The organism is Allohoeflea poritis (genome assembly GCF_027889715.1).
Taxonomy (GTDB): Bacteria; Pseudomonadota; Alphaproteobacteria; order Rhizobiales; family Rhizobiaceae; genus Hoeflea_A; species Hoeflea_A poritis.
Genome location: NZ_JAPJZH010000008.1, coordinates 1 through 56,198, shown reverse-complemented (window position 1 = coordinate 56,198; position 56,198 = coordinate 1). Strand labels below are relative to the sequence as shown.

Sequence of the window (56,198 nt, the reverse complement as noted above, 5' to 3'; positions counted from 1 at the left end):
GATCAGAGGACAAGCGGTATGACACAGGCCGCACCGACACTGATGCGACGGATCCGCGGCATGATGTTCAAAATGCCGTTGATGATCACCTGCGAGGAGTTCGATGACTTCATCCTTGCCTATCTGGAAGACACGCTGTCCGCCCGGGAAAAATTCGTTTTCGAATTGCATCTGAAGGTCTGCCGGGATTGCCGCGAATATCTGGCTGCCTACCGGGCATCGCTCGAGCTTGCAAGAAAATGCGGCAAGGAACCGGATGAAGCCCTGCCGCCGGTCCCGGATGACCTGGTGCAGGCTGTCATGGAGGCGCGCGGGCGCTGAGGCCGCAATGCATTATTCGACCGGGTAGGGGCCTTCCTCGAACCTTTCGGCGTGATAGCCCTTTGCGCCGACGGCCTGCGCCATGGGGCCTGGAACCGGCTCGTCAGCACGCAGCCGCTCAAGCAGAAACCGGTGATCGTAGCGCGGGTTCCAGCCAAGTGCGTTGCGTGCCTTCTGATTGACATAGACCCGGTCGACTTCGTCGAACATTTTCCATCCCCGCCGCTCGAATTCGGCGTACAGCTCCGGCAACCTGCGGCGCATGACGGCTGAAGGATCGGAGCGAAGATCGCCGAGGTCATCAGCCGTGAAGGGCGTTGTCGCGCTGATGATGAAGAGGTCGAAGCCCGGTGTCTGTCTGCGGTCCAGGGCAATCAGATGCGCCCGGGCCGCGTCCTCGATGTCGACGCGGCGGAAGAGAAACTCGTTCGCCTTGGCATTTTCGTCCGCGAAAGCCTCGCGGACCGCCCGTCGGTCGTCTTCTTCCGGAAAGAAGCGGGATGTGCGCAGCACCGTCACCGGCAGGCTGTGTTTGCGGGCGAAAAGCCGGCCGAGTTCCTCCGCCGCCCGTTTGGTGATGCCGTAGATGTTCTTCGGACGCGGGGCGACATCCTCGGTGATCCACGCGGCCGGGGCTCCGGGCGCCGGCACCAGCGCATCGCCGAAGACGCTGGTCGTGCTGGTGAATATAAAGGACGAGACGCGCGCCTCGGCGGCGGTTTCCAGAAGATTGAGCGTTCCGGTGATATTGGTATCGATGAATTCCTGCCGCGTGTGGGTTGCGACGTGCGGCTTGTGCAGCGTTGCCGTATGGATGACGGCATCGATGCCTTTCATCGCTCCATCCACGAGGGTCCGGTCGACGATGGAGCCGACAATGTCCGTGTAAGGCGAGGGCGCAATGTCGAGACCGATGGCTGAGCGGCCGTCCGCGCGCAGCAGCCGCATGATCGCTTCGCCGAGATGCCCGGCGCTGCCGGTAACCAGGATCGTCATTGTCAGACCATCGTCCGATTCGTTGCGCCGAGTCTATCCAGGCGTGCTTGCGGGTTTTGGACAAAAAGGCGCCGCCCGGCAGGACGACGCCTTCCTTGTTGTGCTTTTTCGAACAGGCCGCAATTACATATTGATGCGGTACTTGGCGAAGCCCTCTTCGCCCTCGCCGGCGGCTTCGATGTTGACGTCGCGCACGTCCTTCATGAAGTCCTTGGCCTTCGGTCCGGTCTCGAAGATGACGGTGGCGCCGTCGATCGGCTTGAAGGACCAGTTGCTGTCGGCGGACGGGTTGATCGTGCCCTGATCGACGATGTAGCGGACGATCACGTCGCGGTTGGTGTCCGGTCCTATGAAGATCACCACTTCGTCATTGATATCCGGGAAATTGCCGCCGCCGCCAGCGCGGTAATTGTTGGTTGCGACAACGAATTTCTGATCCGGATCAATCGGTTCGCCATTATACTTCAAGTCCACGATGCGATTGGCATTGGCATCGAGCAGTTCGCCCTTCGGATCGTATTTCGACGGCTGGGTCAGGTCGATCTTGTAGGTGACGCCGTCGATAACGTCGAAATTGTAAGACGGGAATTCGTTGTTGATGAGGGCCTGGTCCTTCTTGCCGGCCTCGACCTGGTTGAAGATACCGGCGGAGCGCTCCAGCCAGTCCTTGACCTGCGCGCCGCTGATGGCGACGGCCCGCACGGTGTTCGGATAGAGATAAAGGTCTGAAACGTTCTTGATGGCCACATCGCCGGGAGCGACGTCCGTATAGTATTCGGGACCGCCACGGCCGCCGGCCTTGAAGGGCGCGGCCGCCGAGAGGATCGGAAGACCTTCCCACTCGGTGCCTTTCATCATCTGGTCGATGTACCAGGTCTGCGCCTGGCTGACGATCTGGACCGACGGATCGTCAGCGACGAGCGCGAAATAGGAGTGCAGCGGCGCCGAGGTCTTGCCGACGGCGCGGCGCACATAGGCAAGCGTCTCGTCGTGCTCCCTGGAAACGGAATCGAGGACATCCTGTTGATCCTGGACGATCGGAATAACCTTGCGGCCGTCGCGCTCGAAGATGGACGGTGCGGAGGTGGTGAAGCCGACCACTTTCCATTCATTGCCACCGCGCTCCAGCATCAGGTCGATAATGCCGAGATGCGATCCCCAGAATCCGCCCATCGCTGCCGGCGTGCCGAAGAGCGTGCCCTTTTCGGCGTCGACACCGGCCATGTCGGCATATTTCGGACCCGGGAAAACCAGGTGGTGGTGGCCGGTGAGGATGGCGTCGATGCCGTCGACATTGCCGAGATGCAGCGACGCGTTTTCCATGCCGTCGCTACGGTCATTCGCATCGATGCCCGAGTGCGACAACGCGACGACGATGTCGGCGCCGGCCTCCTTCATTTCCGGTACCCATGCATTGGCGGCATCGATGATGTCGCGGGCATTGGCCTTGCCTTCGAGGTGGCGGCGGTCCCAGTTCATGATCTGAGGCGGCACGAAGCCGATCAGGCCGATGCGGATCGGGTGCTGGTTGCCGTTGCCGTCGGTGATCGTCTTGTCGACGATGACGTAGGGCTTGAGGAACAACTCGTCGTCGCGCGGGTTGGAGGCAAGCATGCCCTTGGTGACATTCGCGGACACGACCGGGAAATCGGCGCCGTTGAGCGTCTTGAAGAGGAAGTCGAGGCCGTAGTTGAACTCATGGTTGCCAAGGGTCGAAGCGTCGAAGCCGATGGTGTTCATGGCCTGGACGATCGGGTGCATGTCGCCTTCCTTCATGCCCCGCTCATAGGCGATATAGTCGCCCATCGGGTTGCCCTGCAGGAAGTCGCCATTGTCGACGAGCAACGAGTTTGTCGCCTCGTCGCGGAATTTGCGGATCAGTGTCGCGGTGCGGGAAAGCCCGACGGCATCCGACGGCCTGTCGCCATAATAGTCGTAAGGGAAGACGTGTACATGCAGGTCGGTCGTTTCCATCAGGCGCAGATGCGCCTGGTTGCCGGAGGCGAAGGCCGAGAAGGGATGAAGCAGTGCGAGCGAGCCGACGGCTGCCGTTCCGGCGAGGAACTGGCGGCGGTTGAGCTGGTCGAATGATCGTATTGTCATGGAAGTTCTCCCTTGCGGCAATCCGGAAGCGACCGCACGCGGTGTGCGGTTCCGGATTCGCCTGACATTAGAATTTGCCGAATGGGACAGTGTAGTCCGCCGCAAACTATGCGTCCACAATCACCGCATTTTTGTGACAAAGATCGGCTTATCCCCGGAATGGTACAGGGCCCGTCGGCCCGCGCCGTTATTTCTTCTTTTCGACGTAATTATCGAGCACGCGCTTCTGGCCGGCCTTGTCGAAATCGATCGTCAGCTTGTTGCCGTCGATCGATGCGATGTTGCCGTTGCCGAACTTCAGGTGGAACACCCGGTCGCCGACGGAGAAAGCCGAGGGTTCATCCGCGACAGAGCGGGCGACGAGTTCGCCTTCGATGGTCTTGGCCTTGACGGAGCCGCGGCCGGCGCCATAGCCGGAGTCGGTTTCTCCATAGCCGATACGCTCGACCGCGTGGCCGGACCGCGTGCCCCAGTTCTGACGCGTCGCGTCGTTGCGGTTGGCCTGGGCGCGGCGCCAGCCGGGCGTGTTGTAGCTGCCGGAGAAGGGTTCGGCCTCGTCAAAGCGTGAGGCGCCATAGCCGCCGCCGACAGCCGTCGCTCCGTATCCGCCGTAGGAGGTGTCGGGCTCGGCGACATCGGCGTGTTCGGAGGGCAGTTCGTCGAGAAAGCGCGAGGGAATGGTGGATTGCCAAAGGCCGTGGATTCGGCGGTTGGAAACGAACCAGATGTGACAGTTGACCTTGGCACGGGTGAGGCCGACATAGGCGAGCCGGCGCTCCTCTTCCAGCCCGGACCTTCCGCCCTCGTCGAGCGCCCGCTGGTGGGGAAACAGGCCTTCCTCCCATCCGGGAAGGAAGATCGTCTCGAATTCGAGTCCCTTGGCCGAGTGCAGCGTCATGATCGAGACGGCGTCGAGATCCTCGTTCTGCTCGGCGTCCATGACGAGGCTGACATGTTCGAGGAAGCCGCGCATGGATTCGAAATCCTCCATGGAACGGATCAGTTCCTTGAGGTTGTCGAGCCGGCCCGGCGCATCCGCCGACTTGTCGTTCTGCCACATGGCGGTATAGCCGCTGTCCTCCAGGATCTGCTCGGCGAGCTCGGTGTGCGGCGTGTTCTCCAGCAGCGACGACCAGCGCTGGAAATTCTCGACCACGTCCGTGAGGGCCTTGCGAGGGCGCGGCTTCATCTCCTCGGTCATGACGAGATCGGAAGCCGCTTTCAGCAGCGGCAGGCCGCGGGCGCGGGCGTAATCGTGCAATTGGCGCACGGCCGCTTCTCCGAGGCCGCGCTTGGGCGTGTTGACAATGCGCTCGAAGGCAAGATCGTCGGCCGGCTGGCACACGACACGGAAATAGGCCATGGCGTCGCGGATCTCGAGGCGCTCGTAAAAGCGCGGGCCGCCAATGACCCGGTAGTTCAGGCCGAGCGTGACGAAGCGGTCCTCGAATTCGCGCATCTGGAAGGAGGCGCGCACCAGGATCGCCATGTCGTTGAGCCGGTGATCGCGGCGCTGCAGCTGCTCGATCTCCTCGCCGACGGCGCGGGCTTCTTCTTCCGAATCCCATGCCGCATGGACCATGACCTTCTCATGATCGTCGTCTGCCTGGTCGGTGAACAGGGTTTTGCCTAGCCGGCCTTCATTGTGCGAGATCAGATGTGATGCGGCGCCCAATATGTGCGCGGTCGAGCGGTAATTGCGCTCGAGGCGGATAACGACGGCACCGGGAAAGTCCTTCTCGAAGCGCAGGATGTTGTCGACCTCGGCGCCGCGCCAGCCATAGATCGACTGGTCGTCATCGCCGACGCAGCACACATTGTGCGATCCCTGGGCGATCAGCCGCAGCCACATATATTGCGCGGTGTTGGTGTCCTGATACTCGTCGACAAGGATGTAGCGGAACTTGTCGTGATACTCCTTCAGGATATCCGGATGATTCCTGAAGATGCGGATCGGGTGACACAAGAGGTCTCCGAAATCGCAGGCGTTGAGGGTCTTCAGGCGGTTCTGATAGGCCTCGAAGAGTTCGCGTCCCTTGCCGTTGGCGAACGACCGTGCATCACCCTCCGGGATCTCGGCGGGGCCGAAGCCCTTGTTCTTCCAGCCGTCGATCATCATGGCAAACTGGCGGCCGGGCCAGCGCTTGTCGTCAAGCCCTTCGGCCTGAATCAACTGCTTGATGAGCCGGATCTGATCGTCCGTATCGAGGATGGTGAAATCGGATCGCAGACCGACCAGCTCGGCATGGCGCCGAAGGAGCCGGACACCGATGGAGTGGAACGTTCCGAGCCACGGCATGCCCTCGACGGCGCCGCCGACCAGGACGCCGATGCGCTCCTTCATCTCGCGGGCCGCCTTGTTGGTGAAGGTGACGGCGAGGATCTGGCTGGGATAGGCCTTGCCGGTCGCAAGGATGTGGGCAATGCGGGTTGTCAGAACCCGCGTTTTCCCGGTGCCGGCGCCGGCAAGGACGAGTACCGGTCCGTCGATTGTCTCGACGGCGCGTATCTGCTCCGGATTGAGGCCCTCCAGATAGCTTGCCGGACCCGTCTGCCTGTTGCGTGCGGCCATGGCACGCGCGGCAATGCCGCCGCCCGCCGGAGCTGTCGGGGCGGAACTGTCGCTGTCGCCGAAAAACGGTATGTCTTCGTCCGGGCTGACCATCCCCTCCAATGTAGTGATTCGGCTGTGAAAGGCCAGCAACCAATGCGCTGTGCAGGCGGTTTTGTTCCTGAATCGTTCGAATTGGTCCGGATTGGGCTCCAAGGTCTGCCGTTACCGGCTTCAGCGCCTATAATTGGGGAAGGCAGCGGTCGATTCGCAGCGGCTCCTGCCTTCGCCGTTCAATTCGGGAACAGGCCGTTGGAGAGATCAACTGACCCGTCGGGTTTTGACAATGCGATCTTCCGTTTCTTTCGGGAGCTGGCGGCTGTTTCACAAAGCGCAGACCGGCTTGTTGAGCGGGCGCTGCCGGACGAGCTCAAGCAGCCGCATTTCAATGTGCTCGATTTCCTGGCACGCAACGACGGGCGGCCGACCATGGGGGAACTGGCGCTGGCGATGAATGTCACGCGCGGCGCCATCTCAAATACGGTCCGGCGTCTGGAAGAACGGGGCTATGTCACGGTCAGCGCCGACCGAAGGTCAAAGCGCGTCGGACTGACGGCATCCGGCCGTGCGGCGCACAGAGACGGGATCGAGGCGCTGGTGCCGCCTTTGCTCGAACTGGCCCGGACCATTTCCGCGCCCGACATGATCGAGATCCTGCCGCTGCTAGAGCGTATCCGCGGCTATCTTGATGCCGAAGCGGGAAGACCTGGCTGAACCGCGGCTACTTCTCCAACCGCGATATGCGCCTGTCTGTCCAGTTGAGCCGCCCGTCGATGATCGGTCGCACGATTTCGGCGAGTTCCGGTTCGCGCGTCAGCACATCATCAAGTTCGGTGATCTGGTTCATGGCGACAAGGCGGAGAATGTCGTCGCGTATTTCGCCGCCCTCGCGGCGCGGCAGATGGCCGACCGGCTGCGCCAGATCGATCAGGGCGTCCTTGTTGATGGCGGCGACGGCCTCGTTGAACCCCGCCAGATCGAGCGTCTTCAGTTTCGTCTCGACGAAGGCATAGATGCCGACGCCCTTGCGCGGCAGCGGATAAAGCGCCAAAGCGGCCGCCGAGACCGCCGCATTTTCATTCAGCGCCTTCAAGATGGCCGGTCCTTCGCGGTCGATCCGGTCGCCGGTTCCTTCGCCGTCCGACCAGGAAAATATCCCTCGGGTGATCAAATTGTAGATCTTCTTGCCGGTGGCCATCCATATGCGCGACGGCAGCGATTTGCGCGCCAGGATGCGCTGTTCGGTTGCCGTCAAGAGATGCGGGGCGAAGGACCGCTTCTGCTTGATGCAGTGGCGCAGGTCCTCATAGGCCATGATGCGGTAAAGGCGGCCCTTGCGGCGGTGGCAGGAGGCAAGCTGGAAGTCGATGACGGCGGCCTTTCCGTCGGCCAGCATCAGCCAGTTCTGCGGCTTGGCCAGATCGTTATGGGTAATGCCGCGCCGGCGCATGTCCCGCAGCAGGCGGCGCGCATCCGTGTACCAGACAGGCGATTGCGGGCGCGCCAGATGCAACGGGGTGCCATCCGTCCAGGAACGGAACAGGCCATCGGCATCCACTTCGATGATGTCCGGCGTGCCCTCGATGCCGGCAACGGCGCGAAGCGCCTTTATTTCGCGCTTTGCCAGGAACCAGGCGAGCGGGCGCGACCAAAGGGGCGAGGCGGTGACGATGCGGCGCGCGACGCGTATCTCCGGCCGGTCGGCAAAGTGGCCGGCGCGTGTTTCGGAAAACACATCGCGCTTGAAAACCGTATCTGAAACAAATTCCGCCATTGGAACCTCTTGTGGATTCCGCAATGCTCTAAGCGATCAATCACTGCTGCGCAATGGAAAGCGCAAATCGCCTTCGCAGGGGCAGGTTCCGGCTGAAGTCAAAAACTGTTCTAGCAGTGCTCTTCCTCGGAGGCTGCGATCAGCCGCTTGTTGAAATAGGCGAGGGCCTTGACCTGTTCGGCCCAGCCGACAATGGTCTTGCCTTCGACCTCGTCGACCACCGGCAGGCGTGGATGACCACCGGAATCGAAGGTTCGTAGCGCTTTTTCCAGCGTGTCGGTGGGGCGCAGGCTGGGAACGCCCCGCTCCGGATCATGGGCCTCTTTCGGGTCGTCCGGATTGGTTGCGGTCATGAAATCCATCACGCGGGCGCTGCTCATCACTGCCCTGTGCGGACCGGCCTGAACGAAGAGGCCGCGCATTTCAAGCTGCCACTGGAAATAGGAATGGCCGTGGATCGCCTGCGTCACGCCATAGGCGATGGCGACGGTGAGCAACAGCGCAATGGACAACTCGTAGCCGCCGGTCAGTTCGAAGACGATCAGAGTGGTCGAGATCGGGGCGCCAAGCACGGCGCCGGCGACGGCGCCCATGCCGAGAATTGAGTAGAGCGCCTGGCTGGAGGCGAGATCGGGAAACACGTTGGCGGCAACGATGCCGTATGCGCCGCCGGTCATGGCGCCCAGATAAAGCGCGGGCGAGAAGATCCCGCCACCGAAACGCGAGGCAAGCGTGATCGCCGTTGCCAGCGTCTTGGCGACGATCAGCACAAGCATCAAGATGAGTGGCAGGCGGCCCCAAAGGGCAAGATCGGTCGCTTCATAGCCGACACCCAGTATGTGCGGAAGGAAAACGCCCATGCCGCCGATGGCGACACCACCCAGCACCGGTCTCAGCCATAGCGGCATGGTGACTTTGCGGGCCAGGAAGTCGGCAGAGAACAGCGAGAACTGAAAGGCGATCGCGACGATCGCCGAAACCAGGCCGAGCAGTGCGAAACCGGGGAATTCCCAATAGGAGGAGACGTGGTATTCGGGCACGACGAAGGCGGCGGATTCGCCGAACCAGCCGCGCGAGATGACGGCAGCGCCGCTTGAGGCAATGACGATGGGCACAAAAGCCCGCAGCGCAAAGTGGCCGAGAATGACCTCATGGGCGAAGAGTACGCCGGCGAGGGGCGCGTTGAAGCTCGCCGAGATCGCCGCCGCCACGCCTGCGCCGAGCAGGGTGCGTTTCGACCATTCGGGCAGGCCGGTGCGCCGCGCCGTGTGGTTGGCGATGGTGGCGCCGAGATGAATCACCGGCCCCTCGCGGCCGGCGCTGGCGCCCGATCCGAGCGATATCACGGTGATCAGGGCCGAGCTGAGCCCGTCGCGCAGACCGAGTTTGCGTCCGGTCAGCGCCCGCGCCTCGATGACGTCGGCGACGGAAAGCGTGCGGCGCTGGGGCATCAACGTCTGCAGCAGGATGCCGACGACGAGGCCGCCGACGATGGGCGCGAGAAAGATCAGATACCAGGGCGTGTTGCGGGCGGCTGAAATGACCCGCTCGCTGCTGTCCTGCAGCCATAGAAGCTGAACAGCGCCGATCATTTCGCGAAACAGGATGGCGGCGGCCGTGACGGCGATCCCGATGGCCAGCGAAAGCCACCACAGCCGTGGCTGGCGTTCTCCCACAAAGCTTCTGATATTCGGCGTAACCCATTGACGCAAATGGTGTGGAAGGGTTCTGATGAAATCAGGAAGCATGGTTTGCGGGCTATTTCTTGTTGATCTTTATTCTGCGCCCGGCTCGTTCCGGATAGGGGATATCGGCGTGCGCGCGGCGCATTGCCGCGACCTTCGAGGCCATGGGTTCGGGGATCGGCGCGACCTTGGGGCCGGAGGCATCGATATGCAGGTAGAGGGCTTCCGATGTGGCGGCCACCCAGCCGTCTTCGTGGATGAGCTCGCTATAGGCATGAAGCCGCTTCTCGTCGCAGTCCAGAAGCTGGAAAGTGGCCGTTACACTGGCACCGAGATGAAGTTCGCGCAGGTAACACACATGCACTTCGGCAACGTAGAAACTGAGGCCGCGATCCTTGACGTAGTTTTCCGTCAGACCGATTTCCGCAAAGACGTGGTCGGCGCATCTGTCGAACAGCACATTGTAATAGGCCATGTTCAAATGGCCGTTATAATCGATCCAGGATGGCTCGATTTCCGCCGCCGGCGCCGTGAACGGCGCTGCCTGTGCCATGCCAATCTCCCTCAACACACGCTATATTCGGGCAACATGACTCTTTCAATCTGCAGCCACAAGGGGCATCCTGCGCCCAAAGAATGAAAGAGAGCTGAACAAACAAGGAGTAATGGGCATATGAGTCTGGCCGACGTCATCGCGGGTGAAAGAAACGAAGAAGGTATTGCGGCCGCGATCGGCGTTCTCAAACAGCGTTTCGGGGAACGACTGAACACCGGTGCATCCATGCGCGAGCAGCATGGACACACCACCACCTATCTTCCGAACCAACAGCCCGATGCGGTCGTGTTTCCGCAGTCGGCGGACGAGGTGAAGGACATTGTGCGCATTTGCGCCGATCACAAGGTGCCGATCATACCGTTCGGTGCCGGAAGTTCGCTCGAAGGTCAATTGAATGCGCCAAGCGGCGGCATCAGTATCGACATGGTGAACATGAACCGCGTCCTTCGGGTCAATGCCGAGGATCTCGACTGCGTTGTCGAGCCCGGCATAACGCGCGAGGACCTCAACGTGCATTTGCGCGATACCGGTCTTTTCTTCCCCATCGATCCGGGCGCAAACGCATCGATCGGCGGCATGACCGCGACAAGGGCATCGGGCACCAATGCCGTGCGTTACGGGACGATGAAGGACAATGTGTTGTCGCTGACCGTGGTAACGGCCGACGGACAGGAGATCACGACGGGAAGCCGGGCCAAGAAGTCCTCGGCCGGCTATGATCTTACCCGGCTCTTTGTCGGCTCGGAAGGAACGCTTGGCGTGATTACTTCGGTCACGCTGCGTCTCTATGGCATTCCGCAGGCGATTACAGCCGGCGTGTGCCCGTTTCCGACCGTCGATGACGCGGTCAACACGGTCATCATGACCATCCAGATGGGCATTCCGGTTGCCCGTATCGAACTGCTCGACGCGCTTTCCATGCGTGCGACAAACGCCCATTCCGGGCTGGATTATCCGGAAACGCCGGCCCTGTTCGTCGAATTCCACGGCACCGACGCCTATGCGGCCGAGCAGGCGGAACTGTTCGGCGAGATCGCGGCCGAGTTCGGCGGCGGCGACTTCATGTGGGCCTCCGAGCAGGAGGAACGCAACAGGTTGTGGAAAGCCCGTCACAACGCCTACTGGTCCGGATTGCAACTGCGCCCTGGCGCCAACGGCATCACGACGGATGTTTGCGTTCCGATCTCCAGGCTCGGGGAGTGTATCCGAGAAACGCAAGACGATATCGCCGAAACCGGGCTGATCGCTCCGATTGTCGGACATGTGGGCGATGGCAATTTTCACGTGCTTCTGTTGATCGATCAGAACAACAGCGATGAAATCGGCAAGGCTGAGGCCTTTGCCGAACGGCTCTCCGCGCGGGCCTTGTCGATGGAAGGCACATGCACCGGCGAACACGGGATCGGACAGGGCAAGAAATCGATACTGAAGAGGGAACTCGACGGTGCCATGCATCCGATGCGCCGGATCAAGGCCGCGCTTGATCCCGGCAACATCATGAATCCGGGAAAGATTTTTCCTCCCCGGTAGTCAGTCAATTCGCCGCCTATGCCATCAATTTGTCATGACGCGGCTGAATTAGGCGTATAGTATGTTGCAAGCCGCAGCCCTCGGGCGGAGCAATGCCGGTTCCGGGGTTTCAGATCTGTCGGCGTGTCTTGCGTCTGTGAGAGGTTGTGAACCCTGGTTCGTCTGTTCGTCTTCTTCGGTGGTCTGCTGGTACTGGTGCTTTTTGCGGCGCTGATCGGACCCTATTTCGTTGACTGGTCCAGCTATCGACAGGAATTCGAGCGCGAGGCGGGCCGCATCCTTGGCCAGAAAGTCCAGGTGCTCGGTGAGGCCGATGCACGGATTCTGCCGTTCCCTTCGGTGAGTTTCGACAATGTCGTCGTCGGCGAGAGCAAGGACGGCCGGCCGATGATGACCATCGACCGTTTCTCGATGGATGCGGAACTGGCGCCGTTCCTGAGCGGTGAAATACGCATCTTCGACATGCACATCGAAAACCCCAAGGCGATTGTCCGGCTTTCTCCGACCGGCGAACTGGACTGGGCGCTGCGCAGCCAGAAAAGCCTTCCGGAGGATTCGCTGACCTTCGAGAGCATCACCGTCAGCGGCGGCGAGGCGCTGGTCCTCGATGAGCAGAATGGCCGTGAACATTGGGTCAGAGACCTCAACATGCAGATGTCGGCGAAATCTGTCACGGGTCCTTGGAACATGGAGGGTGACGCCGAGATCGACGGCTACCGGAGCGGTTTCTCGCTGACAACCGGCGCGCGGACCGAGGAAGACCGGATCAGGCTGAAGGCCCGCGTGCTTCCCGAGGCGCTGCCCGTCTCGGTCGATCTGGAGGGCGACCTGCGGATCGAGGATCTGAAACCTCAATACAAGGGCACCTTCGAGGTCCGCGCGCTCGATCCGGCAAAGATGCAGGCTGAGAACGGCACGACGGCAAAAACCGGCAGACGCCCGATCTATGCGCGCGCCGTCGGTGTCTTTGAGCTCAACAATGAGCGGCTGAGGATCGAGGATTACAGGCTGGAGACCGGGCCGCCCAACGATCCGTATATCGTGTCCGGAGAGGCCACCTTCGATACCGGCCGCAATCCCGAATTCCTGCTGATCGCGGATGGTCAGCAGCTCAACCTCGCGCGCATGAACGGCGGCCAGAACGACGATCAGGCGGCGACCGGTTCGCTTTCGCTTGGCGAAAGGCTTGCAGGACTTCGCAGATTGCTGTCGCTGGCTCCGGTGCCGCAGATGCCGGGAAGGGTTGCCGTAGCGCTTCCTGCCATCCTGGCCGGCGACACCACGGTGCGCGATGTCCTCGTCGAGGCCACACCTGACGGGACAGCCTGGAAGATAGGCCGGATGGAGGCCAAGTTGCCTGGCCGGACCCAGTTCCTGGCGTCGGGGCGGCTCGGTGTCGGCGCCGATTTCGGATTTTCCGGCGAGGTCATCGTCGCCTCGAACCAGCCCTCGGGCTTTGCTTCCTGGCTGACAGACAGCGTTGATCCCGCCATCCGCCGGCTGGAGGCGGCCGGTCTTTCCGCCAAGGTCGATCTGTCGACGCAGCTTCAGCGTTTCGATGAGTTGGAGATCGCGGTCGGAGCAGCCATTCTCAAGGGCAGGCTCGAGCGGGTCGTTCCGATACAGGGCCGTCCGTCGCTTTCGCTGATCCTCGAGGGCGACGAGGTGGATGTCGACGCGCTGCGGGCGTTCACCGGCGTGATCGTCGGTGACGATCAGGAGAGCCGGCTGGCCGGCCACGATGTGAGCGCCCGGCTGAGTGCCGGCCGGTTTCTGGCTTCCGGCGTGACGGCCAATGATGCCGATCTGTCGTTGCGGTTGAAGGGCGGAACGCTCGATATCGACCGCCTGACCGTCAACGACCTGGCCGGCGCATCGGTCTCGGGTGTCGGACGGCTGGAGAAGGTTTTTACTTCGCCTGTGGGCGACATCGACCTCAGCGTACTGACTGAAAACAGCAGACCGCTCTTCACGCTGTTGTCGAACCTTGGCGGCGCGCATCCGGTGCTCGATCACCTGCGCGACAATGCCGCCCTGTTCGGTGAAACGACCATTGACGTGCAGGCGCAATTCGCGCCGCTCGGGAGCGATCGCACATCCCTGTCCTCGCGTATCCGGGGACGTTCCGGCGGCAGCCGGTTCAATGTTCTGGTCGAGCGCGCGGATGCTTTCGCGCCGCTCGACAGCGGGCAACTGACCGTGACCGCCGATGTGAGCAGCAGTGCGCCGCGCAGATTGCTGGCTCAGGTCGGTGTCGACAGCCTGCCGGTGGATCTGTCGGGGCCGGCAATACTGGATATGCGGCTGGACGGCATACCATCCAAGCAGCTCGACTTTTCACTCGGCTACGATGCGCCCGATACGCAGCTTTCGGCACGTGGAACCGGCTGGCAGGACGAAGACCGGGCGCTGCAGGGCGCGTTCCAGCTCAAGCTTTCCTCGAATGATCTGACGCCTTATCTGGCGATGAATGGCATCAATGTCATCGATCCCGGCTTCGGGCTGCCAGCCGAAATCCAGACGGATGTGAAAACCACCGCAAGAAACTACCAATTGGGCAACCTTGAGGGAACGGTCGGTGAAAGCCGGTTTTCCGGAGAAATCGCCGTTTCGCGTGGTACTGAACGCGCCGATATCAGCGGCTCACTGGCGCTGTCCGAGATGGATCTGGCATGGCTGGCGGAGTTGATGGTCGGGCCGGGCACCACCTTGTCGGGTCTGGAGGCATGGTCAACGGCATCGTTCCTGCCGCCGCTGCAGGACAATCTGGAGTTCGACCTCGATGTAAGCGCACAGACGGCGCTTTTGCATTTCGGTCCGGAAGCAACGAACTGGGCCGGCAAGCTTGTGTTGAAAGACAACGAGCTTCAATGGCGCAACCTCCGGGCAGACTGGCTCAGCGGCTCTCTGGCCGGCGCCCTGACGCTCGCCAATCGCGATTCGACCGCGCTCCTGTCCGGCCAGTTGCAACTGACCGATGCCGATCTCGGGGCGGTTATGTGGAAACGCGGCGGCTTTCCGATTGCGACCGGCGGGCTCGGGGTTTCCGCTTCCTTCGAAGGCGCGGGAAAATCCGTTCAGGAAGTGGTCGCCTCGCTCTCGGGTTCCGGCATTATCGAGACAAGCGGCCTGGAACTCTCGGGCCTGGAGAATGAATCGCTGGCCCCAATCCTGGCGGCGGCGGACGATGAAGGCTTCGAAATCGATGGCGACAATGTCAAGGTTCTAGCGGATCGTGTCGTTTCGAGCGGCAGCTACTATGCCGATGCGGTTACCGCGCCCTTCACCATGGCGGCCGGAACCGTGCGCATGCCCAATATCGTTTTGAGCGATGACGGTGCGACGGTGCGTGGCGAGGCGCGGATCGATCTTGTGGACGAGGCGATCGATGCGCGCTTTGATGTGGAGTTCGATCCGGAGGACAATGCGCTGACGGGCGCCGCGCCGGCGCTGAGCCTTGCATTTCTGGGCCCGGTTGCGGCGCCGGACAGGACTATCGATGCCGCCGAACTTGCCAATTTCCTGTCCTTGCGCGCATTCGAGCGTGAACGCCGGAGGGTCGAGATCCTCCAGGCCGTCGTGCTCGAAAATCAGCGTATGCGGCGCGAGGCCCTGCTCGCCAAGCAACAGGAGAAGGCATACAGGGACGCCGCACAGGAGCGGCGGCGGCTTGAGCGCGAGCGCGATACGGAAGACGAGGCGCGCCTTGAGCAGGAGCGCCAGACGCGGATTGAACAGGAGCGCCTGGCGCGGCTTGAAGCGGAAGAGAATGAAAGAAGGGAAGCCGAGGAAGCGGCCCTGAGAGCGCGGGAGGAGGAGCTGGAACGCCAGCTCGACGCCGCCGCGCGGCGCGCCGCCGACAGGATGTCGCGCCCGCCGCAGGACGATTTCCTGCAACAGCTTGAAAATGCCGTCCGGCAGGCGGGCGAGCAGGCAACCGGCGGGACCTCATCCGGCAGCGTGACCCGGCTGCCCGTTCCGACCGAGCGCGGCGTTCAAAGCGGCGGCGAGGCGCTGCCCGAGCTGAATTTCGAGGCACTCAACAATTAGAGTATCCGGCTTGATCAAAACGGATACTCTAGCGGCTACAGCCCCTTGCCGGATCGCAGCCATTCGAGCACGCAAAGGCGCATGGAGGAAGACAAATTGTCGTCGGGGCGTCGGTTCTCGTCAATTTCGGCGATAAGTGCGGACAGGGAAACGCCGCGTGCGCCAGCGATCGTTTGCAGCGCCTGCCAGAATTCGTCTTCCAATGAAATGCTTGTCCGGTGGCCCCTGATCGTGACCGAGCGTTTACGGATCATGGTTTCGGGCGCTGGGGCTTTCCAGGCCTGTCGAGACGCTTTTGTGCGTGTTCCGTCCGCTTGCGTTTGTTGAGCGCATCCGTCGCGGCCTTCTCGGCCTTCGTCCGTCCGAAGGATATACGGTTCTGCTCTGCCGTTTCTTCGCGCTGCTGCCGCGCCTTGCGTTTCCGGTGACGGCGCAGATTTACGATCTCGGCGGACAATTCAGTTCTTCTTGCGGAAGGCATCCAGCGAGACGACATCGGCGCCGGACTTGTCATCCCCGTCCTCACCTTCGGTCGCGGCGGGCTCCGCTTCGGTGGCGGCGGTGGTATCGCCGGCTTCCGTATCCGCTTCGGCCTCGGGCGCGTCCTCTTCGGTTTCCGCAATGCTGATCGTTTCGGCGGGCAGATCCTCATTGTCGGCCATCATGGTGTCGAACTCGAGTTCGAAATTGACCGACGGATCGTAGAACCCGCGGATGGCGGCAAAGGGAATGTGCAGCTTTTCAGGTTTGTCGGAGAAGGAAAGGCCGATCTCGAAATAGCTGTCGGTCACTTTCAGGTCCCAGAACTGATGCTGGATGACGATAGTCATCTGCTCCGAGTATTTCTCCTTCAGATAAGGCGAAATCCGGACACCCGGCGCATTGGTCAGAAACGTGATGAAGAAATGGTGCTCACCCGGCAGGCTTCCGGTCGCGGCGACTTCCGACAGTACTTTACGGATAACCCCCCGCAACGCCTCCTGCGCCAGTATGTCGTATCTGATGTGATCCTGCACTTTAAGATTCCGCTTTTTGTCCAAGTACCGTGATACACATCCTCGATTGGTCGCTCAATATAACGAATGAAAATATCCTTCATAAAAAGAAAAGTGGAGGCTTCTGTTGCCAGGTGCCTCCGAACCCCGCCTGACCGTGCGACCGGTCAGGAGTTTAATTGAAGCTGTCGCACCGCATTAAGCGGCGAGACGTGCTTCCGCATAGTTGTCGTTTGCAACTATTGAGTCGGCCCGATAACGGCGGAACCATGCCGGGCAAAAAGTTGATCTTTACGCCCTCGTCGATCCTGTGTCGCCCCCAACACAACCGGCTCATTGAAGCGGTCCAGCCGTTTGTGGTGGAGGCGCCGGGTACTGCCCCCGGGTCCGATGGGTTTATTGCATCTTCCGTTTATTGCCATAGCTGCCGAAACAGCCCTTTTGATATAAGGCTTTGCGCCCTGTTTGAAAAGGTCTCGGGCTATGTATGTCGCGCCTGCGCACGGGTTTGCCTCACAAGACCGTTTTGACTCATGGCGGGTGGGCTTATGATTGCCCGGCGCGAATCGGTGCGGGAGCAGGGCATGCAGCAATATCACGATCTTCTGAGACGGGTGCTTGAGACCGGCGTTGACCGGGGCGACCGCACCGGAACGGGCACCCGCTCGGTCTTCGGCCACCAGATGCGCTTCGACCTTGCCGACGGCTTTCCGGTCCTGACGACCAAGAAGCTGCATCTGCGCTCCATCATCATAGAACTCTTGTGGTTCCTCAGGGGCGAAACGAATATCGCCTGGCTGAAGGAGAACGGCGTTTCCATCTGGGACGAATGGGCCGACGAGAACGGCGAACTCGGGCCGGTCTACGGTTATCAATGGCGTTCGTGGCCGGGGCCGGACGGCAAGTCTATCGACCAGATCGCCAATACCGTTGAAACAATCCGGACCAATCCGAATTCGCGGCGTCTTGTCGTTTCCGCCTGGAACCCGGCGCTGGTCGACGAAATGGCACTGCCGCCCTGCCACTGCCTGTTCCAGTTCTATGTCGCCGAGGGACGGCTTTCCTGCCAGCTCTACCAGCGCTCCGCCGATATCTTCCTTGGCGTGCCCTTCAACATCGCATCCTATGCGCTTCTGACGATGATGATCGCGCAGGTCGCGGATCTCGAACCCGGCGATTTCGTGCTGACGCTGGGCGATGCGCATTTGTATTCCGACCATTTCGAGCAGGCGCAGTTGCAACTGACCCGCGATCCGCGGCCATTGCCGGTGATGCGCATCAATCCGCAGGTGAAAGACCTGTTTGCTTTCAGCTTCGAGGATTTTTCTCTGGAGGGCTACGATCCCCATCCGCACATTGCGGCGAAGGTTTCGGTATGAACCGGCTCGTTGACAGCAGCCAGGTGACGGTCACGCTGGTGGTTGCAGTGGCACGCAACGGCGTCATCGGGCGCGATGGTGATATGCCCTGGCGGCTTTCCACGGACCTGAAGCGTTTCAAGGCCGTTACGATGGGCAAGCCGGTTGTCATGGGACGCAAGACCTATCAGTCCATCGGCAAGGCCTTGCCGGGTCGTCTCAATGTCGTGGTGACGCGCGATCCGGCTTTTCGGGCAGACGATGCGGAAGTCTTTACAACGCTGGATGCGGCGTTCGAACGTGCGCGTCAAAAGGCGGCGGCCGACGGGCAAACGGAAATATGCGTGATCGGCGGTGGCGAGATATACCGGCAGGCACTTGCCGGGGCTCAAACGATTCACTACACGCGCGTCGACAGCGAGCCGCAGGGCGATACGCGGTTTCCGGAACTCGACCCGAACGTCTGGATGCTCGAGTCGGAGGAAGCGTTTCCGGCCGGCGACAAGGACACCGCCGCCACGAATTATATGGTTTACAGGCGCATGGGTGCGTAACCGCGTACACCGGTCGCGTTGAAAGCCGGTTCTTTAGTACCTATAACCCCAATTAGGCCAACTTGCCCGCACAGGAATATGCCTTGACCTTGTCCCATGGTCGTGCAAATCGATGCGGCGAGACAGGAAAACTGCAAGGATCAGCCCTATTTGTCCGGGAAGAATCCCGAAAATTCAACAAATTGTGCTGACGAACCGATGAGGACTATATGCCCTGGAGTAACCAAAATGGCGGCGGCGGAAACAACCAGGGTCCCTGGGGGCAGGGGCCGCGCGGACCGCGTCGCACGGGAGGGGGCGGTGGAACGCCACCGGATCTCGAAGAAATCATCCGCCGCAGCCAGGACCAGCTGAAGAACGCGCTTCCGGGCGGCGGTGGCGGCAGTCCGCTTTTCATCGGTGTCATCATAGCGGGCCTGTTCCTGCTGTGGCTGTTCCAGGCGGTCTATACCGTCCAGCCGGATCAGCGCGGCGTCGTGCTTTTATTCGGTAAACCCAAGGAAGAAATCTCGCAGCCGGGCCTGCATTTCCTGTGGTGGCCGGTCGAGCGGGTCGAGATGGTCCAGATCGTCGAGCGGCAGATCAATATCGGCGGCAGTTCCGCGCGCGGCGCGACCCAGGGCCTGATGCTGTCGGGCGACCAGAATATCGTCGATGTCCAGTTTTCGCTGCTTTACGCCATCACCAATCCGCGCGACTACCTGTTCAATGTGGAAAATCCCGAGGACACATTGCGGCAGGTGGCGGAAAGCGCCATGCGCGAGGTGGTCGGCCGGCGTCCTGCCCAGGATGTCTTCCGCGACAACCGCCAGGCGATCGCCGACAGCGTGAAAACCATCATCCAGACGACCATGGATACCTATGGCGCCGGCATTTCGATCAATACCGTATCGATCGAGGACGCCGCACCGCCGCGCGAAGTTGCCGATGCGTTTGACGAAGTGCAGCGCGCCGAGCAGGACGAGGACCGCTTCGTCGAGGAAGCCAACCAGTATTCCAACCAGAAACTGGGTCAGGCGCGCGGTGAAGCCGCACAGATCCGCGAAGAGGCGGCCGCCTACAAGGACCGCGTCGTCAATGAGGCGACCGGTGAGGCGCAGCGCTTCATCGCCATCTATGAAGAATATTCCAAGGCCCCGGATGTGACGCGCAAGCGCCTGTTCCTGGAGACCATGGAAGATGTCTTCAAAACGTCCAACAAGTTTATCGTTGAGCAAAATCAGGGTCAGGGGGTTGTTCCCTATCTGCCGCTGAATGAGCTGAACCGACCCTCAACGCAGGGAGGAACCAACTAATGGGTAACCGTCTTCCCGTCATTGTCATCGCCGTCGTTGTTCTGCTCGGCCTTGCCTATTCGTCCTTCTTCGTTGTCCAGGCCGGTGAGCAGGCGATTGTCCTGCGCTTCGGTGAAATCCGGTCCGTCAAGACGGAGCCGGGAATCTACTTCAAGCTGCCCTTCGGCTTTATTGAAGCGGACAACATTCAGATGATCCAGAAACGCGCGATCCGTTTCGACCTGGACGATATCCGTGTTCAGGTTTCCGGCGGTAAGTTCTACGAGGTGGATGCATTCGTGGTCTACAAGATCACCAATGCGGAACGCTTCCGGGAAACAGTCTCCGGTGACGTCACCGCGGCCGAGTCCCGGCTTAGAACCCGTCTCGATTCGGCGCTCAGGCGAGTCTACGGCCTGAGAGGCTTTGAGGCGGCCCTTTCCGACGCTCGCAACGCCATGATGGCGGAGGTGCGCGATCAGTTGCGGCCCGATGCGGAATCGCTGGGGCTGACGATCGAGGACGTGCGCATCCGCCGGACAGACCTGACAAAGGAAGTCTCGCAACAGACCTATGACCGCATGAAGGCGGAACGTCTGGCCGAGGCCGAGCTGATCCGCGCCCGTGGCCGTGAAGCCGGCCAGCGTATCCGGGCGATCGCCGACAGGCAGGTGGTCGAGCTTGAATCGGAAGCACGGCGCGATTCGGAAATCACCCGTGGTGAGGGCGATGCCGAGCGCAACCGTATCTTCGCCGAAGCCTTTACCAAGGACGAGTCGTTCTTTGACTTCTACCGTTCCATGGAAGCCTACCGGCAGTCCTTGACCGATACGGACACCACCATGGTGATCTCACCGAATTCGGAGTTCTTCCGCTTCTTCCAGGATGCGGCGGGAACCATACCGGAAGGTTCGGCGAGCGCCACTCAGCAATAGGCACGCCGCGCCATGAGCGATTTTGTCGTGGCGATCGGCTTGTTCTTTGTCATCGAGGGGCTGATCTATGCATTGGCCCCTTCGTTGATTCGGCGCATGGCCGAGGAGTTGCCGCTTATTCCAGACCGGCAGTTGCGGGCATTCGGGCTTGCGGCGGTCGGTCTTGGCGTATTTTTTGTCTGGATGATCAGGGGCTAAACGCCGTTCACGCGCAATTGGCGCAGATTTGAGTGGACGCGGCCCAAATTGAACATATCTATGCGGGACAAAGCCTCGCAGGAAATGCAGTCGGGAGAGAACCTACCATGCTATTGAACACTGTCCTGAAACCGGTTCGCGCCGTTGCCATCGTCACGGCGCTCGGGGTGGCCGCGGTCCATTTCGCGGATTTCGGTGTTCGATCGGCGCAAGCGGCCCAGGGGCCGGAATCGGTTGCGGATCTTGCCGAACAACTGCTGGATTCGGTGGTCAATATCTCGACGTCGCAGCGGGTCAGCAACAACCGGCGCACGCCGCGGCCGCGCATTCCGGATGGCTCTCCTTTCCAGGATTTCTTTGACGAGTTCTTCGGTGAGCGCGAAGGCGAGCAGGCGCCGCGTTCGCGCCGTGTGAACTCGCTGGGTTCGGGTTTCGTCATCGACAAGGAAGGCGTGATCGTTACCAACAACCATGTGATCGCGGATGCCGACGATATCGAAATCAATTTCGCCGACGGCTCGAAGCTGACAGCCGAGGTGGTCGGCGCCGATCCGAAGACCGATATCGCGGTCCTGCGGGTCAAGCCGGTGACGCCTTTGACGGCGGTCCCATTCGGCGATTCGGAAACCATTCGTATCGGCGACTGGGTGATGGCGATCGGAAACCCGTTCGGCCTGGGCGGTACGGTGACCACCGGCATCGTTTCGGCACGCGGGCGCGATATCAATTCCGGCCCTTATGATAATTTCATCCAGACCGATGCCGCGATCAACCGCGGCAACTCGGGCGGACCGCTTTTCAACCAGGAAGGCGAGGTGATCGGCGTCAATACCGCGATCATCTCTCCGACGGGCGGCTCCATCGGCATCGGCTTCGCCGTGCCGTCCGATCTGGTCAAATCGGTTGTGGAGCAGTTGATCGAATTCGGCGAAACACGGCGCGGATGGCTGGGCGTGCGCATCCAGCCGGTGACCGACGACATTGCCGAGAGCCTCGATATGAAGGAGGCCATGGGCGCCCTGGTCGCAGGCATCATCAAGGGCGGACCGGTGGATGACGGATCCATCCAGCCGGGTGATGTGATCATCCGCTTCGACGGTCAGGATGTCGAGGATATGCGCGACCTGCCGCGCATCGTGGCGGAAAGCCCGGTCGGCAAGGAAGTCGAGGTTGTCATCATCCGCAAAGGCAAGGAAGAGACCATATCGGTGACGCTCGGGCGCCTGGAGGACGGCGAACAGCTGATTGCGCAGGCCCAGCAAACCGACGAGCCGGAAACCGCGACGGTTCTCGGCATGGAACTGGCCGAACTCGACGATGCGCTGCGCGAGAAATATGAGCTCTCGGAGAATGTCGAAGGTGTTGTCATCGTCAATGTCGAAGAGGAATCCTCAGCCGCCGAGAAGCGTATCGTTGCAGGTGACGTGATCGTCGAGGTCGCGCAGGAAGCGGTCAAATCGCCCCAGGAGGTGTCCGACCGGGTCAAGGAACTGAAGGACGACGGACGGCGCAACGCGCTGCTCATGATCGCCAACACGATCGGGGAGTTGCGTTTCGTGACCGTGCCGATGCGGTGAAAAACCCTGCCGGCGGTCAGTCTTGCCCGCCGGCCCAATCCGCAGCCGTCACGGCATAAAAGGCATGGCGACGCAGATGGATGTGGCTGTCCGGCACGAAAGGATGGTCGAAGTCGCGTGACGGGCTGTGCCGCATGCCGATCCGATCCATGACCGCCGTTGAGCGGGTGTTGGCCGGAACGGCGAAAGCGACAATCTCCTCCAGGCCGCGCTCCTGAAAGCCGATCCGCAGCAGCTCCTTCGATGCCTCGGTGATATAGCCCTTGCCCCAGACTTCCGGCACCAGCCGCCAGCCGATTTCCACCGAGTCGCCCGGCACGAGGGGTTCGAGCTGCGGTACCGAAAGCCCGAGAATTCCGATCGCCGTTTCGTCGTCCTGGGTCTGAAGAGCGCTGAAGCCGTAGCCGGTTTCGTTGATTTCACGCATGGTCTTTTCCATGACCTCGCGCGACTGCTCTCGGCTGCGCCGGAACGGAAAGAACTGCATGATCGTATCATCGGAATTCAGCCGGTGAAATGCGTCTTCATCCTCCGGCCGCCAGTTGCGGACGATCAGGCGCTCGGTTTGTGCGATCATGTTTCTGCTCCGACAAATTCGTTTCGGCTGTAGCCCTGGATATAAAGAAGTGCCGTAAGATCGCCATGGTCGATGCGGATCTTGGCCTCGGCCGCGACGACCGGTTTGGCGTGCAGCGCGACACCGCTGCCGGCAAGACGCAGCATTCCAAGATCGTTGGCCCCGTCGCCCACCGCCAGCGCGTCATCGACCGACAGGTCAAGTTTCGCCGTCAGTTCCTCAAGCGCGTCGATCTTCGACTGCTGTCCGAGCACGGGCTCGGCGACAGTGCCGTCGAGCTTGCCGTTTTGATGGTTGAGGACATTGGCGCGATCCTCATCGAAACCGAGTTCGCCCGCCACGCGGCTCGTAAACAGCGTAAATCCGCCGGAGACCAGCGCCGTATAGGCACCATTCTGCTTCATGGTCGCGATCAGCTCACGGCCGCCGGGTGTCAGCGTGACCCGATTTTCCAGCACCCGGTCGACGATGGAAAGATCAAGACCCTTGAGCAGCGCGACCCGTTCGCGCATGGCCGGCTCGAATGCGATTTCGCCGTTCATTGCGCGTTTGGTGATGGCCGCGACCTTGTCGTAGAACCCTGCCTCCGCCGCCAGTTCGTCGATGCATTCCTGCCGGATCATGGTCGAATCCATATCGGCGATCAGCAACCGTTTCCGCCGGCCTTCCGCATCCTGCACGACAATGTCGATGGGCCTGTCGTCAAGTGCGACGGCAATCGTGTCGCTGGCTTCCTCTAGTGTAAGGCCGTCCTTCAACGGCAGATCGCATGCAACGCCTTCCGCCAGCCATTGCGGACCGGCCTCGGAAATCTTCCTCGCGGCATCTGCTGCCAGATCCGCCGACAGGACAGGATTTGACGGATCGGTAATAAGCGTGGCAACGAGTGGCATGAGACGTGACTTTCCGGAGAAACAATGCGTGCCGTCCTGATAGCCGGACCGACAGCGAGCGGCAAGTCCGCACTGGCCCTCGAAATGGCCGAGGCTGAGGACGGTGTGGTTGTCAACGCCGATTCGATGCAGGTCTATGACACGTTGCGGATCCTCACGGCGCGGCCCGCACAGGCGGATCTGGAGCGCGCGCCGCATTATCTGTACGGCCACGTGCCAGCCTTGCGGAGCTATTCGGCGGGCCAGTGGTTCCGGGACGTCGATGACCTGCTTGCGCGTGACGATGTGGCAAGTCGCCTGCTGGTTTTCGTTGGCGGGACCGGGCTGTATTTCCGTGCCCTGACAGACGGTCTCTCGGAGATGCCGGCCATTCCGGAACCTATACGCCGGCATTGGCGGGACCGGTTGCGGGAAGACGGGGCGGAGACGTTGCACGCGCGGTTGCGTGCGGTCGATCCGCAAACGGCGGCGACGCTTGACGCCACAGACAGCCAGAGGATCGTGCGCGCACTTGAGGTGTTCGATGCGTCCGGCCAGTCCATCCGGAAATTGCAGAAGGACCGGGGCAGGGCGCTTGTAAGGCCGGAAGATGCCCGCCGTATTGTCTTGATGCCGGAGCGCGACCTGCTCAGGCAACGCATTCATGAGCGCTTTGTTTCAATGGTCGATGATGGCGCGATCGAAGAGGTCGAGCGGTTGCTCGCATTGGGGTTGTCGCCGGACCTTCCAGCCATGAAGGCGATCGGTGTCCGGGAAATCGGCGCTTTTCTTTCCGGGGACATGACGATCGAACAGGCAATCGAACGCGCCAGCATCGCGACGCGGCAATACGCCAAGCGGCAGATGACCTGGTTTCGCAATCAGCTCGACGACGGATGGGAGCGGCGGGCTTGAGATATCGGAAAAGCATGTTCGGGCGACCGTATCGCCCGAACCTTTTTGTGGCGGCTATTCCGTTGGCGGCGTTTCTGCCTTTTTGAGCAGGGTCGCGCGATGCGGCGATTTTCTCAACAGTGAATCGCGCAGATCGTTGGAATGAACCGAGCCGAGGGACGGGCTTTCGTCTTCCGGTGCCGGTTCGTCCATATCCATCGCGGGTTCCGCGAGTGGAGCGGCCGGTCCGCTGATCGCTTTCTCCAGATCGGCAAGGTCCGACATTTGCGGCTGGAGCGGCGCGCTTTGCGGCGGCATGCCGGAACTGCCAAGCGGAACCTCGGTGTGCCGCATGCTCTTGATGATGTGCTGAACGTCAGGAATGCCATCCTTGGCACGCAGACTGGAACCGGCGCCGCGACCGCTGGCGGTTTTAGGCAGTTCGTGTTTCTTCAGACGTTCGAAGCACATGCGCATCGGCACAGCAACCGCTTCACCGAAGGCGATCGCCTCGCCATTGCCGATTGACGACAGGAAGCTGATTGTCGAGCTCGACGAGTTTGAAATGGCCGACCGGATGATCTCCTGATCTCGGTCATTGGCAAGGCGCATGGCAAAGACCGTCGAGCACTGCGACAGGATCGTCGGGTCGAGTTCGCCGGGGCGCTGCGTGATCACGCCGAGACTGACGCCGTATTTACGTCCTTCCTTGGCAATCCGGGCCACGGCCTGCCGCGTCGGGAAAAAGCCGAGGCTGGCATCGGCCGGCACATAGCGGTGCGCTTCCTCGCAAAGCACCAGGATCCGCATCTGCCCATTGCTCCACAGAGCGATCTCGAAAGCCATCCGGCACAGGACCGAGGCAACCGCGTTAACGACCTCGGACGGAATACCGGAAAGCTGAAACGAGGTGATCGGCTGGCCGTCGCCTGGAATGCGGAAGATTTCACTGATGACGTCGGTCAGATTGTCGACGATCGTGTTCGTGGAGAACATGAAGCGGAAACGCGGATCGTTGATCACCGACGCAATACGCTGCTTGAGATTGCGCAGATACGGTTTTTCCTCGCGCCCGTCGAGCTGGCCGATGCGTTCGTCGATCAATGCGAGCAGATCGGCGACGCGGTAGGGGACCGGCGTGTCGGATGTGATCGACGACCTGTCCTGGCGGCGGGCGATCGGGCGGCCGTCGGCCGTGCCCTTGAAGTTCCGCTTGGCTTCCGCGATGAGATCGCGCAGCATATCGACCTCTTCGGCAACCGTCGGACGGCCGCGGAATATCACCTCGGCAAACTCCTCGAGCCGGAACAGCCAGAAGGGAAGGTCCAGCGTATCCGTTTCGATGAGGTGTGCCCGCGATTTGAACGCCGATGCGAATTCGTTGTGCGGATCAAGTACCAGGACACGCAGGTCCGGGCACACATCCACGATGCGGTTTACAAGCAGCGAGACGGCCGTCGACTTGCCGACGCCGGTCGTGCCGACGATCGCGAAGTGGCGGTCAAGCAAGGCGTCCGCCGATATGCAGGAGGGGATCTCCGCGTTCTGCGTCAAATGGCCGATATTGACCGGATTTGCGCTGTCGACCGAATAAATCGCGTCGAGATCGGTGGTGCGGATCTGGTGCGCGACCGAGCCAAGCGTCGGATAATCGGAAATGCCCGCGCTGAACTTGGTTTCTTCGCCTTCACCACGAATTTCGCCGACGAGCTCGACCTCGAAATGCATGGTGTTGGGCTCTTCTTCGAACCAGATTTCGCCGGGGCTGTGAATGCTGTAGACGAGCGCCACGACGCGGTTCTGCCCAACCCGTATCGAGATAAGCCGTCCGACGGACATTGTCGCTGCGAGGGCGTGTTCGTTGATCGGAACACGTGCTGAAATGGTTGCGCGTGCACCATTGCACTTTACAACATGGCCGAGGACGCGGGACGGAAATGAAACGTCACGCCTTTCCTCTACTCCTGGTTTGTTAATCATGCTGCCCCGTTTCATACAGTTAAGCGCGCGAAGCCTGTCCGGAACGCCCATCACGTTCCGATAGAGCAGGCTCCAGCGCGTCAAGTTTAGGAAACCGGAGTTAACAACCCGTTGTCATTGCACGTTTACGGGGCGTTCGCGGTGACCGAAGCCGCATATTCTTAATCGAAGGTGAATCGATTGTTGCGGCATTGACGCGCCGTTTCTTTGCCGCTAACGTCCCGCGCATGATCAGGACAGGACTAATTGTGGTGATGAAGCGCATGGGCAGGATGGTGTAACCATCCGGCGGCAGCCACCCATGCGCTCAACGAGGCTCCGACAGGGGCCTTTTTTTATGGCCGGTGGTTTAAGGAAAATTGGTACCCGCGGTCCGGGGGACGGAACAGCGGGAGAGTAAGGCGGAAAAGGACAATGACGGGCAGCAGCAGGGAAATGACGGGCGCGGAGATGGTCGTCCAGGCGCTCAAGGACAATGGCGTTGAGGACATATTCGGTTATCCGGGCGGCGCCGTACTGCCGATTTACGACGAGCTTTTCCAGCAGGACGAAATCGTTCATGTCCTTGTTCGCCACGAACAGGGCGCCGGTCATGCGGCCGAGGGCTATGCCCGGTCGACCGGCAAGGTCGGTGTCGTCCTGGTCACGTCCGGTCCCGGCGCAACCAATGTGGTCACGGCGCTGCAGGACGCGCTGATGGATTCAATTCCGCTTGTGTGCATATCCGGCCAGGTGCCGACGCCGCTGATTGGCTCGGATGCCTTCCAGGAGTGCGATACGGTCGGCATCACGCGGCCCTGCACAAAGCACAACTGGCTGGTGCGGGATGTCAATGACCTTCCGCGTGTCCTGCATGAGGCGTTCCGGATCGCCCAGACGGGCCGGCCCGGGCCGGTTGTCGTTGACATTCCGAAGGATGTGCAGTTCGCGACGGGTGAATATGTCGGACCGTCCCCTGTAACCGAGCAGAAGAGTTATCAGCCCAAGCTGCAGGGCGACCTCGACTCCATTCGCGAGGCGGTCCAGCTGATGAGCGAAGCCCGCAAGCCGATCCTCTATACGGGCGGCGGGGTCATCAATTCCGGCAGCGAGGCCAGTCATCTGCTTCGCGAGCTGGTGCAGCTCACCGATTTTCCCATCACGTCGACCCTGATGGGTCTCGGCGCTTATCCGGCGTCGGGCAAGAACTGGATGGGAATGCTCGGCATGCACGGCACCTATGAGGCCAACATGGCGATGCACGATTGCGACGTCATGGTGTGTATCGGTGCGCGGTTCGACGACCGCATCACGGGTCGGCTGGATGCGTTCTCGCCGAATTCGAAGAAGATCCATATCGATATCGATCCGTCGTCGATCAACAAGAACGTGCATGTCGATATCCCGATTATCGGCGACTGCGGCCATGTGCTGGAGGACATGGTGCGGCTGTGGCGTGCTTCGTCGACACGGGTCGAGAACAAGGCGCTGGCCGGCTGGTGGGAGCAGATCGACAAGTGGCGCGCCCGCAATTCGCTGGCCTATACGCCCAACAAAGACGTGATCATGCCGCAATATGCGATGCAGCGGATCTACGAGTTGACCAAGGACCGCGAAACCTACATCACAACGGAAGTCGGTCAGCATCAGATGTGGGCGGCGCAGTTCTACGGTTTCGAGGAGCCCAACCGGTGGATGACCTCCGGCGGGCTCGGCACCATGGGCTATGGCCTGCCGGCGGCACTCGGCGTGCAGATCGCGCATCCGGATGCGCTGGTCATCGATATTGCAGGCGATGCCTCCGTGCAGATGACGATCCAGGAGATGTCGACGGCCGTCCAATACGAGGCGCCGATCAAGATCTTCATCCTGAACAACCAGTATATGGGCATGGTGCGCCAGTGGCAGCAGCTGCTGCACGGCAACCGGCTGTCGCATTCCTATACCGAGGCCATGCCGGATTTCGTCAAGCTGGCGGAAGCCTATGGATGTGTCGGTCTTCGCGCCGAAAAGCCGGGCGAACTGGACGATGCGATTAACGAGATGATCTCGGTCGACAAGCCGGTGATCTTCGATTGCCGTGTCGCGAACCTGGCCAATTGCTTCCCCATGATCCCGTCGGGCAAGGCGCACAACGAAATGCTGCTGCCGGACGAAGCGACGGATGAAGCGGTGGCAAACGCCATCGACAAGAAGGGCAAGGCGCTGGTCTGAACCGCGATCACTGGCGAAAAGACCGGTCTGGCGAGATCCCATGCATAACAGCAAACACCCCGGATGGACGGATTACGGCATGCTTTGCATGCTTGCCGTCATCTGGGGCGGCAGTTTCATGCTGACGCGGATCGCGGTGGCCGATGTGCCGCCGATCACGCTGACGGCGATCCGTCAGGTGGTTGCCGTGATCATCCTCGCCGCTGTTGCCGTTCATTCCGGCCAGAGGCTCAATGCGTCAAGATCGGATCACGCTGTGATCGTGGCGTCGGCCTTTTTCGGCCTGGCGCTTCCCTTCGTCCTGATCAGTTGGGGCCTTCAGGAAATCACCGCCGGCCTGTCCGCCATTCTCATGGGTCTGATGCCCCTGATTACGATCATCCTCGCGCATTTCTTCACCCATGATGAAAAGATGAACCAGGCCAAGCTGGTTGGCGTGTTTCTCGGTATCGGCGGGCTTGTCGTTCTTTTCTGGCCGGATATCGTTGCCCGGACCGATGCGGATATCTGGCGCCAGCTGGCCATTATGGGCGCGGGCGTCTCCTATGCGATCAATGCGCTGATCACCAAGCGCCTGCTGCATCTGAAACCGCGGCCGATGTTCGCGGTGAATATCGGCTGGTCCGTGGTCATGCTGGCGCCGGCGGCATTGCTTTTCGAACCGCTGCCGGCCGCCAACCCCCCGGCCGCGGCATGGTTCTCCATCTTGCTTCTCGGCATTTTTCCGACCGCGCTGGCCTCGCTGCTCATGTTCCGCATCATCGGCCGTCAGGGTGCCAGCTTTTTCGGGCAGATCAACCTGCTGGTCCCGGTGGCCGGGGTTATATGGGGCGCGCTTATCCTGGGTGAAAGGCTGTCGTTCAACGCCTTCATCGCCCTTGCAATCATTCTTTCGGGTGTCGCCGTCGCGCGTTTCCATCCGAAGCCGAAATTACAGACAATCGAGGAAAAGACCTCATGAATGCACAACACAAACCGACCGGCTCGGCCTATTTCATTGCCAAGGAGACCGAGCAGCTTGAAACCCGCACGCTATCCGTGCTGGTGGACAATGAGCCCGGCGTCCTTGCAAGGGTGATCGGGCTGTTTTCCGGGCGTGGCTACAATATCGAGAGCCTGACGGTCTCGGAGACCGAACACGAGGCGCATCTTTCGCGCATCACTATTGTCACCAACGGGACGGCTCATGTCCTGGAGCAGATCAAGCACCAGCTGGAGCGCATCGTGCCCGTGCACCGGGTCGTCGACCTTTCGATCCGCGCCCGCGAGAAGGGGCACGAAAAACCGCTGGAACGGGAACTCGCGCTGCTCAAGGTGAAAGGCGAGGGCGATCATCGTGTCGAGGCCCTGCGTCTGGCCGATGCATTTCGCGCCCAGGTGATCGACGCCAATACCGAACATTTCATTTTCGAGATTACCGGCCGGGTGTCGAAGATCGAGCAATTCATCTCGATCATGCGGCCGCTCGGGCTGATCGAGGTTTGCCGGACCGGCGTTGCAGCGCTCAATCGCGGCCCGGACGGGATGTAGCCCGACCAGCCTTGATCCGGACGAATGGGTGGCATGCATTCCTGATATTGCTGACAGCGTGAAAATAGGTCAACATTGCTGACCTTATTGGAGGGTGCTCATGGCTGTCGATACGTTCCTCGCACTTGTCACTTTTGCCTTCGTGACCTCGGTTACGCCCGGACCGAACAATTTCATGCTCCTGGCCTCGGGCGCGAATTTCGGTTTTGCGCGTACAGTGCCGCACATGTTCGGCATTGCGGCGGGTTTTGCGTCGCTGCTGATGGGCGTCGGTTTCGGTCTCGGCACATTGTTGCAGAGCTGGCCTGCCTTGCATCTCCTCCTCAAGATCGCCGGCGGCAGTTACCTTATCTATCTGGCGTGGAAGATCGCCGGCAGCCGCGCGCTCGCGGACGATGAAACAGTGTCCCGGCCCGTGACATTCCTGCAGGCCGCGGCCTTTCAATGGGTCAATCCGAAAGCCTGGATGATGGCGCTGACGGCCATGGTTCTGTTCGCGAATCCGGCGGAGCCGGGCATTTCGGTGCTGCTGGTTTCCGCAGCGTTCGTTGTCGTGAATTTTCCGAGCGTGTCGATATGGGCCGGTTTCGGAACTGTCATGCGTCGTGCGCTTTCAAGTCCGCAGCATTTGCGGTGGTTCAACATGACCATGGGCGTTCTGCTGCTCGCGACGCTCGTTCCGATGATGCTCTGACGGTTGCGGGCCGGTCACAAATTTGCTTCTTGTGATTTACTTGGACGCGTGATGCGATAAAGTTCAAGTATGACCAATTCCCACGACCACGACCACGATAACGAATTCGACCCGATGACTGCCCGTGTGCGGGCGCTGGAAACGATCCTGAGTGAAAAGGGCCTGATCGATCCGGCGGCGATCGACGCCGTTGTCGATACCTATCAGAACAAGGTGGGGCCGCAGAACGGCGCCCGGGTCGTGGCCAAGGCCTGGAGCGACGCGGAATTCGCCGACTGGCTAGGCAAGGATGCGACGGCCGCAATCGCGTCTCTCGGCTATACGGGCCGGCAGGGCGAGCATATGCAGGCGGTGTTCAACACGCCGCAGACGCACAATCTCGTCGTCTGCACGCTTTGCTCCTGCTACCCGTGGAGCGTGCTCGGGCTGCCTCCCGTCTGGTACAAATCGCCGCCTTACCGTTCGCGCGCGGTCATGGACCCGCGTGGTGTGCTGGAAGAATTCGGCGTGACGCTGCCGCAAGACGTCGATATCCGTGTTTGGGATTCGACCGCCGAGCTGCGCTACCTGGTGGTGCCCATGCGTCCGGACGGAACGGAAGGGCTCGACGAAGAGGCGCTGGCGGCGCTGGTCAGCCGCGATTCCATGATCGGGACCGGCCTTGCGGGAGCAACGGCATGAACGGGCCGCATGATCTCGGCGGGAAGATGGGTTTTGGCCCGGTCGCGCCGGAGGACAACGAACCGGTTTTCCACGCCGATTGGGAAAAACACGCCTTAGGCGTCACCCTTTGCTCAGGCGCGCTGGGGCTTTGGAACATCGATGAAAGCCGGCATGCGCGCGAGAGCCTGCATCCGGCGGACTATTATTCCTCCAGCTACTACGAGATCTGGGTGAAAGCGCTTGAATCCTTGCTCCTGCGGCATGGCTGCGTGACGGAGCAGGAACTGCAGTCCGGCCACGCGCGCGAAAAGGCGATAATGGACAAGCCGCCGCTCGCAGCGGCCGATGTCCCGGCGGTTCTGGCGCGGGGCGGGCCCTGCGACCGGCCGGCGGAAGCCGATCCGGCCTTTGCGGTCGGCGACAGGGTCACGGTCCGCAACATCAACCCGTCCGGTCATACGCGCGTTCCGTCCTATGCGAAGGGCAGGACGGGCGTTATCGAGGAAGCCGCCGGGGCCTATGTGTTCCCGGACGACAATGCCCATGGCCGTGGCGAGAACCCGCAATGGCTCTACCGGGTCGTCTTTACCGGCGACGAATTGTGGGGCCCGCAAGGCGATCCGTCGCTGACCGTGTCCATCGATGCCTGGGAGAGTTATCTTGAACGGGCCTGATCGCGGCAAGGGTCGTTCCCTTCCAGCTGATATCTCCGATCCCGCACCCTTCGCGGAACCCTGGCAGGCTGAGGCCTTCGCCATGGTCGTCGGACTGCACGAGCGCGGACTTTTCGACTGGAGCGAATGGGCGGAAACCCTGTCGGCCGAACTGAAAAAGCCGGATGTGGCGCAGGATGGCAGTGACTATTACGACTGCTGGCTTGCGGCGCTTGAGACGATCATTCGAAACAAACAAATTGCAGATGTCGCGGAAATCGACGCGCTGAGCGCATCGTGGTCGCGGGCGGCCCGCGCCACGCCGCACGGCAAACCCATCCTGCTTGAAAACGATCCGCATACCCTTTGAGACTGCCCTTATCCCGCTGCGGTCCCTTGTCTGATCAGGAACACCAATGACCTTCACGCTCGACGATACACTCAGCATCGAACGCGTCTCCGACGATGTTTTCAGATGCAAAACGGACCAGCGTTACTGGAATCTCATCGGGCCCTATGGCGGCTGGATCGCGGCGGTGATGATCAAGGCGGTCATCCATGACCAGGCCGATGACCGTTTTGAACCGGTGGCATTCACCATCGACTTCATGAAGGCGCCGGCGGAGGGCGAAGTCATCCTGAAACGCAGTTGCGACCGGGCAGGGCGCACGGCGGCCTTCTGGCACGTTGTCCTGGAGTTGCCGGACGGAACGCCATGCGCACGGGCGATGGTGACGCTTGCGCCGCACCGCGAGACAATGGTGTTTTCGACGCAGAAGATGCCCGATGTTCCCCCACCGCAGGAGGTCGAGCGGTTTCGCACCGAGGTGCTGCCGGTCAAATGGGCGCATCTATACGAGACGCGGGTCATCAAGGGAAAAATGGGAGACATTACCCCCGACGCCCATTCGCTGACCTGGGTGCGCGAGGCGGATGAGCGTCCGCTGGACCATGTTTCTCTCACCGCGCTGTGCGACAGCCCGTTTCCCAGAATATTTCTTGCCACGGGCCGGCCGTCCAATATCTCGACGATCACGATGACCATCTATTTCCATGCACCGCTTGCGGAGCTGCAGGCCATCGGCAGCGACTATCTTCTCGCCGATGCGCGCTGTGAACGTTCCGTCGGCGGCTTCTACGATCAGCACACCAGCTTCTATTCGACGCAAGGCAATCTCGTTGCCGTTTCGCAGCAGCTGGTCTGGTACGATCGCAAGGCCTGAACGACGGTTTGCCCCTTGCCCTGACGGGGCGAATCCTGCCAGTTGAAGCCATGGAATTCTCGCGACAGCAGGACGAAGCGCTGCAGGCCGTCTCCCGGTGGCTGAGGGAGGGGCAAAGCCCCTTGTTCCGGCTGTTCGGCTATGCCGGCACGGGCAAGACGACGCTCGCCCGCCATTTTGCTGAAGAGGTCGACGGCGACGTGCAGTTCGCCGCCTTCACCGGCAAAGCGGCGCAGGTTTTGCGCAGCAAGGGCGCCAGCAACGCCAAGACGATCCATTCGCTGATCTACCGGCCACGCGGCGAGGAAGCGGTCGAGGACGAGGAAACCGGAAAGACCTCGATGGCGCCGATGTTCTCACTCAACCGGCAGAGCCCGATCGCCAAGGCGTCTCTGGTGATTGTCGATGAGTGCTCGATGGTTGATGAGGAACTCGGCCGGGATCTGATGAGTTTCGGCACGCCGATCCTGGTACTTGGCGACCCCGGACAGCTGCCGCCTGTTACCGGCGGCGGCTTCTTCACCGAGCATGAGCCTGACTATCTGCTGACCGACATCCACCGGCAGGCGCGCGACAATCCGATCATCGATCTTGCGATGCGCGTGCGTGAGGGGATCGATATCGGCTATGGCGACTGGGGAACGGCGCGGGTGATCACCAAGTCGGACGTATCCACCGAACTGGTGCTTGATGCCGACCAGGTGTTGCTCGGCATCAACCGCACCCGGCGGCGCTACAATCAGCGCCTGCGCGAATTGAAGGGCTTCGATGCCAAATATCCGCAGGCGGGCGACAAGCTTGTATGCCTGCGCAATGATCCGGCCAAGGGTCTGCTGAACGGGTCGCTGTGGCAGGTGATGACTTCGTCGCGCGAAACGGTCAAGCCGGGCATCAACCTGATCGTGAAACCCGAAGACGACGACATGAACCGCGGCGCGGCCAAGATCAAGCTGCTGAAGCAGGCCTTCGAAGACCCGGACGCCGAGGTGCCCTGGCAGACCCGGCGGCGCTATGATGATTTCGACTACGGATATGCGCTCACCGTGCACAAGGCGCAGGGCTCGCAATGGGACCGGATCGTGCTGTTCGACGAGAGCTATGCCTTCCGCGATTCACGCGAGCGCTGGCTTTACACGGCCATTACCCGCGCGGCCGAGGAACTGACGATCGTGCGCTGAAGCGGCCGGTCAGTCGGCGGTTGCATCGGTTTCGGGATTGCCGTAAACCCACTGCCAGGCCTCGGTCTCGTCCTGCAGCTCGAAGTGCTTGACCTCCATGCGGAACAGCGGGCCGAAAAACTGCGTTGCGCCGGCCGCCCAGGACGGTCCGCCGACAAGGGCGTAGCGTTTCATGTGCCGGATTGCCTGAAGCTTGCCGATATAGGCGGTGTCGGAGAACAGGGTGTTCCAGTCAAACCCGTCATAGCGGCCGATGCGCATCAAAATGCTGATCTTGTCGTGCTTCTCATAGGCCTCTTCGAGGGTGTTATAGACCGTCTCGATTTCCTCTCGGGTCAGATGACCGTCGATTTCGAAAGCATACACATCGTCGCGCTCCGTCTTGAGCTGTGTGAGGGCGGGGTGCCGTAGTCCGGATGTCATCGCGGCCTCCAAAAACCTTTGCGTGTACCTGTTCATTTAGGCACGACCCTCAATCGATACAATCGCCCGTTTCCACTGGTTTGGCGTTAACTGTTTAAATTGGTTCGTGATTGTCTGGGGCCCCTGCGTTAGGTATTGCGAACTCTCGGACAGATCTGCCTGGAATTTTCTGCATGACGCAGCCCGCCATTACCAAATTGTCGGTCAACCTCAACGCCATCGCCCAGCTTCGCAACCGGCGGGATCTGCCGTGGCCGAGCGTGACGGGCCTGGGGGCGCTTGCGCTCGGTGCGGGGGCCCACGGGCTGACCGTCCATCCGCGTCCGGACGAGCGGCATATCCGGCGCAGCGACCTGCCGGAAATCCGCGCCCTGATCGACGATGACTTTCCGCAGGCCGAGTTCAATATCGAGGGATACCCGACGGAGGCTTTCCTGGAGCTCGTCGAGGCCAACCAGCCGGAGCAGGTGACGCTGGTGCCGGACGATCCGGCGCAGGCGACCTCGGACCATGGCTGGGATTTCAGGCGCGACGGTGCGCTGCTCAAACCGGTTGTCGCGCGACTGAAAAAACAGGGAATCCGCGTCTCGCTTTTCGCGGACGGAGACGGCGATGCGGAAGTGCTTGCTGCGGCGGCCGAAACCGGGGCGGACCGGGTCGAGTTCTACACCGGCCCTTATGGCGCCTGCTATGACGATCCGAAGGCCGCCTCCGCGGCGCTGGAAAAACTGCAGGCCAGCGCCGAGGCGGCGAATGGTCTCGGGCTCGGGATCAATTCCGGCCATGACCTGACCGTGGCCAACCTTCCGGGGCTCAAGCAACATATTCCGAATTTGCTTGAAGTCTCGATAGGGCACGGACTTACCGCCGACGCGCTGCAATACGGCATGACAGAGACCGTCAGGCGTTTCCTGCGCGCTTGCGGGCACGACGTCTGAACCTTCAAGACCTGCTTTTCGTAGTCGCTTGACCCGATCATTATCTTGCTTTAATCAAGACCGAACCGTACGGTACGGTACGCATTGGAATTACAGCAAGATATGACGCAGGCAGTGCTGAAAGAGAGCGAAACAGGCGGCTTTGAGGCGTTTACGCCGCGGCAGAACGCGGTGCTCGAAACGGCGCTTCGGCTTCTCGTCGAGGGCGGCGGCGGTGCGCTGACGACGGCCCGTATCGCGCGCGCGGCGAACTGCTCCAAGGAAAGCCTCTACAAATGGTTCGGCGACCGCGACGGGCTGCTCGCTGCGATCATTGCGTATCAGGCAAGCAAGGTCCGGGTTCCGGGAACCGGGCCGCTGCCCGAAACTGAAGCCGCATTTCGCGAACATCTCGAACAATTCGCCAGCGATTTGCTTTCGGTGCTTTCGGGCGATGTTTCACTGGCGCTCAACCGTCTTGCTATCGGCCAGGCCAGTCGCGATGACGCCCATCTCGGGCGGCTGGTGCTGGAACGCGGCCGGCGCATGATCGGTCAGCGGGCAGGAGCCTTGCTTGAAGCCGGGCGGCGGCGTGGTTTCATCCGGTACGAGGATGGCGATGCGGTGTTCCAGACGCTCTACGGCCTGGTGATCCGTGATTTTCACGTGCGTCAGTTGCTCGGCGATACGCTGACGACGGAGGAGGGCGATTTCAGCGCCCAGGCGAAATCCGCCATCGACCAGTTTTTTGCACTTTACGGAACGGAAGGGGCGGCAAGGTCCTGACCATCCCAAACGACTGAATCAACATGTCCAGGAAAGGAAACAGTCATGCGTGTGTACTATGATCGCGATGCCGATCTGAACCTCATCAAGTCGAAGAAAGTGGCCATTATCGGCTATGGCAGCCAGGGCCGCGCCCATGCGCTCAACCTGAAGGATTCGGGCGTGCCGAACATCGCCATCGCGCTGCGCGAAGGCTCGGCGACGGCCAAGAAGGCCGAGGCCGACGGTTTCGAGGTGAAGTCCGTGGCCGATGCCGCCGGCTGGGCCGACCTGATGATGATGGCAACGCCGGACGAGCTCCAGGCCGACATCTACCGCGACCACATTGCCGGCAATATCCGCGACGGCGCGGCGATCGCCTTCGCCCATGGCCTGAATGTGCATTTCGGCCTGATCGAGCCGAAGGCAACGGTCGACGTCCTGATGGTGGCGCCTAAAGGACCGGGCCACACGGTGCGCGGCGAATATCAGAAGGGCGGCGGCGTTCCCTGCCTGATCGCCGTTCACCAGGATGCATCGGGCAACGCCCATGATCTCGGCCTGTCCTATGCCTGCGGCGTCGGCGGCGGCCGTTCCGGCATCATCGAGACGAACTTCAAGGAAGAGTGCGAGACCGATCTTTTCGGCGAGCAGGTTGTCCTGTGCGGTGGTCTGGTCGAACTGATCCGTGCCGGTTTCGAGACGCTGGTCGAGGCGGGCTATGCGCCCGAGATGGCCTATTTCGAGTGCCTTCACGAAGTCAAGCTGATCGTCGACCTCATCTATGAGGGCGGCATCGCCAACATGAATTACTCGATCTCCAACACGGCCGAGTGGGGCGAATACGTATCGGGCCCGCGCATCATCACCGCCGACACCAAGGCCGAGATGAAGCGTGTCCTGCACGACATCCAGACCGGCAAGTTCACATCCGAATGGATGCAGGAATACCGGGCCGGTGCGGCGCGCTTCAAGGGCATCCGCCGCAACAATGACGCACACCAGATCGAGGAAGTCGGCGAAAAGCTGCGCGGCATGATGCCCTGGATCAAGTCCAATGCCCTCGTTGACAAGGAACGCAACTAAGCGAACACCGGAAGACAGGCGGGGCGCGCCGCGCCCCGCCCTAAAGCCTGCCCATAAATCGTAACAGAGCCTTGCGTGGCTGGCGAACAAGACTGTAATCCACGCGATATTCGTGCGGAACGGCCGGGTCGGGCGGTTGCCTGCCGTTGGCCGCGCCGAGGAGGTGATCGGGCAAGGTCAGCCTTGTTATCCGCCCGTGCGTTGTGGCGATCACATCATCATCCGCCAGACCGAATGTCTTCTGTGGGAGCCGGCTGACCTTGTGCCACGCGAACACAATGCGGCGGCTGGTGTGTTGCGGGCGCCCGTGGCTGAGATGATACGTGCAGCCGATCTTCACGGCCTGTCCCGTCCTTTCGAAAGCGGACTGGCAGAAGATGACGTCCTTCGCGGTGTTCGTAAACTTCAGGTCCTCCCGAAAACCGCCGATCTGCCGGAACAGTTCCGCGGAGCAGAAGATGAAATCACCCGATGCGCCGAAGAACGGTGCGTCTTCATGTGCAAAGTCATCCTCCAGGTCCGGGCTGTCCACCAGGGTCTCGTCCGCAATGTCGATCCGGCCCGCCCTGTACAGCGTATTGGCGTCAAACGCGCCTTGCTGAAGGAATTGGAGAACATCGCCGCCAAGGAAGTTGTCGGGATTGGTGATCAGGATCCAGTCGCCCTTTGCCCGTGCCGCACCGGCATTTTTGGCGTGATACTCAAACACCGCGATATGGCGGTTCTCGCTGATCAGCCGGTGTATGGCGCCATCGACGACAATGCAGCGTGCCTCCGGGAAGGCGTCCATGACCTTCTCGGACAGCAACTCGCGGTCCGGCAGCGGATTCCATTCAACGAATATCAGCTCGAATTCGATGCCGTGTGCCCGAAGCGCGTCGACATTGTAGCGGGAGGTGGAAAAGAGGCGGTCCTCGAAATCGCCGCCATAATTGTCGTTGCGGCCCGCAATTATGATGGAAATCATGCGCCCACCCGTCGCAGATACGCGTCATAGGCCGCAAGCGCCTGCTCGGGCCAATAGTTTCTGGCGTCGTATGTCCCGCCGGCGATCTCTTTGACCATGTCGATCGTGCGCTCGTATCCGACGAACTCGCCAACCAGATCGCCTGTCAGGTCATGCACGTTCCGTAGCTGCGTGACGGAGGCGCGCGCATAGGCGACGGTGTAGCCGAGATGCTGAAGGTGGTAGGACGCCCAGATGTCATCCATCCTGCCCACGCCGGGCACCATGAAATAGCGGCTCAAAGCATCGCGCGTCAGGAATGTGTTCTGGGAATTGAACGGCCCAGGTTTGTTTGCGGTAAAGGGAAAATTTTCCGGATCGAACGTGACGTCCGGCGCGTGCTCCATTCTGCAGACGGCGTCGATATCCGGATCGCCGTTCCAGAAATCCGCCTGAACGTCGATGCGGGTATGTATCGTCTCGGATCGTGAATAGTCGCGGCCGCTCAGCAGTTGAAGCGGAAAGCCGCGGTGCCATAGATGGCCGTGCTCCGTGGCGCCGACAGGGTCGAAGCAGCAATCGTCGATGACGTAGGATTTGATCGGCGTCGTTGTGCCGACCAGCAGACCGGTGCCCCAATCATCGTGGGGAATGTTGTCGTCGTCGACCGTCGCCACGATCTGCGCGCCCTCGTCGAGGGCCAGCACAAAGCCGAGATTCCGCCGCTGGATGCAATTCCAGCCGATCAGCCCGGAGAGCTCCGGGGCGAGTTTCTCCTGATCCCCGGGCGACAGGTAGATACCGTTTTCAAGGCGGTAGTCATCCGGTGTCTTGCGGTCGCCGACGACGATCAGGGTCCAGTCCGTGCAAGCGTCGAAACGCCGGATCGCCTCTGTCGGGGGATTGATGCTGGTGCAGACGATGAACTTGCGGGAATCACTCATGGGCCGACAGTACAGGCCCGAAGCCGCGTGTCACCAGTGTTCAAATTCGAGCGCTGGACGCGAATTCATATATGTATGCGTCACCGCCAGCCAAACAAAAAGCGGCCCTGGGGGCCGCTCGTTTTTCGCATTTTCCAATTCGGTGCGCCGTTGCCCTTAATAAGGCGAGCGGCACTGCTTGCGCGGGCCGTGATAGGGCTGGAACGTGTTGTCGTAGGCCCGGTAGGACCGGTATTTGCGGTAGCAGTAGTTGATGTGCTGCTGCGAGACGTAAATGCGGCGCGGCGCCGGCCGGTATTGGTATCTTGGGCCGTAGGTGCGGCCGTAATAACGCGGCCCGTAATAAGGCTTCGGGTAATAGTTCCGCTTGTAGTAGCGGCCGTTGCAGTACCCGTTGTAGCAATGGTAGCGGCCATGGCGCCCGCTATTGGCGACAATGCCGCCGATCACAAGGCCGGTGAAGACGCCCGCCGCGAAGTTGGCGCCGTTGTTCTTGTAGCGGTATTTCTTGCCGGCCGCCGCATCCGGAACGGCCATGGCGAGCGCGCCGATGCCGACCATGACGATGGCAAGGCTCCTGAACAAGACTGACATATGTGCCTCCCGATATTCGGTAACGTGGCATTAACTATTTGACATGTTCGGCGCGCTGGCAAGCTTTTGCCTTGGCACAGGCGATCACAATTGCAGTGAGCGTTAACGCGCCCTTGCGTTTATCGGATGAAAATCAGCGGCTTGCCGGCCGTCCTTGCAGTCCCATCAAGCCTGCGTGACAAGGCCGTGTTCAGGTTCTAAACAGGAAGGCCAGAAAAACCTCCAGCAATCAGAGCGTACGATGTCGCTGCGGATCGCCACATTCAATGTCGAGAACCTGATGAACCGGTTCGATTTTTCCGGCTTCCGGAACGAACTGCGCCAGGACCGCAGCCTGCAGCTCTACGACATTCGCACCAAGGAAGAATACCGGCAGCTCGAGCAGGCGCGCGCCATTGCCCATACCGACGACACAAGGCAACTGACCGCGCTGGCGATCGCCGATGCGGCCGCCGACATATTGTGCCTTCAGGAGGTCGACAATCTCGACGCGCTCAAGGCCTTCGAATACGGCTATCTCTTCAAGATGGTCGGCCGTGGCTATATCCACAAATACATGACCGACGGCAATGACGGGCGCGGCATCGACGTTGCGGTGATGATGCGCGAGGAGACCCGCGACGGTCAGCCGATCGAGTTCCGGAAGATGACCAGCCATGCGCATCTGACCTATGCGGATCTCGGCCTATTCAGCGATGCGATCGCCGAAACCAACCAGGAATCCGATCGCATCTTCAAGCGCGACTGCCTGGAGATCGACGTCAAGGTGGGCGGACGGCCGCTGACGCTTTACGTGGTCCACTTCAAGTCCATGGGCTCGCCCCGCAACGGCATGGACGGGCGCACGGCGACCATGCCGGTGCGCAGCGCCGAGGCGATGGCCGTGCGGCGCATCATCGAGAACCGTTTCGGCAAGGAAAAGACCGCCGGCAAGCGCTGGGTCATTTGCGGCGACATGAACGACTACAAGGAGCGGGTCATCATTTCGGGCGACCGGTTCAACGGCTACGGGTTCGAGCCCGTGGTCGAGGAAACGAGCGCCATCGATGTCTTCACCGGCGACGGATTTGCGGAAAACCCCGTCACGCGCCGGCCGGAAATGGACCGCTGGACGCTGTTCCATACGCGCGGGCCACAGGAACGGCATCTGTGCCAGCTCGACTATCTGCTGCTGTCGCCGTCGCTGGCCGAGCGCAATGCCAGCCGTGTTCCGGAGATCGTCCGTGCCGGGCAGCCCTTCCGCACGATCTTCCCGGAAGGCCAGGCGGCGGAGCGCTATCCGCGCACCGGCTGGGACCGCCCCAAGGCTTCCGATCACTGCCCCGTTGCCATGACGCTCGATATGGTGTGAAGGTAGGCCCGATCAGTATTCGCGTATTCCTGCAACGCAAAATTAATTGTGGTCCTGATAGGCCGAAAATTCGATTGTCCGTCATCAAATGACCAGACCGGACTTCATCCTGCTCTAAACGGAGTGCCCACATGCCGCGCCAATATGCCATCTACGACGTTTTTTCCTCCGACCGGCTGACCGGCAACCCGCTGGCGGTGGTGTTCGACGCGGAAGGCCTTTCGGGCGAGGCGATGCAGCAGATCGCTGGTGAGTTCAACCTGTCGGAGACGGTGTTCGTGCTGCCGGCGCAAAACCCCGCGCACGGGGCGGCCGTGCGCATCTTCACGCCGGGTCGCGAACTGCCCTTCGCAGGCCATCCGACCGTCGGCACGGCGATCGCATTGGCGGAGCGGAAATCCACGGGCGATGCCGATATCGACCTGATGAACGTGCTGGAGGAGGGGGTCGGGCCGGTGCGCACGGTCGCCAAGCTCCAGCGCGGCGCGGCGAGCTTCGCCGAGTTCGACCTGCCGAGGCTTGCCTCGCGCATCGACTTCGAAGTGAGCAAGGATACGGTTGCCGCCGCCCTGCAGCTTGAGCCGCATGAGATCGGCTTCGAGAACCACCATATCTCATTCTGGAATGCCGGCGTTCCTTTCCTGATGGTGCCGGTGCACGATCTTTCGGTGGCCGCCAGGGCGCGCTGCGAGGCGAGCCAGTGGGAGCAGCTCGCGCCGATCGCCGACGGGCAGCTTGCCGACGCCTATGTCTATTGCAGGGGCGGCGTCGACCACGAGGCGCATTTCCATGCCCGCATGTTCGCGCCGCATGCCGGCATCAACGAGGATCCGGCGACCGGCTCGGCCGTGGCCGCCATCTCCGGCGCGATCCACCAGTTCGACGAATTGCTCGACGGCCACCACGCGCTGCTCATCGAGCAGGGCGTCGAGATGGGCCGCCCGTCGAAGATCCACCTGCACCTGGAGGTCGACGGCGGCAAGATCGCCCAGGGCCGCATCGGCGGCAACGCCGTCAAGGTCGCCGAGGGCGTTCTGCTAATCGACTGACGCTGTCCGGCGATTGAAATTCATCTGGACAGAACGGGGCAGGGCGGTTATATCCGGCCTCTCTTAATTCGTGGGTGTGTAGCTCAGTTGGTAGAGCAGCTGACTCTTAATTGATTTTAGACCGCTAACATACGTCAACATACAATCCGTATTCTCCAATGGTTTCAATGTGTTATGTGCTAAACTTGGCACATACGAGTTCATTGAAATTCACCCCAGAATACGCGATTGGAGTGACTAAGTGCGACTAAAACTGACCGATCTAACCATTCGCCAGCTACCGTTTACCCCGTCTGGTCAACAGACATATTGGGATGTCACCACGCCCGCTTTTGGCCTGCGTGTCGGTACCCGTTCCAAGTCGTTTGTGGTCATGTATGGCCAGAAGCGAAAACTGAAAACGCTTGGTCGCTATCCCGACATATCTCTGGCTGACGCCAGGCTGGCCGCCAAGCGTGTTTTGGTGTCCAAACCGGCATCGCCCGAAGTTGAGATCAGCTATGACGACGCTCGCAAGGCATTTATAGAAGAGTGTCGGGACAAGAACCGCCCCAAGACGGTTGTTGGGTATGAGCGATACCTCAAGACGCTCAAATATTCCGGCAAGGTCTCCGACCTGAACCGTCAGACGCTGAAACCGGTACTCAGCAGTCCGCATAAACTCACCGCCTTCAAGATATTTCTCAATTGGTGCGTGCGGAATGAGTATCTGCTGCGTAATCCGCTTTTAGGCGACAAAGCCTCATACAACCCCTCCCGTGACCGGGTGCTCTCGGTCGAAGAACTGAAAGCGGTTTGGCATTATGAGTGCCCGCCGTTTTCGGACATAGTCAAGCTGCTTGTTCTCTTGGGTCAACGTCGAACCGAAACGTCGCTTATCGTGTCCGACTGGATCGACGGCGATATCATCTACTTCCCCCCGGAAGTCACCAAGAACAAGAAAGCACATGCCATTCCGTTCGGCCCTTTGGCCGCTCGGTACCTGCCGCCGGAACCGTTTAACGGTTGGAGCAAAAGCAAGAGGGCCATGGATAAAGCGGTCAAGATTGATCCTTGGACACTCCATGATCTTAGAAGGACATTTTCTTCTAATCATGCCCCGCTTGGCACGCCGATACATGTGGTGGAAAAGCTACTCAACCACTCATCCGGCTCGTTTGGCGGTGTGGCCGGTATCTATAACCGCTACGGATACATGGAGGAAATGCGCCAAGCTGTACAGCGATATGAAGACTGGTTAAGCTCTACGTTGTCCATCGGTGGTTAACTCAACCTGGGCGTTGCAACGCTCCCTAACACGGAGTGTTTGCAATGTCGGAGAAGCCACTGGTAATCGACTGGCATGGTCTTAAACGTATGGGCTGGCCTTATAGCCGAGTTCATACAGATCGGCTGATGAAGGAGACCATAACGCTCTCCAAGAGGATTGGGGGCAGGGGTTCTAGGGCACGTGAGTATTGGGATATTCCCAATCCCGACCCGTTCCCCACAGGCCGCCGCCTCGGAGCGTTTCCAACGTCACGCTACGTCTGGCGCGTCAAAGACGTGCTCGACTACTTTGAGGCCCACGGTCTTCCAGTTTCGGACGACTGGCAGGCTCCTATTTAGGAGCAACAAGGGAGAGGCTCTGGTCTCTCCCTTTTCTATTTGCGGGTTCGTTCAAGGGTTCGTTCTGAACGAACATCGGCAGTCGGCAGACATACAGCCACACCGGAAAACATAGGTTCACGTTTCCGGCTCCAAAGCCGCCGTGACTTCTTATCGATGCAATCAATAATTGTATTTTCGGGAATATTTATCGCATCTATCCGCAAGCTGAAATGTGGCATACCCTTGGTTGTGTCAGTTGGCCAATGCAGATTTTAGTACCCACTAGTTAAATCGGGAGAGACAAAAGAAAGGGGGTTGGTCATGCATGTAACCATTGAACATCGTGAGGATATCCAGGGCGGTATATTCAAGAAAACCAAGATTTGTGTCGTGGTTGTCACGGTTCAGTTTTCAGACGAAGAGAGACACATAATAGACGAGTGGAAACTGGAGGAATACCCGGTGATGGATCGCAATCCGCCACCTGGCTCCGACTCTGACCACGCTTACCTATACACACTGACAATCTCGAATTTGCTGAGAGGTCCGGATGCTCATCCGGTGGCCAACCCGGTAGAAGCCAAATACTATCATCGGCTGCTCAGGGAAAATCTGGAGACTCTAAAAGAGTACATTGGCGGCAACGCCGCCATAGAGGCCAGAAGCGAGACCTTCGAGCTTTAGAATGGACGAACTGGCTGGCTGCATGATTGCTGTCTTTCTGTTCGCTGTTGGTGCCACGGCGCTCGTCATGTTCGCCATGTACCTGCCGATCATCGGGCTGGCCATCGGCCTGATTGTCCTCCCCGGCGTTATCTACTACGCCCACGTTAATTCCGCTGAATACAAAGAAAAAGGGGTCAAGGCTCAGACCGAAGCTTTGTATCGGCAGGCGGCGGCTCTGGCCCCGCCTGATGCGGAAAAGCTGATTGATCGTTTGAATTGGGATGTGCCCGAACTGGCGCAGGCGGCTTTAGCGATCAGCGCCATCGAGGGCTACGCAAGACCCAAAGAACCGCCACTAGTTTGCAATACGGTGGAGGGAGCCAGATACCGGGACAAGCTTCATCGGTACATCGAAAAAGCCAATGCTCTCGAAGACCATGACGACTTCCTGAATGCCCTGTTTGCCTGCCTGCCGAAATACAAAAAGTCCGACGGCATGTTTGAGGCATCCGCCGAACTCACCAATGAGGACGTGGAGAAGCTGATCCTGCCGTTCTATGAGCATGACAGATTCTTCCATAATCTACGGCAGAAACTAGAGCGGAATTTTCGGGAGCAAGACAATGTTCTGCCCTCAAAATACAAGGGCGAACACTGCGCCTACGCCTATCTCAAAGACACGCCGCTCATCCTGCTGGCGTCTATTCCGCAGCGGGTGTCGCTCAAAAACCTGACCAGCCACATGTGGGTACTGGCGGGCACCGGGCACGGCAAAACGTCCCTGGTCAAATACATGATCGCCAAGCAGTTGGATGAGGATTGCACCATCGTGGTCATGGACAGCCACCGCCAACTGATTGACGAGTTGGCTCACCTCGACTTACCGATTGATGACGTAACCTATCTGTCGCCGCATAACGATCTCGGTATCAACCTCTTTGACGTAGACTACAAAAACCTGCGGAAAGACGAGGGGGCGGTAACGAACGCGGTTGAGCTGCTGGAATACGTCCTTGGCTCCCTCATGGAAGCGGAGCTGACCTCCAAGCAGCAGGTGGTCTTTCAGTTCGCCATTCAACTGACCGCCGCCGCGGACGGCAACATCGATACCTTTCTGGAAATACTAAAGCCAAAAGGCTGGGTGGAGTATGCCGATGTCCTCGACGACATGCCCGCCTACGTGCAGGAATTCTTCCACGACCAGTTTGACAACGAGAACCAGTACGGCACCACCAAGCAGGAAGTCTCCCGCCGGGTCTGGGGAATGCTGAAGAACCCCACCTTCGCCCGGATCTTCTTCGCCAAGGAAAACCCAATCAATATGGCTGATGAGTTGGCCAACGCCAAGCTGATACTAATTGACACTGACCAGTCCTTGCTTGGCGAAAACGGCTCTTCGTTCTTCGGACGGATGTTCATCGCCATGGTGCTGCAAACCGCCCGCCAGCGCTTCACTGGCAAACATCGCCCCGTCTACTTCTACATCGACGAAGCCCCGCCGTATTTCGACAGTCGACTCGAACGCATGTTGCGGGAGGCTCGCAAGGCAAATATCGGCCTCATCCTGCTTCATCAGGATTTAGCCGACGCCCGCCGCCATGACGTGCTGGCAGCGCTAACCGGCAACACCGCTATCAAGTTTGCCGGTGATGTTTCCGACAATGATGCCCGATACATGGCGGGCAATATGAGAACCGACTACCAGTTCATAAAAGAGCAAGATCCGCTACACTTCGCCGCTTATGTTCAGGGTGAGGGGGTCTATTCAATCTCGGTGCCGCTTGGCGCCCTTCATGATCGCCCTAAGCGGTACAGCCTCGATGGGCTTATCAGCGTGATGGAAGAAGAGTACGGAAACAACCGGGCGGACGAGGATGGCGATGACGAGCCTCCGCCGGACGATGACGAGGATATCAAACCCGGAAAGCTCTGATTTTCTTCACCCCAACATATACACCCGTCGGTCTTCGCCTGACCAAACCAGTCAACACCCATCCCTTTTACGCCCCCCGGAATATGTGAACTTTTCAGTGTCCTTCACCAACGGAGGACTACTGAAGATGAAACTGATCACGGGCGATTGCCTGGACGTTCTGCAAACCCTCCCCGACCTATCGGTTCAGACTTGCATTACCTCGCCACCCTATTGGTGCATGAGAGACTATGGCGTGGACGGTCAACTCGGCTTGGAAGGAACGCCAAATGAGTTCGTCGGTGTGTTGGTTGAGGTGTTCGCCGAAGTCCACCGTGTCCTTAAAGATGATGGTACGCTGTGGCTTAACCTTGGCGACACCTACGGTGCCAGCGGTGGCAACTCTCTTAACCTGTTATACAAGTCGTTCGATAAGTTCGGTGGCTTCGGAAAAGCCGCTTTGGTTGAGAGGCGCACGTCCATTCCCAAGAAGAACTTGATCGGCATTCCTTGGCGCGTTGCCTTTGCCCTCCAAGATGAGGGCTGGTTTCTCCGCCAGGACATCATTTGGCACAAGCCGAACCCGATGCCGGAGAGCGTCAAAGACAGGTGTACCAAATCCCACGAGTACATCTTCCTGCTCACTAAGTCACCGCAATACTACTTTGACGTTGACTCGATACGTGAGGAGCCAGTCACAACTCCCAAAGCCAGCGCCAAAGGCTATGGTGGACAATCGTGGCATGAACACCGCAAAGATTTGACCGCTGGCAACATCAAGGTTGGTAAATCTTTGACCCACCCGCTTGGTCGAAACAAGCGCTCCGTATGGTCAGTCAACACCAAGCCATACAAAGGCGCGCATTTCGCTACCTATCCACCAGACCTCATTCGTCCGTGCGTTCTGGCCGGTGCGCCAAAAGGTGGCGTGGTTCTCGATCCCTTTATGGGTTCCGGCACGACCGGGGCCGTGGCTCTTGAACACGGGCGAGACTTCATCGGCATTGAGCTAAATCCCGATTACGTCAAACTGGCGAAACTGCGGATTAGTGCAGCCAATCTCAATTCTGTCTCATGACCAGCAATATCGGGCGGGGCCGCTTCCGCGAGCGACCCGCCCGGACTGTCGAGCTAAACCCAACCAGGCGGCAGGTGGAATGGCTGAAGTTCCTCAACCTCCACGGCTGTCTGCCTTCGTCTTATCTCCACGAATTGACCAGAGACACCGCGAAGAGCGAGCGGGCCACGCAACACCAGCTAAGGCGGCTCTGGCTTGGCGGCTACATCTATCGACCGAAACAACAGCGGGCGACCGACAACGCCAACTATCACGAATACGTCTATGACTTGACCGACAAGGGCATTAGCTACCTCAAACTACATGGCCTATATGTCGATGCTTACCGACCGCGTAGCTTCAGTTCATCAGACAAGTGGCCGCATAACTTCATGATCTCCTGCATCACCGCCACCATGCACATAATGTGTCTACGCTGTGGTTATGAGTATGTTCCGCCGCACGTATTTGCAGGTCAAAAACTCAAGATTGAGAACGTGCCGTTCTTGTATGATGGGCGGCGACGAAAGAAGCACCTGACACCCGATAGCGTCTTCGCCATCGGCTACCCCGACGGCCACATTGCCTACGCTCTCGAAGCCGACCGCAATACTGAACCAAACGACGCGGCAGACTGGAAGCGCAAGTCTGCCAAAAGCTCGGTGCTTCAATACCAGTCTGTTATCGGAAATAAGCTCTACCAAAAGACGTATGGCCGCCAAACGCCGATGATGCTCATCTATGTGACGGTGAGCGCTACGCACGCCAACAACATCCTACAAGTGATCTCCGATAACCTCGGCCCCTGTCATTACATCGCCGTTGGCGTGGCCACCGACTTTGAGCCGCCGTTTTGGAGGCCACCGCGTCCGCTGACACACTTGTTTGAAAGGTCGCTAGGTAGGGCAGCCAAGTCATCTTGGGTCGTCAAGAGAGTCTAAGAAATACTCCAATTGCTCTGAACCCTATCAATCATCAGCTGCAAAACACTTTATATTCCGCCACATTGATCAAGTCACCGGAGAGATGACACGTCAGTCGCGAACTACTTTGTTGGAACTAAAAGCTACGGTCCTTGCTTTCTTCAATACAAGATGACAACCTATAGAGGTCCAAGGGGAAGACATATACTATAGGGGGAAGTTATGGTGGATATCGTCGCGATCAAGAATCTCATTGCTGCTGAGACCGGGATTGCAGTGGCGGAACTTGAATATGTGACCGAAGAACTGATTGAAGAACTTGCCGCCGCCAATGACGAAGATACGTCTGACCCATATGGTGTCGAGGAAGTTAAATTGGAAACTCCAGAAGGAGTAGAAAAATCATCCGGTGTATACTGCAATTCGGTGATTATCGATTCAGCACACGGCGGGTGTATTAGGTATAAACGTGGCCCTCGGAGTACGCCTGACTACGGTTGCGGATACGATCCATATAAAATCGATAGAAATGCAGCGACGATCAGGCAGGTTGGATATTGCTCCGATGGACGTACGAAATTTCTTATCTCGTGGGGTGCTTCCTTTTACCTGGATTAATGACGATGTCTAACCCTTCGAACTCCCCACAGTGCTTATTCGGTCATCAAACGGACAGATGGCGTCGATGCCAAACCGCGGAAAGTATAAATAAAGACGAGAGGAAGTATCAAAAATATCAATTTATATTCCGCTCTTTTCAAAAAAAATCAAATAATGATGATTTTCTATTTACTATTAATTGTAAATGTTTGATCCAGGTGGTTTGCAATCACCTCCCGCAGGGTGTACCATTTAATACAGAACGAATCGCTCTATTTTTTGTGCGGTTTTGGAAAACTGCGATAAATCAATCGCTTAAACAGCAACTTGTTTGGGTGATGAGGAAAAGCGAGTGGCGTCTTGGGGGGCACCCTTGGCGCCATTTTTTATTCGCTGATCTGAGGAGATTGGAATGGCTCAAAAGCACGAATTGACGCTGGAGTATGATGACAGGGCTGAAAAGGTGTTTGATGAGTTGAAGGAATATTTCAGAGTCAACACTAGGGCCGAAGTCATTCGTCGTGCGTTGGCAATCACCCGCAGCGCAAAGCAACTTGCCGATGAAAATCATATGGTCACAGTTACTGATCCAGACACCAATGAGCAAGTATTGTTAGGGTTGTGAATGCAATCTTTAATGACCCCTCTGAGATTTCAGAGGGGTTTTTTGTATAGGGGGCCGACGATGAAGATAGTGCAGTCACAGTTGGAAACGGAACTTATTGTTTCTGAGAAAGAACGTGCGCTTGCGAAAATTGTTGGCGATACAATGCCGTTATTCAGGAAGGCAAACAATGTCTTGTTGATTATTTTGGGAATAGCTTTAGCGGTTGACATTATTTACTTGTGGTCTGGTTATATAGAAGCTGATCAACGTATAATTAGTTCCACAGTCATTGTCACTTTGATTGGAGCGACCGCAGCCGAGATTAGCGTCATTATATTGGCAGCGATAGCGAAATTTCCTCACTGATTGGCAGTGTTGATCAAAATTCTATAGACGTGGAAATTGAGAATATTTCGACCAAGGTCTGCGGAAGTTACACGGCCTGCGTGGTGGCCGAAAACGGTTGGCTCTGCCTTCCCTCAACCATGAGCTTAATGAACATCTCGTAGTTCGGAAGATTGATTAGGTCTTTCGGTTGCGGCGTGTCAGCGGCAAACTGCTTGGCGAGAATGGTGGCGTCATTGGCTCCCACCCGAAACGATATCAACGTTCCCACGTTCCCTAGAATGGCCTCAAAGGTGGATAGTTCTATCTTTGAGGAATGCTGTGTCGTCAGCACCAGTGCGAGGGCAAACTTCCGCAGGTCGGATAGCATGTCGGCAAAGGCAGCGGTGGTGAAGCTATGAAACTCGTCACAGTAGAGCGTGTATTGCGGTCGCTGGTCAGGTGGCAGGCTCTCTCGGCTATAAGCGGCTTGCGCCAGACTGGAAATGATCAATCCGCCCATGACGTTTGATACGTCAGCCCCCAATCGGCCTTTAGCCAGGTTCACTATAAGGGTGGTACCCTCGTCCATGAGCTTCCGGAAGCGTAATGGAGAAGGTGGATCACAAACAGCCTTTCGTACTACCGGGTGAGCCAAGAAGGCTCCTAGCTTATTGGCTATCGGTGCTACGCCATCAGCCGCCGTCTTGAAGTTCATGGCCTTGTATTCAGTTTGCCAAAACCACCGTACTTGCTGGTCGGTTACCTGGCTCATTACCTTTGCCCGAAAGCCCTTATCGAGAAACAAGGGAATGATGTCTTGCAGGCTGGAACCAGGCCGCTCTAACAAAGCCAGCAGAGCATACCGAAGCAGATGCTCCATACGAGCACCCCAGGCGTCCGCCCATTGCTTCTTGAGGGTATCAATGAGGCCGGAAGCGATGAGAGGCCGGTACTCGGCTGATACGTAGGTGAGCGGGTTATAGCCAAGGTCTCTGTCGGGATCGGCAACGTTCCAATAGACACAGTTGTCACCGGAAAGCGCTCTCATTTCCTCGGCCAGATCGCCATGGGGGTCGATGAGACAGAAGCCGCTACCGTTCCCTACATCTTGCTTCATTAACTGCGCCAACAGCGTTGACTTGCCGGTGCCGGTCTGACCGAATACTGCCATGTGGTGAAGCATATCTCTTTGACGGATACCGAACAGCCGCCGGGGATGGCGGCCGATGGTATGGCCGATGTTTTTGACTAGCTCTTTGGCGGGCTTGAAGCCAGAATTTGCTTTCAATGATAGCTGACGGTCTTGCGCCGCCTTCATTGCTCCGAGCTCTGCTCGTGCCTTTTAAATTTCTTGTCGTACTTCCGACAGATCGCACCAAACCGCTTGGCTTCTTCAGAGTATGCAGCCACCACCAACGCTTCAATCTGACATGGCTGCAAGTCCGGTACCCTTCGACAATTGGGTGGAGTGAGTGCACCATCCATGACAGAAGTCACATTCTGCACCGGAATTAGCCATTCCGACGGTTCCAGCTCTACCTTTTTGTTCTTCACCGTTCGGTTCGAGACGGTGTATTCAACAAACTCTCGTTTTTCGTCCGGGCTAACGGTTTGGTAGTATTCTGCAAGGCTTTTCACCAGTTCGAGAAATCGCTGCACATTGTCGCCAGCAGACTGCAAATCTCGTAGATTTTCCACCTTCTCCTCAAGCTCTCGTTTCTCGATAAGCAAAGCTTGATGACGCTTGTGGTAGGCGTCAGGTTCAATGTGTTTGTCGATAAGGGCGTCAGTCAGATTTTCGATACGTTGATCGACTTTCTCAAGTTCGCATTGGAGTGTCAGTTGATTACCCTTCCCGCCGTACTTTTCCTCCGCCCAGGCGGTAACGGCGTGGGTCAGTTGTTCTATCTCGGCAGGCCCAAGTCGTAGCTTCCTCAACTCATCGACAACGGCTTTCTCAATATCGTCTTCCCGAATGATATTTGAGGGGCAGTCTATTCTATGGCAGCGGTAATAAACGTGGCCCTTCTGCAGTTCGGGGATCATGCTGCGCATACAACCCGCGCACTGAAACAAGCCACGATAGATGTGATTGTGCCGGGTGAACTTCTTGCCCCGCTTGCCGAACTTCACCTCTTGCACCCGTTTAAACAGCGAAGCTGATATCAGCGGCTTGTGTTTGCCTTCGTATGTTTGCCCGGTGGCGCTGATACTTATGATGCCGGTATAGAATGGGTTGCCGAGTATGCGTTCAATCAGGTTATTGGCTGGCGGTCTTCCATCTCGATTGGTGAGACCCCGCCGTATCATCTCGGTTCGGAGCGTTCGGATTGAATAGGTACCGGTGGCATAAAGTTCAAAAAGCGTCTGCACCAACTTAGCCCGTTTCGGGTCTGGCGTTTTCAGTTTTCCCTTGCCGTTGTCGAGATAGCCAAGGGGCGCGGTGAAGGGATAATACCCGTTCTTCAGCCGTCCGATTTGTCCCTTGCGAATTTCCTCCTTGAGGTTGCGTATGTAGTCCTCGGCCACCGCCATCTGCACATTGGCCGCCAGCCTGCCGCCACGGGAGCGGAAGTCCAAACTCTCAACGGCAAAGTGGATGTCGATCCCGGCATCGGATAACTGGCCGATCTTTGCCCAATCGAAGAAGTTGCGAGCACTGCGGTCAATCTTGTGCATCACCACGCCCTGGGCTTTGCCTTGCCGGAGCGCTTTGATCATAGCTACGAATTGCGGACGGCCCCGCTTGGCCGCTGTCTTCTGCTCCGCGTACCATTTGGTGATGATTATGTCGTTGCGTTTGGCGAACTCAACGATGGCTTCTTTCTGGGCGTCCAAAGACGCTCCGTCGCCTTGTTTCTTGGTTGAAACCCGGATGTACCCAAAACATTTTTTCATATAATTTTTTGATTATTTTCTAATCTTCAGACTCTACCAAATCCCCGGAATTTGGCGAATCTGCCCATGGCCAAGAACCTTCGTCGGCCATGCGCTCATAAACCCGCTTGCACAGTTCGATGAACTGCTCGAATTTTTCTTGATCATTCATGGATGAGAGTATGCCGGGGGTCTGGCTGGCTGCGTAGTGGCGGTGGTTTTCACTACCGAAATGGCTAATGGAGACTGCAGGCCTGCACACTAGAGGTCGAAATCAACACGCGAAGATTTGGCTACGATCCAAATGGTTTTGGCGCGCTAAGTCGGCATCTTAATTGAGTACACCTCCTGCACGTATATGTAAAAGAAAGCCAGGGTAATCACGAGCAGGATCATTCCAGAAACAGTGGTGGCGATTTTTATGCGAGTTGTTGATAGTTCGATCGTTTCTATATACTGATCGGCCGCCGCCGGATTTTTCCGATAAAATGCCATGCCAAAAACGATCTGAGCCACCGAGATTACCAAGCCAGACAAAACAAGTATGGTTGTAGTTGAGTGTATCGATTTCGTCGCCTCATCATGCCAAGCATACATGTTGACATTGCGATCCATTAGCTTCTCTTGGTACGCGATCCAAGCAGTTTGGTATTCCTTGCTATTCTGAACAAGATCCAATTGTTTGTAGCTCTTATATAGCATTATCCAAGTTGATCGGATGGATTCCAATCGCTCTTCCAAGGCATCGATCTGTTTTGACGTCATTTCTTCGTCGGCGTTTTCAATCGCGTCTTCGAGCTTCTCTTTAATTGTTCGTAGTCCGTCGATTTCTTGATTCAACAGATCAAGCTCGGCTGAGAACGGACTTTGCGGAATGTCGATTTCCCTCACCGCAGCATGGCTGGCGCTATGACTAGTGCTCTGAGCCCAAGCAATCGACTTTCCATCAGTAAACCCAAAAAGTAGCAAGTAAAACGCCATGATCGGCACTATGTACCGACGAACGAAATCAAGAAATTCTCGCATCCCCACCCCCGAAGCCAGAGCGGCATTTATGATGTGTGAGTTGATGCCCAAATGCAAGCGATGGATGTATGGTTGCGCCGCCGCAATTCCCGGTCACTACCGCCGAATTTCAGATTGGGTAAGCTGATGGGCGTCTGGGATAAGCATGACCACGAACTCGGTGGTGGTTGATCGGAGGGGTTCCACCCCTCCGACTCACTGACGATAAACCAGCCACCGGGTTCGTGGTTTATGTTGCCTGGATACGTAGCTGTCGGGTTTATCTCTCGTGCGCAACCTGACCGTAGGCTTCGGCCCTTATCAGTTCTTTAAGTTCATCATTCACCACTATGATCAACGAATTCGCGCTGGATTTGAAAACAGCGCGCAAAAAGTCGGGCCTGACCCAGGTCGATTGCGCCCATTTATTAAATGTAACTGAACCGATCTGCTCACGCATCGAGAACGGCAAGCGGATGCCAAGCGTGCGCGAACTCTGTACGCTCTCGCTTATCTACGGACGTAACTTTGAGAGCCTGTTTGCCGGGATCTTCAAAGAGGCCCGCATTGACCTTCGGGAACGCCTGACCACCATTCCCGATGCGCCCAATGGCTGGCTCGGACGGATGAACCGTCAGCATACGCTCAATAGTCTGGCGGAGCGTTTAATCGATACCTATCCGCAAGATAATGAGGCGTAGGCGGCTGGTTGTTCTGGCGGTTGCCGTTAGAGCTGGCCGGGTTGCACGCATCGTCTTCGTCGATGGCAAAGTCAAGGATTGGCGGATTTCGGAGGGGCCAGCCGAGGCCACCAAAGCCGCCAATACAGCCATGACCAAATGGCTGGAGAGGTTTGATCCTGATATCGTTGTTTTGGAAAATCACCATACGGCGAAACGCAAAGCCCATAAGACACGGCGGATCATCAAGGCTCTGTATCGAGTCGCCAAGCGGTCAACGGTGTTGGTGGCGCAAGTGACACGGGCGCAGGACTACCCGAACAAGTTTGTTGAAGCCAAGTCTCTGGCTGGTCGCTTCCCGGAACTCAAACCACTGGTGCCGTCACGGCATCGTATCTGGGAGAGGGAACCTCGAAACCTTGTCTGTTTTGAAGCTCTGGCTCTGGCGGATCAGTCCGGGTTCCTGCCGCCGGAAGACTGAACCAGTGTCTCACATTAAAAAAGGAGGATCGGCTGATCCTCCTTTTGTATGTCGGACTGTTCTTTGGAGCCGATGATGCAACTGCCTCAGTCGGTCGGATATTTAGTATCTTCAGGCGATTATGCTTTGCCACCGTCAATGCGGCCTATCAAAGGATCGGTGTCCGCTTTGCGGTCTTCCGAAAGATTGCGCTGCTCGTATGGGGACACAGGATTTGGGTCACAACGCACCAAATTAGCTGGCGCAGTGGTTTGGTCAGCAGGACTGGTGGAGTATTTTGTCGACTGTCCAGCCTAGTGATTGAACATGTCAGATTTCAAAGTTTTCTCCAGAACTTTACGAAGGCAGTTTGATCGACGTAGTCTTCTCGCGCCTCTATATCATAATGCAGCGCAATGCTGGCATTGTTGCCGAGAGCAACAGG

General features: G+C 59.0%; 55 protein-coding genes and 1 other RNA gene (1 of these 56 running past the window's edge). 36 read left to right on the top strand and 20 right to left on the bottom strand.

All coding sequences use genetic code 11. The features are described 5' to 3' along the window. Together OOZ53_RS13915 and OOZ53_RS13910 are read left to right on the top strand one after the other, a co-directional pair. Positions 1-22: the end of a sigma-70 family RNA polymerase sigma factor gene (locus tag OOZ53_RS13915; RefSeq protein ID WP_271090213.1), read on the top strand. 596 nt of this gene lie to the left of the window's left edge; 22 of the gene's 618 nt are visible here — the last part of the coding sequence; the start codon falls outside the window, past its left edge; its stop codon occupies positions 20-22. Then, the gene (locus OOZ53_RS13910) at positions 19-321 is read left to right on the top strand and encodes an anti-sigma factor family protein (protein WP_271090212.1); all 303 of its coding nucleotides are present in this window, start codon (positions 19-21) and stop codon (positions 319-321) included. The genes OOZ53_RS13915 and OOZ53_RS13910 overlap by 4 nt, the downstream gene beginning before the upstream one ends. A gap of 12 nt (positions 322-333) precedes the next feature. Here the strand turns inward: OOZ53_RS13910 and OOZ53_RS13905 are convergent, their stop codons facing one another. From OOZ53_RS13905 to OOZ53_RS13895, 3 genes are all read right to left on the bottom strand, one after another. After that, positions 334-1,317 carry an NAD-dependent epimerase/dehydratase family protein gene (locus OOZ53_RS13905; protein WP_271090211.1) on the bottom strand — a complete coding sequence of 328 codons (984 nt, stop codon included), beginning with the start codon at positions 1,315-1,317 and terminating at the stop codon, positions 334-336. Between the two features lie 123 nt (positions 1,318-1,440). Next, entirely contained in the window at positions 1,441-3,420 is a 1,980-nt protein-coding gene (locus tag OOZ53_RS13900; RefSeq protein ID WP_271090210.1) for a bifunctional 2',3'-cyclic-nucleotide 2'-phosphodiesterase/3'-nucleotidase, read from the bottom strand. Positions 3,421-3,607: 187 nt separating this feature from the next. Further along, positions 3,608-6,085: an ATP-dependent helicase gene (locus OOZ53_RS13895; protein WP_271090209.1), complete on the bottom strand. Its 2,478-nt coding sequence runs from the start codon at positions 6,083-6,085 to the stop codon at positions 3,608-3,610. 198 nt (positions 6,086-6,283) lie between these two features. Here OOZ53_RS13895 and OOZ53_RS13890 point away from each other — a divergent pair, with 198 nt between their 5' ends. Then, the gene (locus tag OOZ53_RS13890; protein WP_271090208.1) at positions 6,284-6,745 is read left to right on the top strand and encodes a MarR family winged helix-turn-helix transcriptional regulator; all 462 of its coding nucleotides are present in this window, start codon (positions 6,284-6,286) and stop codon (positions 6,743-6,745) included. Positions 6,746-6,752: 7 nt separating this feature from the next. Here OOZ53_RS13890 and OOZ53_RS13885 read toward each other — a convergent pair whose 3' ends face one another. The 3 genes from OOZ53_RS13885 to OOZ53_RS13875 all read right to left on the bottom strand — a co-directional run bounded on the left by OOZ53_RS13885 (position 6,753) and on the right by OOZ53_RS13875 (position 10,043). Next, entirely contained in the window at positions 6,753-7,805 is a 1,053-nt protein-coding gene (locus OOZ53_RS13885) for a serine/threonine protein kinase (RefSeq protein ID WP_271090207.1), read from the bottom strand. Between the two features lie 110 nt (positions 7,806-7,915). Next, the gene (locus OOZ53_RS13880) at positions 7,916-9,553 is read right to left on the bottom strand and encodes a chloride channel protein (RefSeq protein WP_271090205.1); all 1,638 of its coding nucleotides are present in this window, start codon (positions 9,551-9,553) and stop codon (positions 7,916-7,918) included. A 10-nt stretch (positions 9,554-9,563) separates the two neighbouring features. Then, a complete protein-coding gene (locus tag OOZ53_RS13875; protein WP_271090204.1) occupies positions 9,564-10,043 on the bottom strand; it encodes a thioesterase family protein in 480 nt (159 codons plus the stop codon). A gap of 120 nt (positions 10,044-10,163) precedes the next feature. On the opposite strand from OOZ53_RS13875, the gene OOZ53_RS13870 reads away from it, so the two are divergent. Together OOZ53_RS13870 and OOZ53_RS13865 are read left to right on the top strand one after the other, a co-directional pair. Next, entirely contained in the window at positions 10,164-11,576 is a 1,413-nt protein-coding gene (locus OOZ53_RS13870) for an FAD-binding oxidoreductase (RefSeq protein ID WP_271090203.1), read from the top strand. Between the two features lie 153 nt (positions 11,577-11,729). After that, positions 11,730-15,626 (top strand): AsmA family protein, encoded by a 3,897-nt coding sequence (locus tag OOZ53_RS13865; RefSeq protein ID WP_333780598.1) that lies wholly within the window; start codon positions 11,730-11,732, stop codon positions 15,624-15,626. A gap of 35 nt (positions 15,627-15,661) precedes the next feature. Here OOZ53_RS13865 and OOZ53_RS13860 read toward each other — a convergent pair whose 3' ends face one another. The 4 genes from OOZ53_RS13860 to ssrA all read right to left on the bottom strand — a co-directional run bounded on the left by OOZ53_RS13860 (position 15,662) and on the right by ssrA (position 17,097). Next, complete coding sequence (locus tag OOZ53_RS13860) at positions 15,662-15,880, bottom strand: ribbon-helix-helix domain-containing protein (RefSeq protein WP_271090201.1); 219 nt, start codon at positions 15,878-15,880, stop codon at positions 15,662-15,664. Then, the gene (locus tag OOZ53_RS13855; protein ID WP_271090200.1) at positions 15,877-16,083 is read right to left on the bottom strand and encodes a DUF4169 family protein; all 207 of its coding nucleotides are present in this window, start codon (positions 16,081-16,083) and stop codon (positions 15,877-15,879) included. The genes OOZ53_RS13860 and OOZ53_RS13855 overlap by 4 nt, the downstream gene beginning before the upstream one ends. A gap of 1 nt (position 16,084) precedes the next feature. Next, entirely contained in the window at positions 16,085-16,642 is a 558-nt protein-coding gene (locus OOZ53_RS13850) for an SspB family protein (protein ID WP_271090199.1), read from the bottom strand. Between the two features lie 92 nt (positions 16,643-16,734). Beyond that, positions 16,735-17,097: a transfer-messenger RNA gene (gene ssrA, locus OOZ53_RS13845) on the bottom strand. A 108-nt stretch (positions 17,098-17,205) separates the two neighbouring features. On the opposite strand from ssrA, the gene OOZ53_RS13840 reads away from it, so the two are divergent. The 6 genes from OOZ53_RS13840 to OOZ53_RS13815 all read left to right on the top strand — a co-directional run bounded on the left by OOZ53_RS13840 (position 17,206) and on the right by OOZ53_RS13815 (position 22,517). After that, positions 17,206-18,000: a thymidylate synthase gene (locus tag OOZ53_RS13840; protein ID WP_271090198.1), complete on the top strand. Its 795-nt coding sequence runs from the start codon at positions 17,206-17,208 to the stop codon at positions 17,998-18,000. Beyond that, positions 17,997-18,533 (top strand): dihydrofolate reductase, encoded by a 537-nt coding sequence (locus OOZ53_RS13835; protein WP_271090197.1) that lies wholly within the window; start codon positions 17,997-17,999, stop codon positions 18,531-18,533. The genes OOZ53_RS13840 and OOZ53_RS13835 overlap by 4 nt, the downstream gene beginning before the upstream one ends. Before the next feature lie 209 nt (positions 18,534-18,742). After that, positions 18,743-19,828, top strand: a complete 1,086-nt coding sequence (hflK, locus tag OOZ53_RS13830) for an FtsH protease activity modulator HflK (RefSeq protein WP_271090196.1) — start codon at positions 18,743-18,745, stop codon at positions 19,826-19,828. After that, positions 19,828-20,742 (top strand): protease modulator HflC, encoded by a 915-nt coding sequence (gene hflC / locus OOZ53_RS13825; protein ID WP_271090195.1) that lies wholly within the window; start codon positions 19,828-19,830, stop codon positions 20,740-20,742. The genes hflK and hflC overlap by 1 nt, the downstream gene beginning before the upstream one ends. 12 nt (positions 20,743-20,754) lie before the next feature. Next, on the top strand, positions 20,755-20,940 hold the full coding sequence (locus OOZ53_RS13820) for a DUF2065 domain-containing protein (protein WP_271090194.1): 186 nt from the start codon (positions 20,755-20,757) through the stop codon (positions 20,938-20,940). Between the two features lie 107 nt (positions 20,941-21,047). Continuing rightward, a complete protein-coding gene (locus tag OOZ53_RS13815) occupies positions 21,048-22,517 on the top strand; it encodes a DegQ family serine endoprotease (RefSeq protein WP_271090192.1) in 1,470 nt (489 codons plus the stop codon). 16 nt (positions 22,518-22,533) lie between these two features. Here OOZ53_RS13815 and OOZ53_RS13810 read toward each other — a convergent pair whose 3' ends face one another. After that, positions 22,534-23,094, bottom strand: a complete 561-nt coding sequence (locus OOZ53_RS13810; RefSeq protein WP_271090190.1) for a GNAT family N-acetyltransferase — start codon at positions 23,092-23,094, stop codon at positions 22,534-22,536. Then, positions 23,091-23,987: a phosphoserine phosphatase SerB gene (gene serB / locus OOZ53_RS13805; RefSeq protein ID WP_271090189.1), complete on the bottom strand. Its 897-nt coding sequence runs from the start codon at positions 23,985-23,987 to the stop codon at positions 23,091-23,093. Before serB ends, OOZ53_RS13810 begins: the two co-directional genes overlap by 4 nt. Before the next feature lie 24 nt (positions 23,988-24,011). Here serB and miaA point away from each other — a divergent pair, with 24 nt between their 5' ends. Then, positions 24,012-24,881 carry a tRNA (adenosine(37)-N6)-dimethylallyltransferase MiaA gene (gene miaA / locus OOZ53_RS13800; RefSeq protein ID WP_271090188.1) on the top strand — a complete coding sequence of 290 codons (870 nt, stop codon included), beginning with the start codon at positions 24,012-24,014 and terminating at the stop codon, positions 24,879-24,881. A 54-nt stretch (positions 24,882-24,935) separates the two neighbouring features. Here miaA and OOZ53_RS13795 read toward each other — a convergent pair whose 3' ends face one another. After that, positions 24,936-26,855 (bottom strand): ATP-binding protein, encoded by a 1,920-nt coding sequence (locus OOZ53_RS13795; RefSeq protein ID WP_271090422.1) that lies wholly within the window; start codon positions 26,853-26,855, stop codon positions 24,936-24,938. A gap of 399 nt (positions 26,856-27,254) precedes the next feature. Between OOZ53_RS13795 and OOZ53_RS13790 the strand changes: the two genes are divergently transcribed. The 9 genes from OOZ53_RS13790 (at position 27,255) to OOZ53_RS13750 (ending at position 34,974) form a co-directional block, all read left to right on the top strand. Then, the gene (locus OOZ53_RS13790) at positions 27,255-29,033 is read left to right on the top strand and encodes an acetolactate synthase 3 large subunit (protein WP_271090187.1); all 1,779 of its coding nucleotides are present in this window, start codon (positions 27,255-27,257) and stop codon (positions 29,031-29,033) included. Positions 29,034-29,073: 40 nt separating this feature from the next. Continuing rightward, positions 29,074-29,994, top strand: coding sequence for a DMT family transporter (locus OOZ53_RS13785; protein WP_271090186.1), 921 nt, complete (start codon positions 29,074-29,076; stop codon positions 29,992-29,994). Further along, positions 29,991-30,563, top strand: coding sequence for an acetolactate synthase small subunit (gene ilvN, locus OOZ53_RS13780; protein ID WP_271090185.1), 573 nt, complete (start codon positions 29,991-29,993; stop codon positions 30,561-30,563). Before OOZ53_RS13785 ends, ilvN begins: the two co-directional genes overlap by 4 nt. A gap of 100 nt (positions 30,564-30,663) precedes the next feature. Beyond that, a complete protein-coding gene (locus OOZ53_RS13775; RefSeq protein WP_271090184.1) occupies positions 30,664-31,257 on the top strand; it encodes a LysE family translocator in 594 nt (197 codons plus the stop codon). Between the two features lie 69 nt (positions 31,258-31,326). After that, positions 31,327-31,938 carry a nitrile hydratase subunit alpha gene (nthA, locus tag OOZ53_RS13770; RefSeq protein ID WP_271090183.1) on the top strand — a complete coding sequence of 204 codons (612 nt, stop codon included), beginning with the start codon at positions 31,327-31,329 and terminating at the stop codon, positions 31,936-31,938. Next, on the top strand, positions 31,935-32,594 hold the full coding sequence (gene nthB, locus OOZ53_RS13765) for a nitrile hydratase subunit beta (protein WP_271090182.1): 660 nt from the start codon (positions 31,935-31,937) through the stop codon (positions 32,592-32,594). The genes nthA and nthB overlap by 4 nt, the downstream gene beginning before the upstream one ends. Further along, a complete protein-coding gene (locus tag OOZ53_RS13760) occupies positions 32,581-32,943 on the top strand; it encodes a nitrile hydratase accessory protein (protein WP_271090181.1) in 363 nt (120 codons plus the stop codon). The genes nthB and OOZ53_RS13760 overlap by 14 nt, the downstream gene beginning before the upstream one ends. Positions 32,944-32,989: 46 nt before the next feature. Next, positions 32,990-33,796, top strand: coding sequence for an acyl-CoA thioesterase (locus tag OOZ53_RS13755; protein WP_271090180.1), 807 nt, complete (start codon positions 32,990-32,992; stop codon positions 33,794-33,796). A gap of 50 nt (positions 33,797-33,846) precedes the next feature. Continuing rightward, positions 33,847-34,974 (top strand): ATP-dependent DNA helicase, encoded by a 1,128-nt coding sequence (locus OOZ53_RS13750; RefSeq protein WP_271090179.1) that lies wholly within the window; start codon positions 33,847-33,849, stop codon positions 34,972-34,974. A 9-nt stretch (positions 34,975-34,983) separates the two neighbouring features. Here the strand turns inward: OOZ53_RS13750 and OOZ53_RS13745 are convergent, their stop codons facing one another. Next, positions 34,984-35,397, bottom strand: a complete 414-nt coding sequence (locus tag OOZ53_RS13745) for a SpoIIAA family protein (protein ID WP_271090178.1) — start codon at positions 35,395-35,397, stop codon at positions 34,984-34,986. A 173-nt stretch (positions 35,398-35,570) separates the two neighbouring features. Here OOZ53_RS13745 and OOZ53_RS13740 point away from each other — a divergent pair, with 173 nt between their 5' ends. The 3 genes from OOZ53_RS13740 to ilvC all read left to right on the top strand — a co-directional run bounded on the left by OOZ53_RS13740 (position 35,571) and on the right by ilvC (position 38,165). Continuing rightward, positions 35,571-36,335, top strand: a complete 765-nt coding sequence (locus OOZ53_RS13740) for a pyridoxine 5'-phosphate synthase (protein WP_271090177.1) — start codon at positions 35,571-35,573, stop codon at positions 36,333-36,335. Between the two features lie 102 nt (positions 36,336-36,437). Then, positions 36,438-37,100 carry a TetR/AcrR family transcriptional regulator gene (locus tag OOZ53_RS13735; RefSeq protein ID WP_271090176.1) on the top strand — a complete coding sequence of 221 codons (663 nt, stop codon included), beginning with the start codon at positions 36,438-36,440 and terminating at the stop codon, positions 37,098-37,100. A gap of 45 nt (positions 37,101-37,145) precedes the next feature. Beyond that, positions 37,146-38,165, top strand: a complete 1,020-nt coding sequence (gene ilvC, locus OOZ53_RS13730; RefSeq protein WP_271090175.1) for a ketol-acid reductoisomerase — start codon at positions 37,146-37,148, stop codon at positions 38,163-38,165. A 40-nt stretch (positions 38,166-38,205) separates the two neighbouring features. Here the strand turns inward: ilvC and OOZ53_RS13725 are convergent, their stop codons facing one another. From OOZ53_RS13725 to OOZ53_RS13715, 3 genes are all read right to left on the bottom strand, one after another. Beyond that, positions 38,206-39,132, bottom strand: coding sequence for a glycosyltransferase family protein (locus OOZ53_RS13725; protein ID WP_271090174.1), 927 nt, complete (start codon positions 39,130-39,132; stop codon positions 38,206-38,208). Beyond that, positions 39,129-40,055: a hypothetical protein gene (locus OOZ53_RS13720; RefSeq protein ID WP_271090173.1), complete on the bottom strand. Its 927-nt coding sequence runs from the start codon at positions 40,053-40,055 to the stop codon at positions 39,129-39,131. Before OOZ53_RS13720 ends, OOZ53_RS13725 begins: the two co-directional genes overlap by 4 nt. 156 nt (positions 40,056-40,211) lie before the next feature. Next, entirely contained in the window at positions 40,212-40,649 is a 438-nt protein-coding gene (locus tag OOZ53_RS13715) for a BA14K family protein (protein ID WP_271090172.1), read from the bottom strand. Between the two features lie 241 nt (positions 40,650-40,890). Here OOZ53_RS13715 and OOZ53_RS13710 point away from each other — a divergent pair, with 241 nt between their 5' ends. The 10 genes from OOZ53_RS13710 (at position 40,891) to OOZ53_RS13665 (ending at position 50,770) form a co-directional block, all read left to right on the top strand. Further along, positions 40,891-42,000 carry an endonuclease/exonuclease/phosphatase family protein gene (locus OOZ53_RS13710; RefSeq protein ID WP_271090171.1) on the top strand — a complete coding sequence of 370 codons (1,110 nt, stop codon included), beginning with the start codon at positions 40,891-40,893 and terminating at the stop codon, positions 41,998-42,000. Positions 42,001-42,131: 131 nt separating this feature from the next. Then, on the top strand, positions 42,132-43,049 hold the full coding sequence (locus tag OOZ53_RS13705; protein ID WP_271090169.1) for a PhzF family phenazine biosynthesis protein: 918 nt from the start codon (positions 42,132-42,134) through the stop codon (positions 43,047-43,049). A 241-nt stretch (positions 43,050-43,290) separates the two neighbouring features. Continuing rightward, the gene (locus OOZ53_RS13700) at positions 43,291-44,316 is read left to right on the top strand and encodes a tyrosine-type recombinase/integrase (RefSeq protein WP_271090167.1); all 1,026 of its coding nucleotides are present in this window, start codon (positions 43,291-43,293) and stop codon (positions 44,314-44,316) included. Between the two features lie 644 nt (positions 44,317-44,960). Further along, positions 44,961-45,323 carry a hypothetical protein gene (locus OOZ53_RS13695; RefSeq protein WP_271090166.1) on the top strand — a complete coding sequence of 121 codons (363 nt, stop codon included), beginning with the start codon at positions 44,961-44,963 and terminating at the stop codon, positions 45,321-45,323. Between the two features lies 1 nt (position 45,324). Further along, the gene (locus OOZ53_RS13690; RefSeq protein WP_271090165.1) at positions 45,325-47,238 is read left to right on the top strand and encodes a helicase HerA domain-containing protein; all 1,914 of its coding nucleotides are present in this window, start codon (positions 45,325-45,327) and stop codon (positions 47,236-47,238) included. Between the two features lie 127 nt (positions 47,239-47,365). Then, entirely contained in the window at positions 47,366-48,295 is a 930-nt protein-coding gene (locus OOZ53_RS13685) for a DNA-methyltransferase (protein WP_271090164.1), read from the top strand. After that, the gene (locus OOZ53_RS13680; RefSeq protein WP_271090163.1) at positions 48,292-49,215 is read left to right on the top strand and encodes a replication-relaxation family protein; all 924 of its coding nucleotides are present in this window, start codon (positions 48,292-48,294) and stop codon (positions 49,213-49,215) included. Before OOZ53_RS13685 ends, OOZ53_RS13680 begins: the two co-directional genes overlap by 4 nt. A gap of 204 nt (positions 49,216-49,419) precedes the next feature. After that, on the top strand, positions 49,420-49,815 hold the full coding sequence (locus OOZ53_RS13675) for a hypothetical protein (RefSeq protein WP_271090162.1): 396 nt from the start codon (positions 49,420-49,422) through the stop codon (positions 49,813-49,815). A 394-nt stretch (positions 49,816-50,209) separates the two neighbouring features. Further along, a complete protein-coding gene (locus OOZ53_RS13670) occupies positions 50,210-50,422 on the top strand; it encodes a hypothetical protein (RefSeq protein ID WP_271090161.1) in 213 nt (70 codons plus the stop codon). A gap of 60 nt (positions 50,423-50,482) precedes the next feature. Further along, positions 50,483-50,770 carry a hypothetical protein gene (locus tag OOZ53_RS13665; protein ID WP_271090160.1) on the top strand — a complete coding sequence of 96 codons (288 nt, stop codon included), beginning with the start codon at positions 50,483-50,485 and terminating at the stop codon, positions 50,768-50,770. Between the two features lie 67 nt (positions 50,771-50,837). Here OOZ53_RS13665 and OOZ53_RS13660 read toward each other — a convergent pair whose 3' ends face one another. From OOZ53_RS13660 to OOZ53_RS13650, 3 genes are all read right to left on the bottom strand, one after another. Next, complete coding sequence (locus OOZ53_RS13660) at positions 50,838-52,049, bottom strand: type IV secretory system conjugative DNA transfer family protein (RefSeq protein WP_271090159.1); 1,212 nt, start codon at positions 52,047-52,049, stop codon at positions 50,838-50,840. Next, positions 52,046-53,629: a recombinase family protein gene (locus OOZ53_RS13655; protein WP_271090158.1), complete on the bottom strand. Its 1,584-nt coding sequence runs from the start codon at positions 53,627-53,629 to the stop codon at positions 52,046-52,048. The genes OOZ53_RS13660 and OOZ53_RS13655 overlap by 4 nt, the downstream gene beginning before the upstream one ends. A 297-nt stretch (positions 53,630-53,926) precedes the next feature. After that, a complete protein-coding gene (locus OOZ53_RS13650) occupies positions 53,927-54,634 on the bottom strand; it encodes a hypothetical protein (protein WP_271090157.1) in 708 nt (235 codons plus the stop codon). A 329-nt stretch (positions 54,635-54,963) separates the two neighbouring features. Between OOZ53_RS13650 and OOZ53_RS13645 the strand changes: the two genes are divergently transcribed. After that, positions 54,964-55,314, top strand: a complete 351-nt coding sequence (locus tag OOZ53_RS13645; protein ID WP_271090156.1) for a helix-turn-helix transcriptional regulator — start codon at positions 54,964-54,966, stop codon at positions 55,312-55,314. Then, positions 55,304-55,774 (top strand): hypothetical protein, encoded by a 471-nt coding sequence (locus tag OOZ53_RS13640; protein WP_271090155.1) that lies wholly within the window; start codon positions 55,304-55,306, stop codon positions 55,772-55,774. The genes OOZ53_RS13645 and OOZ53_RS13640 overlap by 11 nt, the downstream gene beginning before the upstream one ends. The last annotated feature ends 424 nt before the right edge of the window (positions 55,775-56,198 follow it).

Bases quoted from the DNA above. Each gene is read 5' to 3' on its own strand.
- OOZ53_RS13910 (WP_271090212.1), top strand. From the start codon at position 19: ATGACACAGGCCGCACCGACACTGATGCGACGGATCCGCGGCATGATG.
- OOZ53_RS13905 (WP_271090211.1), bottom strand. From the start codon at position 1,317: ATGACGATCCTGGTTACCGGCAGCGCCGGGCATCTCGGCGAAGCGATC.
- OOZ53_RS13900 (WP_271090210.1), bottom strand. From the start codon at position 3,420: ATGACAATACGATCATTCGACCAGCTCAACCGCCGCCAGTTCCTCGCC.
- OOZ53_RS13895 (WP_271090209.1), bottom strand. From the start codon at position 6,085: ATGGTCAGCCCGGACGAAGACATACCGTTTTTCGGCGACAGCGACAGT.
- OOZ53_RS13885 (WP_271090207.1), bottom strand. From the start codon at position 7,805: ATGGCGGAATTTGTTTCAGATACGGTTTTCAAGCGCGATGTGTTTTCC.
- OOZ53_RS13880 (WP_271090205.1), bottom strand. From the start codon at position 9,553: ATGCTTCCTGATTTCATCAGAACCCTTCCACACCATTTGCGTCAATGG.
- OOZ53_RS13875 (WP_271090204.1), bottom strand. From the start codon at position 10,043: ATGGCACAGGCAGCGCCGTTCACGGCGCCGGCGGCGGAAATCGAGCCA.
- OOZ53_RS13870 (WP_271090203.1), top strand. From the start codon at position 10,164: ATGAGTCTGGCCGACGTCATCGCGGGTGAAAGAAACGAAGAAGGTATT.
- OOZ53_RS13860 (WP_271090201.1), bottom strand. From the start codon at position 15,880: ATGATCCGTAAACGCTCGGTCACGATCAGGGGCCACCGGACAAGCATT.
- OOZ53_RS13840 (WP_271090198.1), top strand. From the start codon at position 17,206: ATGCAGCAATATCACGATCTTCTGAGACGGGTGCTTGAGACCGGCGTT.
- OOZ53_RS13835 (WP_271090197.1), top strand. From the start codon at position 17,997: ATGAACCGGCTCGTTGACAGCAGCCAGGTGACGGTCACGCTGGTGGTT.
- hflK (WP_271090196.1), top strand. From the start codon at position 18,743: ATGCCCTGGAGTAACCAAAATGGCGGCGGCGGAAACAACCAGGGTCCC.
- hflC (WP_271090195.1), top strand. From the start codon at position 19,828: ATGGGTAACCGTCTTCCCGTCATTGTCATCGCCGTCGTTGTTCTGCTC.
- OOZ53_RS13820 (WP_271090194.1), top strand. From the start codon at position 20,755: ATGAGCGATTTTGTCGTGGCGATCGGCTTGTTCTTTGTCATCGAGGGG.
- OOZ53_RS13815 (WP_271090192.1), top strand. From the start codon at position 21,048: ATGCTATTGAACACTGTCCTGAAACCGGTTCGCGCCGTTGCCATCGTC.
- OOZ53_RS13810 (WP_271090190.1), bottom strand. From the start codon at position 23,094: ATGATCGCACAAACCGAGCGCCTGATCGTCCGCAACTGGCGGCCGGAG.
- serB (WP_271090189.1), bottom strand. From the start codon at position 23,987: ATGCCACTCGTTGCCACGCTTATTACCGATCCGTCAAATCCTGTCCTG.
- miaA (WP_271090188.1), top strand. From the start codon at position 24,012: ATGCGTGCCGTCCTGATAGCCGGACCGACAGCGAGCGGCAAGTCCGCA.
- OOZ53_RS13795 (WP_271090422.1), bottom strand. From the start codon at position 26,855: ATGAAACGGGGCAGCATGATTAACAAACCAGGAGTAGAGGAAAGGCGT.
- OOZ53_RS13790 (WP_271090187.1), top strand. From the start codon at position 27,255: ATGACGGGCAGCAGCAGGGAAATGACGGGCGCGGAGATGGTCGTCCAG.
- OOZ53_RS13785 (WP_271090186.1), top strand. From the start codon at position 29,074: ATGCATAACAGCAAACACCCCGGATGGACGGATTACGGCATGCTTTGC.
- ilvN (WP_271090185.1), top strand. From the start codon at position 29,991: ATGAATGCACAACACAAACCGACCGGCTCGGCCTATTTCATTGCCAAG.
- OOZ53_RS13775 (WP_271090184.1), top strand. From the start codon at position 30,664: ATGGCTGTCGATACGTTCCTCGCACTTGTCACTTTTGCCTTCGTGACC.
- nthA (WP_271090183.1), top strand. From the start codon at position 31,327: ATGACCAATTCCCACGACCACGACCACGATAACGAATTCGACCCGATG.
- nthB (WP_271090182.1), top strand. From the start codon at position 31,935: ATGAACGGGCCGCATGATCTCGGCGGGAAGATGGGTTTTGGCCCGGTC.
- OOZ53_RS13755 (WP_271090180.1), top strand. From the start codon at position 32,990: ATGACCTTCACGCTCGACGATACACTCAGCATCGAACGCGTCTCCGAC.
- OOZ53_RS13750 (WP_271090179.1), top strand. From the start codon at position 33,847: ATGGAATTCTCGCGACAGCAGGACGAAGCGCTGCAGGCCGTCTCCCGG.
- OOZ53_RS13745 (WP_271090178.1), bottom strand. From the start codon at position 35,397: ATGACATCCGGACTACGGCACCCCGCCCTCACACAGCTCAAGACGGAG.
- OOZ53_RS13740 (WP_271090177.1), top strand. From the start codon at position 35,571: ATGACGCAGCCCGCCATTACCAAATTGTCGGTCAACCTCAACGCCATC.
- OOZ53_RS13735 (WP_271090176.1), top strand. From the start codon at position 36,438: ATGACGCAGGCAGTGCTGAAAGAGAGCGAAACAGGCGGCTTTGAGGCG.
- ilvC (WP_271090175.1), top strand. From the start codon at position 37,146: ATGCGTGTGTACTATGATCGCGATGCCGATCTGAACCTCATCAAGTCG.
- OOZ53_RS13725 (WP_271090174.1), bottom strand. From the start codon at position 39,132: ATGATTTCCATCATAATTGCGGGCCGCAACGACAATTATGGCGGCGAT.
- OOZ53_RS13720 (WP_271090173.1), bottom strand. From the start codon at position 40,055: ATGAGTGATTCCCGCAAGTTCATCGTCTGCACCAGCATCAATCCCCCG.
- OOZ53_RS13715 (WP_271090172.1), bottom strand. From the start codon at position 40,649: ATGTCAGTCTTGTTCAGGAGCCTTGCCATCGTCATGGTCGGCATCGGC.
- OOZ53_RS13710 (WP_271090171.1), top strand. From the start codon at position 40,891: ATGTCGCTGCGGATCGCCACATTCAATGTCGAGAACCTGATGAACCGG.
- OOZ53_RS13705 (WP_271090169.1), top strand. From the start codon at position 42,132: ATGCCGCGCCAATATGCCATCTACGACGTTTTTTCCTCCGACCGGCTG.
- OOZ53_RS13695 (WP_271090166.1), top strand. From the start codon at position 44,961: ATGCATGTAACCATTGAACATCGTGAGGATATCCAGGGCGGTATATTC.
- OOZ53_RS13690 (WP_271090165.1), top strand. From the start codon at position 45,325: ATGGACGAACTGGCTGGCTGCATGATTGCTGTCTTTCTGTTCGCTGTT.
- OOZ53_RS13685 (WP_271090164.1), top strand. From the start codon at position 47,366: ATGAAACTGATCACGGGCGATTGCCTGGACGTTCTGCAAACCCTCCCC.
- OOZ53_RS13680 (WP_271090163.1), top strand. From the start codon at position 48,292: ATGACCAGCAATATCGGGCGGGGCCGCTTCCGCGAGCGACCCGCCCGG.
- OOZ53_RS13675 (WP_271090162.1), top strand. From the start codon at position 49,420: ATGGTGGATATCGTCGCGATCAAGAATCTCATTGCTGCTGAGACCGGG.
- OOZ53_RS13670 (WP_271090161.1), top strand. From the start codon at position 50,210: ATGGCTCAAAAGCACGAATTGACGCTGGAGTATGATGACAGGGCTGAA.
- OOZ53_RS13665 (WP_271090160.1), top strand. From the start codon at position 50,483: ATGAAGATAGTGCAGTCACAGTTGGAAACGGAACTTATTGTTTCTGAG.
- OOZ53_RS13660 (WP_271090159.1), bottom strand. From the start codon at position 52,049: ATGAAGGCGGCGCAAGACCGTCAGCTATCATTGAAAGCAAATTCTGGC.
- OOZ53_RS13655 (WP_271090158.1), bottom strand. From the start codon at position 53,629: ATGAAAAAATGTTTTGGGTACATCCGGGTTTCAACCAAGAAACAAGGC.
- OOZ53_RS13650 (WP_271090157.1), bottom strand. From the start codon at position 54,634: ATGCGAGAATTTCTTGATTTCGTTCGTCGGTACATAGTGCCGATCATG.
- OOZ53_RS13645 (WP_271090156.1), top strand. From the start codon at position 54,964: ATGATCAACGAATTCGCGCTGGATTTGAAAACAGCGCGCAAAAAGTCG.
- OOZ53_RS13640 (WP_271090155.1), top strand. From the start codon at position 55,304: ATGAGGCGTAGGCGGCTGGTTGTTCTGGCGGTTGCCGTTAGAGCTGGC.